Source organism: Mesobacillus sp. (genome assembly GCF_047739415.1).
GTDB lineage: Bacteria > Bacillota > Bacilli > Bacillales > Cytobacillaceae > Mesobacillus.
The window spans coordinates 1-53573 of the sequence record NZ_JBIQOE010000055.1; the positions used below are offsets into that span (position 1 = coordinate 1).

The following is a 53573-nucleotide window of genomic DNA, read 5'->3' on the forward strand; positions in this document are numbered from 1 at the left end:
TTTGGAAATGAAGCTATTGATCCTGCTAATCCATACCTGGATTCAACAACAGAAGGCGGATTTGTAACCTTTGGTGCTGCCCACATTCTTGATCTGGTATCCAAGGTAGCCTCCGTAGCGTTAAAAGCTGCATGGTGTCAAAAGTTCTTGATTCATCGCAGGCTTAGGCCGGAGGAATTCGGAGGACGCATCCACAATCATCTAACTGGTAAAGCCAGTTATCCATTCCACCATGAAGCATTAGAGTCTCAGGCCCTTCGTCAAACTTTCAAACAGTTTGGTACTCACCTGCTTCCTATGGCCTACCCAGAGGGCTGCCCGACACACCCAGCCTATCCTGCGGGACACGCTTGCATTGCCGGCGCAGGAATCACCGTACTAAAAGCTTTTTTCAATGAAGCCTTTATCATTCCAAACCCCGTAGAAGCAAAAACTGACGGACTGTCTTTAAAGCCTTACAAAGGCACTCCTCTGACAATCGGAGGAGAATTAAATAAACTGGCCTCCAACATTGCCCTTGGCAGGGATACTGCCGGTGTTCATTGGCGTTCTGATGGAATAGAGGGCCTTAAACTGGGAGAATCGGTCGCACTCGCTATTCTCAAAGACTATAGGAAAACCTATAATGAAAGTTTTGCCAGATTTTCCCTTACTAAATTTGACGGCACTAGTATAACTATTTGATTTATTATTTAAGAAGTAAAGGATCTTCCTTTACTTCTTTTGTTCAGGGACCACCGCATCCATTCTTGGACGAAATACCTAAAAGAAGAGACACAGGGACGGTTCTTTCGTCTCCTCAGATAAGCGATAGAGCCAAATGAGAAGCATTTTGCCTGCGTGAGTCCCTGTCGTAAAAGTTCCTGAGATATGTCTGTGTCTCTATGTATTTTATTTACTTTTGAAAAAATAGGAGTGAAGGATCAGCGCGACAAGGTATTCTGGTTTTGCTTCTTGTACTTCTAATACTTGTACATTGCTGATGATATGGTTCCGTTTCATTGTGCCGAGCAGCACTTTGTCTTGGGTTAGTGAAATGGTTGATGTGATCGTCATTGCTGAAGAAACAAAAGTAGTGTCAGGAAATCTAAACTTAATGCATTCAATTAGTTTCAGTGCATTTTTCAGATTTACTTGTGTTTGGGCTTGACCAACGAGGTTTCCATTTTTATAGATCTTCCATTGATCCTGTTGGGTGAACCATTTTTCTCGATACCATTGTACATCGTATACATCATTGTCGATTTCAATTTCTATTGAAAGATACCAGTTAAAACCAAAAAGATCACCAAAGATATATTTCCATTTCTGCTGAAATTACCGTTTTATGTATCCTCTTTTAGCTTTCCCTTTAAAAAGAGGTTTCTGAACGGGTAATGATTTTTGGATATTGTAAAATGACCAGCCTTCGATATTTTTCGGCTGATAAGCACGCTCTTTTTCTGCGAACCTTTTACTGAGCAAATAAATAGAAAGTGAGCCTACTGGAAGCAGTAAAATCATCGTAAACATCAGTGGCTCAAATGCCTCAAATATAATATACCGAGCAAGAGTTGTAAGCAATAACAAAACAAAGAGAAATAATAGTTCAATCATTAAAGTCACCTCTAATGATTTACGATACACTCCTTTAAAAGTTTCAACTTATTAAGACACGGGACGGTTCTGCTTCCTACTTTTTTACATTTGCCGAGACTCTTGAACCGCTTTAGTCTCGATACTGGTTAATTGTACCCTTATGTGGCCTTCTCCCTTCTCATAAGGGTACCTTTTCGGGTTAATCGTACCCTTATGTAGCCTTATCCCTTCTCATAAGGGTACCTTTTCAGGCTAATCGTACCCTTATGTAGCCTTGTCCCTTCGCATAAGGGTACCTTTTCGGGCTAATCGTACCCTTATGTAGCCTTGTCCCTTCGCATAAGGGTACCTTTTCGGGGTAATCGTACCCTTATGCAGCCTTTCTCCTTCGCATAAGGGGACCTTTTCGAGCTTATCGTACCCTTCTTATGTGGCCTTCTTCCTTCTCATAAGGGTACCTTTTCGGGGTAATCGTACCCTTATGCAGCCATTCTCCTTCGCATAAGGGTACCTTTTCCAACGAATCTTGCCCTTTCAACACTTTCCTACATCAAAAGAAGGCCCTCCCCATCAAAAATGATAAGGAAAGCCTTCTTTTTACTTCTATATCAATAGATAATGTATTATCGAACCAATCCATCCCCAACCATTACATACTTCCTCGTAGTCAGCGCCGGCAATCCCATTGGCCCTCTGGCATGAAGCTTCTGTGTAGAAATCCCGATTTCTGCACCAAATCCTAACGCTCCTCCATCTGTGAATCTAGTGGATGCGTTATGATACAGCGCTGCGGCATCTACTAGCTGAAGGAACTTCTTAGCGTTCTCAGCATTTTCAGTAATGATGGCTTCTGAGTGTTTTGTGCCGTACTGGTCGATGTGGTCAATGGCCTCGTCGATGTTGCCGACTACCTTTACAGCGATATCGAGACTCAGGTATTCGTCAGCCCAGTCGGTTTCGGTCGCTGGCACTACGTTTGGAAGTACTGCCGCTGCTGCTTCGTCTCCATGCACAGTGATGCCGTTCTCTTGGAATGCAGCAGCAAGCTGCTCTTTGTTTTTCTCAAGCCATGCTTGATGAACAATGAGTGTCTCTGCCGCGTTGCAGACTGCCGGGCGGTCTGTTTTGGCGTTGATCATGATGTTGAGTGCTTTTTCGGTGTCGGCTTCTTCGTCGACATACAGGTGGCAGTTGCCTACTCCGGTTTCTAGCACTGGAACCGTAGCGTTCTCAACGACTGCCTTGATCAACGCTCCGCCTCCGCGCGGGATCAGGACGTCGATGTGCTCTTTCATCGTGAACAGCTGCTGTGTTGCTTCGCGGTCTGCTGTGGCGATGAACTGGATGGCTTCTTTTGGCACCTTTGTGTTTTCGAGTGCCTGGTGCATGATGTCGACGATGGCTTTGTTAGAGGAGAGTGCGGAGGATCCGCCTTTCAAAATGATGGCGTTTCCTGATTTGAGTGCAAGTCCTGCTGCATCGACAGTTACATTCGGGCGCGCTTCGTAAATCATGCCGATGACGCCTAGCGGAACGCGGATTTCTTTTACATTGAGTCCGTTTTCCAGTGTCCAGTCTGAAAGGACGTCCCCGACTGGATCTGCATGCTCAGCGACCTGGCGAAGTCCTTCAGCAAAGTCTGCGATTCGCTCGCGACTAAGTGCCAGGCGATCCATGAATGCGTCCTCGAAGCCTTTTTCCTTCCCGTTCATTAGATCCTTTTCGTTCTCAGTTAAAATCGCTTCATAATTTTTATCCAAAGCGTCTGCCAGGATAAGCAGGGCTTCATTTTTTTCCTCCGTAGATAGGATGCTTAGCTTCTTAGCTGCCTTTTTTGCTGCGATTGCTTGCTCTTCTACTGTCGTTGTTTGAGTCATTGTCAATGTCATCAAAACGCCTCCTGTAAATTTTTAGACTGATACCGGCATTGCAAAATCACGTGAACAGACAAATGTGTCCTGTTCGATTGCTTCTTTTCGTTCACATTCGTCTTCAATAAGTGTCTCTTCCAATTTTCCGCTAGAGTAATTGATTCTTCCCAGGCCAATCTCTTCCCCGTTTTCATCCATCACTCTGACGACAGCTCCTTTGCTGAATCTTCCTTTTACCTGAAGGATGTCTGATGGGAGGATGTTTTTCCGATCCTCGATCACTGCCGTCCTTGATTCAGGGCTGATGATCACTTCGCCCTCAGGTCCGGAATGGAATGCGATCCATTGCTGGTTGTTGTCGAGGTTGAAGCCTTCAGGATCCTGGTTGAAATACGTTCCTTTTGCACTTCCGTTCACCGCTTTTACCAGGATATCCATGCTGTCGGCCTTCCCTAAAAACGAATCGATACCGGATGCCATCGCAATTTTTACAGCGGAGATTTTCGATTTCATCCCGCCCGTACCAACTGCACTTCCGGAGCCGCCTGCTGCTGCTTCGATTTCAGGAGTGATTTCATGGACCTTATCAAGCAACTTAGCGTCTGGGTTGTTGTTCGGATTATCGTCATACAATCCGTCGATATCGGAAAGGATGATCAGCTGGTCCGCCTCAATCAACGCGGCCACTTTCGCTGACAATGTGTCATTGTCGCCGAAACGCAGGCGGTCAACCGTAACCGTGTCATTTTCATTGATGATTGGGATGATCCCTCTCTCCAACAAGACGTTCAATGTATTTTTCATGTTGTTGTAGCGATTTTCATTTGCGAAATCGCTTCTCGTGATTAAAATCTGGGAAGCGACATACCCATGAGATAAAAACAGTTCTGAATAAGATTCCATTAACAGGCCCTGGCCAATCGAAGCGGCAGCCTGTTTTTCCGGCAATGAAGTCGGTCGCTGAATGCAGCCAAGCTTGCGGTACCCAGCAGCCACAGCGCCAGATGAAACAACCGCTGTTTCATAGCCTGCATCCTTCAAGGCCACAATCTGGTTCGCCAGGTTCTCCAGCTTACGGCGGCTGATTTCCCCATGCATACTTGTCAGCGAACTGCTGCCAATCTTAATTACAACTCTTTTTATCTTCTTATCTTGCTCTAACATCCAATACCTCCTTGTGAATCCGGCTGAAACAGCAGAAACAATCACTCATTCAAAAAGTGTTCGTATACCGTTCGTCTTTTGCCAACGTTATTAATGGTAACATCCTCAAGTTTGGTTTCAAGGGATATGGGGGCATTCGTGAGCATATGGCCGAGATAGTGAATGGAAGCGGTAACATTTTGAAGATATGGGCCATTTAATGAGGCTCATCAAGGATGAGGATGTCTCAGGGGGAAATATGGAAGTATATCGGAAGTGTGGAGACAAGCCCACCACTGCTTTTCATTATAATTGCCGTTCTAGGAGCAAAATCTATGTGAAGGAAAGCTCTCAGTTTGTCTTCATTCACCACGTTATCCAATTCTGCCAACCTCATAGAAACCGACGTAAACTCGATAAAGCAGGACTGGTCCCTACCCTTCCATAAATAGAAAAAGTAACCTTACAAAACCTTAACAGTCAATTTACAAAGTCTCTGTATACTGAATTTAATAGGTCGATAGTATCATAATTGGAGGTAATGATTTTGAAGTTTACAACCAGGCTTTCATCTTTCACCCTGGGCACCCGCCTGCTGCTCTTATTCATCTCTCTTCTGATGGTTTCAGTTGTCACCGTGGGTGTCAGCTCGTATATGAAGGCGAGGAATATGGCTGTGGAAACGGTCGAGCACCGCCTTGAAAGAGAAGCACAATTAATAGGATACATAGCAGAGAATTTGAAATTTGTTTATATCAGTGACGAAGAATACTTCAGACAGCAGCTGGAAGCTAATGTACGCTCACAGCAGAAAAAGCTTAAGGATGATGGAATTGCTTCTGATTTCTTCTATATTAGCGACGGAAAAGCTGCTCCCTTCAACGCAAGTAAAAAGTCAGAGTATAACTTTTCTGACAGCCAGATTGAATCCATCCAACAGTCCAAGAACGGGGTGATCCATTCCGAATTCAATGGACAAGACTATACGATTGCTTTTAATGAAATGAAAGAAATCAACGGAATTTATGTCATCGTGATCCCGACCAGTACATATATGGGGCCTGTTAATGAAATGGCCTATTTTACAATCGTTGTCATCTTGATCAGTCTATTAGCTTCGACGCTTATGATCAGCCTGTTTGTCAAAAAACTGACGAAGCCTTTGAACGAGCTTAGAAACACAATGAAAAAGGTACGTGATGGGCATCTTCAAAGTGCTCCTGACATAGATACCTCTATTCCGGAAATCAACTCATTGCAAAAAAGCTACAACAGCATGATTGAGCAGATGATGAAAATGGTTACTGAACTGACTGCAACGACGAAAGAGTTAGGCAATACCGGCAATGAGCTGAAGGATTCTTCTCAAAGCTCACTGGCAAGCAGTCAGCAGCTCGTCGCGGCAATCCATCTCGTCAAAACAGGAGCACAACAAACCGCAGCCAGCTCAGAGACAAGTGTTCGAAGTTTTACAGATATGAAGGATATGATTGAAGCCATGGCAACGAACATGGACAGTGTGTTCAGCAGTTCGGCAACAATGAATGCATCAGCTGTGAATGGCGAAAAAACCCTGGGCGAATTAATCTCAATGATTCACTCTTTTGAAACGGACTTCAAACAATTAGCCAATACAGTGCATCAGGTAAAAGAATATTCGCATTCGATTACGAAGCTTGTTGGCATGGTAAAGGCGATTGCCGACCAGACAAAACTGCTCGCGCTCAATGCCTCGATTGAAGCAGCCCGTGCCGGGGAAGCTGGGAAAGGCTTTGCTGTTGTCGCAAATGAAGTCGGCAGTCTCGCCGAACAATCTGCGAAAACGGCTGAGGAAATAACCTCGGCGATCGGTAAAATGGAGGAGATTACAATCGGAGCAACAGCAGAATTTGATGAGATGCACTCAAAAATCAAAACAAACCTATCAATGGCAAGCAGCTCACAAACTTCCTTCGATGAACTAATGAAAGGGATTTCCGTCGTGAGCTCCAAGCTCCACTCCATGCAAGGTGAACTGGAAAACCTTGAAAACACACTCCCGCAATTATCTGAAAGAGCCGACAGCTTCCTGTCCGTTTCACAGGAAACCCTGGCAAGCGCTGAAGAAATGCTTCTAGCAAGCGAGGTTCAAGTCGAACAGATGGAAGCCACCGATGCAATCGGTATAAAGCTGAATAGCCTTGCTAAGTCATTATCCGATATTACCAGCCAGTTCAGCCTTGGAGGTAAAGCCTGATCCAATGAGATCAGGTTTTTCTTTTTCCAAAACGGGGGCAAAAATAGCCTAGCATGCAAGTTTACTCAGCAACCAATGGATAACAGCGGATCCTTCGCTATCGGTTAATTCTTCTTAAAAAAGTCTTAATAAATCACCTGCATCTTCTTAATATCCTCCATTTATTCTAGTATTAATGTTTTTAATCTAAAGGAGGATTCACATATGAAAAGCAATCTTTCTACAGAAGAACAAGTGAAATTAAAACATTTGAAGTTACAATTAATGAATGCCGAAAACCAAGACGAGCGCCATTCCATTCTGAAAGATATTGAACAATTGCTCAACAAAGCGAAGTATCGGAATAGATTTATGTCGACATTAAAGGAGAACGATAGTTAAAAGGGGATAGACAAATGTCCATCCCCTTTACCTTACGCTTTATTTCAAGATCTTTAGTTTATACAACATAGGAAAGCTTCCTACGCCTTAATGATTTCAATCTTATCTTCATTCTCTTTGCGGAGATCTTCAATCAACTTGCTGATTTTTTCATTTTCTTTTTCAGAGATAACCTGCTGCTCGAGTTGTGGTTTGATCTTCTCTAATTCTTCGGGCTCTTGCTCTTGGGCTTTTGCTAGCTCTTTATATTGGTCATATCTGGCCTGGATTTCTTCGTCGGTTACTTCTAGCTTGCCGATCTTACTGTCCAGATACTTATTGACCGTCATTTGCTTTTTCAGCTGGGCCTTGAGCTCTTTCTCAGTCATTTCGTTCTTTTTCAGTGCTTCTTCAAACTGTTTTTCATCTTCGAAGTTGGTTTTGATTTTTTCCAGCTCTGCATCGATTTCTTTATCTTCAATCGAGATGCCGTCCTTCTCAGCTATCTGGAGAAGCAGCTCTGCATTGATCATTTGATCCAGAACCGACTTTTCGAGTTCTTTCTTCTGCTTGCTGTCCATCTGATCTGCCGGCATGCCCTGCTGTTCATAAGTTGCTTTCATGACGTCCAGCTCTTTCTCATAATCCTTTTTTGAAATCCCTTTTCCATCTACTGTCGCAACCAAATCTTCTTTATTTTCTTTCTCAGTATTCCCTTTTGAGCTATCATTGCTGCATGCGCCAAGCACAAGGACAGCCACGCTCAATAAAAGAATTCCTGTTAAAATGCGCTTCATCATAAAAAAACTCCCCTTTCACTTAACTTGTCCGTCATATTATCACATTCTTCGGACTAAAAGGGAAGTTTTTAAGGAATTGTTATCAGATTGAAATATATTTGGTACTTGAAATTCAATCACAGAAAAACTATATTAGCCAATCAGCCACTAAAAGGGAGAGAAATCCGATCTCAACGGTTCAATGTAACAAATGATTATCCAAAATTAATGATTCCCCACTATCCTGCTTCTTCTTTCCAATATGATCGTATCACGCCATACCCCATCCATCTTTCCGATCCGCTCCCGCCTTCCCATTTCCCGGAAGCCATGGTTTTTATGTAATTTAATACTTCCTTCGTTTTCAGGAAATATGCTAGATTGCAAGGTCCAAAAGCCATTTTGCTCACTTATTTCGATCAAAGATCTTAACAGCAAGCTGCCAAACCCTTTTCCATTATGTTTTTGACTGACATACACACTAACTTCTCCAACACCTGCGTACACACTCCTGCCTGATACAGGACTCAACGCAGCCCAACCCACAACTTCTCCATCTAAACGCGCAACAATCCGACATTCCCTATTATGACCGAGATCCCATTCCTCCCAGGAAGGTGACTCCTTTTGGAAAGTGGCATGTCCAGTAGCAATACCCTCAAGGTAGATTGCTCGAACCACTTCCCAATCATCTGAATGCATTTTGACTATGTTAATAGAACCTTTCATATTGTCCACCTGGTCTTTCTTGATAAATAGTATCGATTTTTTAAGCAATCCTCGCTAGATTTAAAGAATGAAAGCTCCCCAGTCAGCACTTCTTTTTCATTCTAAAGCGTAGGGACGTACCCTTTGCTTCCCTATACCCTGCTTAAAGAATCGCTCGTCAGGCTGACACACAGATCCCACACCTTCTGGATATTCTCTTTATTTTCAGCGTATTTAGGATAAACATTTTGATCCATTAGTTGCTTGATATCCTGTGCCAGTCCGGCGGAATAATGTGATGGCTCCATCACCTTCCTTTTATCGTTGATGAATTTGCCTGTCACGTTTTTGAACTCTTCGAAAGTGCATATGCGGAAATAGGTGTCGGCCATTGTTTCACGGGGTGCGCTGAATACATTCTGAATCCTTGCCGCGAATTTCCAGCCTGACTGAAATTTTTCAATGGTTTCTTTCGATAGTTTAATAGCCGAAATTTGCACGGCATTGACGCTAATCCGGTGTTTTTTCAATTCTTCGGCCATTTTAAATGTCATCAGCAACAAGGCCATTTTGGTATCTCCATACATTTTATAGGCGTTGAATGTCCTTTCGCCTTTGAACTCTCCCTGGAGGTTGTCGAACTCAATTTTCCTTTTTGGATCGAAAAAATGCCTGATATTGGTCGTGCAGGCGTGAAGGACTCGAGCATCGTCGGATTTTTCAAGCATCCCAACCATTTGCCTGGTGAGCAGGAACGGACCCACTGTATTCGTGGCAAAAGAAAGCTCGATGCCATCCTGGCTTAGCAAATAGTTTTTCTCCCCATGATTTAAATAAGCCGCATTGTGAATCAGGATGTCCAGTTTGGGATATTTGTCTTTGAGCAATGTGGAAAATTGGTGGATGGATTTGAATGAAGAGATGTCTAGCTGCAGTAAATCAATATGCGGATTCTTGGTCGCTTCAATTATTTCCTGTTGGGCAATTTTGCTTCTCTCAAGGTTGCGGCAAGCCATTACGACGGTGTACCCCTCATTGCCAAACTTGATGGCCGCCGCCTTGCCAATACCAGAATTCGCTCCTGTAATTAACACGATTTTATCGTTCATAAGAACCTCCTATGTAAAAAGGATCACTCTCTTTATAATAACTTATATTCGCATTAATGAGATTCGATGGCAGAAATATTATCCAATCCGTTATAAAGAGAGAAAAAAAGAAGCACAGGGTCGTACCCGCGCTTCCAAAGGGAACCTACCCTTGCTTCCAATAGCTTAATCCACAATCGCCACTACTGGGGGCTTATTAAGATAGGCTACTAGATTTTTTACATCTCCCTGCACTTCCTGGAATTCTGGCGTTGCCAGCGCCTGTGTCAAAACTTCCGGACTTTCAAACTGCAGTTCAGCAATCAAGTACAATTTTTCATCAGTATACATGGATTGTAGTACACGATGAACCTCTGCACCTTTTAGATTTGGCACTTTCTGGACAAGCGGAATATGAACCTCATGGTAGTGCTTTTCAAAACCTTCTTGGTCTTTCGGTTGGTCATAAGTAACAATGATTTTCGCCATCTTCATCCCCCTTAGGAAAAATCAGCCTACAATCATATTATAAAGAACGAAATATTCTCATTAAAGAAATATCCTTCGACAAAATCCTGGGGAAACAGGGGACTGTTCTGCAAGTCCTTCCAAGATCACGCCGCTTTACTGATCTCTATCATCTGTGAATATTTTGAGTCCCCCGAATATAAACACGATCGGAATGATCACTAATACTAATCGAAGCACATAGATTTCCAGGATGAGACTTACGACAGCAAAAGGGATTGCAACCATTGAAGTAATCGATACGAACCTTGTATAGCGGATAGCTTTATTCGATATTTCCGGTTCCTCTTTATACATCCAGCGACTCCCAAACAGGATACTTTCTTCAGGTTCATAATAAGTCCAAATCAACAAGCCATAGATCGGGACCATAATAACCACGGTAAAAAAAATCGTTGCAGCCACAATGCACCCCCCTAAGAATTCTGCGTTGGACCCTATCTAATGTTACGCTTTTACTCCGAAAAGGTTTCATTCTTCATTTTTGAAAGGCAGTACCGCCCTTGTTTTTTTCTTAATCAAACGTTTGATTAAAAAGGGCTGAAACGGTGCCACTCCTGACTTTTACCCAACAAACGCCCAGAGCCCAATAGCCCTGAACGTTAACACCAAGAATATTTTATATTGTTGTAAACACTCAATTTTACCAATGGGTTCTTTTTTCTGGTCAAATCTTAACCATCTGTTGATAGCTGTCCGTCACAAATTTACTCGCTGCCTAAAGGAAATAAAGGATACTCCCATCGATGGGTACATTCCTCCAGCATATAATATCCGCGTTCTTCATCGGGCACGATGCGGGTGCATTGTTGGCGTGGAATCGGCCCCTTGTCCCCTTCGCTTGTTACCTCTATCCAGTTCTCGTCTGCTGTCTCGTCATACCGTGTGACCAGTTGGTCCATTTACATGGATTGTGTAGCCGTTCTCTCGCTTCTTGGTCTTTTCCATAAAAGCCTCGATCTCCGCAATAATCTCTTTCTCACTGCTTGCCGATTCGGATTCCTTACTTCTTGCCAATTCGGTATCCTCACTTCTTGGCAATTCATAATCACCAAGATGCACTTCTTTCATCCCCTGCCAGGCAGGAAAACGAATCGTATTTTCCGTGATCCACTCAGCACTTTCCATGCCCAGAATTCCTTCTGCATCCAGTCCAGGATGTTCCGTACCTTGAATAACCATTTTAATCGATTGATCATCAAGAAGCTTTCCGACTAAACCAAATCTTGTTTTGTAAAAGTTGTACTGGTATGTCGTTTCTCCTAATGAAAAGTGGCGGTATTCAATGACGACAGATTGCTTGTTCCATGGCGAATCAATCTTCGTGTAACTATAATCCCAGAGCAAAACCATAAAACTATGAACCAGCAATAATGGTAAAATCACAGTCATACCAGCGATCGTCCACCTTTTTCTAAACCTGGTTGAACGATAAGCGAGTACAGCTAACACCAAAAAATTCCCCGCTAATGGAATGATATAACCCGTTGGCTTTATGAATAGAAAGAAGTAACCTGCCAAATGCATGATGACAAGCAATAAGTCCATGCCACATAGCAGCAATAATACCTTTTTAGTGTCCATCGATTTTATACCCCATTTTCTATCTACTGCTGTTTACTATTCCTGTTCCACTAAAAGGCTTTAATCAACCAAAACTCCAAAACTAACTATCTGTAAAAAATCTTGTTCTCGACCTATAATTGCTCCACTTTTAGAAAGGCTCATATAAAAAATCCGCTAATAATAGTATAAGTAATTATCCCCAAGAAAAGTATCGGCGGCAATGCACTAATGATCAACCCAAACCTCGCACCTCTTTTAGTAAAAGAGAGAACAGCACCAGCTAACCATATTAAAATAAACACAAGGAATCCAGGGTCAACAAAATAGTCATCACCAAAGTTTTCACCAATTGCCCCTGCTGCCATAAAAATACTGATCGGTATTGTAATAGCGCCCATTAAGACCAGATGAATGATTCTAAATATCTTAAATCTCAACATTATCCCTCCTCACATAAACTTTACCATAAAAATCCAAAAGAATGTCAAAGGGACGGATCCGCAGTACCACAATTCTTTACGAATTATGAAATGCTGAAACCGTCCCTTTTAACCAATTTATTTTTCCGTTTTAAATGTTACTTCGCCGACACCTAAGTCTGCATCCAGATCAATCTTTACTTTTGCATCTTCGTAGGCTTCATTTACATAAACGCCATCTCCTTTTGAAATTAAGTTTTCAAAGGAAGAGGAGCCTATGCCTTTTTGCGAGCGTACTCTTACTCCTGTATCTTTTGGAAGAATAACGGTCATCTTCCCTACTCCCGATGAAATACGGACATCAAAGCTTTCTTTCCAATCTCCTCCGAGATCCACGGTTATTTCACCAACACCTGCGTTCACTTCAAGGTTGGAAAGCTGAATTCCTTTCAAGTCAAGATTGGTGTCCGATGCCCCTGCATTTACGACAAGGTCCACTGGAGCATCTTCGCTGATTTTCAGATCCCATTCATTCTTCATCTTTCCAAGTTTAAAATGATCTGGCTGGGAGATATCCACCTTACCGACTTTCCCGCTAAGATCATATGAGACTTCAGGTTTCATTTTTTCAGGTTCATAGATTGCATTACCATTCACCCATTCATCTGCACCGCCCGCAACATCCATTTTCCCGGCACCAAAATTCAAAACAACCTCAAGCTCTTTTGCTTTATCCTTCTCAACAACGATTTCATCATCACTTTCGTTATTAGCAAGAATGGTGTTATTACATCCTGACAGTATTAAAACAGCCGATAATGCCGCCAAACCAAAACACATCACTTTTTTCATTATATTTCGCCTCCAATTGATTATAAATTAATCATAAGGCACTCCCCCGCTTCATTTAACCGGCTGGGGCTTTAACTTGTAATCAGTCTTGAGACCTATACATGGAATATTCAACCATTTTCAAGAGTCACTACATCAATTAGCCTTCAGGATGCGGGTTTTTGGTTATCAAGTAATGATGGATTACGATATAATTCCATTAATAACCCTATTAAGAAAGGAAGTTGACTGATGCCAATCCATTATGAGCTTATTCCTGATAATCAGATTAGCCTGGTAAAACATCTTTGCAATGAGTTGATGATCTACCAAAAATCACTAGCCACTATTCGCCCGGAGCTCTTTGATGGCATGAGCTTTGAAACGAGGATGGTTCCCTCGGTTAAAAACGCGACGGAGAATCATATCATTGCCGCGATGGATGGCGATGAAATCGTCGGATACGTGTATAGCAATGTTTCCCCGAAAGAAGTTTATTCAAATGAATTTGCCACTTTTTTTGATATGGATTCCGTAAAAGGGAATGATGTCGGCTGCCTTTCGCAGTTCTATATAAAAGAAGGCTACCGCAGCATGGGCATCGGGTCTGTCCTGTTTGAAAAATCAAAGGAATGGCTAGATTCGCTGGATAATATTCACGACCAGTTCATCTATGTATCCAACGGGAATGATGCCGCCCTGAACTTTTACAAAAGTAAAGGCTTTAAAATAAGCCATCAAATTCTGGATGGATTCATTACGGTTCTTAGAAATACATAATGAAAGATAACAGTACCCTTATGTGATGTCATACAGCTGCATAAGGGTATCTTTCTTCGGTAATCGTACCCTTATGTAACCCCGAACAACTGCATAAGGGGATCTTTCTTCGGTTATCGTACCCTTATGTGGGCTCAAACGGCTGCATAAGGGGATCTTTCATCGGTATTCGTACCCTTATGTGGGCTCAAACGGCTGCATAAGGGGATTTTTCTTCGAGAATAGTACCCTTATGTGACCTCAAACGACTTCATAAGGGTATCGTTCTTCGGTTTTCGTACCCTTATGTGACCTTAAACGGCTGCATAAGGGTATCGTTCTTCCGGAATCGTACCCTTATGTGGATTCAAACGACTTCATAAGGGTATCGTTCTTCGGTTTCCGTACCCTTATGTGACCTCAAACGGCTGTATAAGGGTATCGTTCTTCGGTTTTCGTACCCTTATGTGACCTCAAACGGCTGCATAAGGGGATCGTTCTTCGGTCTGCATTCCGTAGAGGAATTCTCCCTTGACGCTTACTCCTGACAATTCCCTCCCTGTCATGGCTTTTCTTTTACAATGAAAAACACCGGAGCAGAATCAGCATTCTTAATCCATTTATACTCTTCCCCGCTCAATCCTTCCTTCACCCACACATCGCCCTGCACATCATTTGGATTCTTCCGAAACCAGGCAAGATGATGGCCAGCCATTTGAGGATCTATATCAAGTTCATTCTTTTTTGGAAAAGTGATTTGTTTTTGCTCCTCCGTTTTAATATTGATTGCATAGAGTGCCGTGTACATCGTTGGGACTGGCCCTTCTGTCCATTCCTTGTTTTCTTTTGCACGGGCGACGATTACTTGATTCTGCGAGTACCATTCCAAATCAAGGTCTACGAAACCCATGGGTGTGTATTCCTTCTGTTCTTTAAAAATCGGTATGTCAGCAATTTTGGTTTTCTTGTTTTCAACGAAAAATCTCCCCTCACCTGAAATATAGGCCAGCTGGTTGGAGGATGGTGCCCACTTGAACCAGTCTTTGTACCCCAGCATTTTCCCTACTGCCTGAAACTGTTCTCCTTGATTTGTCAGGACACATAAGGTTTGGCTATCCATCGACCAGGAAGCCGTAGGAATCAGAATGAAACTGACCCATTTCCCATCATGACTCCACTTAAAATAGTCAGCATCAATACCAAACAAGTCTGGTTCTTGTGTTTGGATGGTATAAAACTTCTTCATTTTATCGCTTGAAAGATTCGCATTGACCGGAACCTTATAAAGCGGGACTGGTCCCCATCCGGTAGGACGCAAACTGGATTGCGAGGAAACAATGAAAACTTCGCCATTCGGGAACCATTCAAACCCGCTTACCCCTAGTGCAACATTCTCGAAACCCTGCGGCCGGCCACCCTTCACTTTGGTCACGTTCAGTAAACCATGATCTGTGTAGGCTAATTGATTTTTTACCGGTGACCATTTAAAGTCAGAGGTCTCAACCCTTACATAAGGCTGGTAGCTTTCTTTTGCATTCGTATCATAAATGAATAAATCCGATTTTTCTCCTTGTTCGTCCCCATCGATATAAGCAATAAAACGGCCATCATATGACCATTTCGGAGAATACACATACCGCCCTTTTGTAATTTGCGTTTCCTGTTCCCCTGTTTTGATCCATAGCTGATGATCCCGGATAAACGCAGCCGTGAGCGGGGATTCGGCACTAACTGCCATTGGTAAAAGAAAATTCATGATAATTAGCAGGACAATCAATCGACTCTTCAAAAAACATCCCTCCTGATTGTAGGATGTCCTGATGTTTAATGAAGATTCTTTTTTTGAGAGCAGCTTAGAGTTTCTTTTCCCTGCTTCCCAAGCAGCTGAAATAGCTGTTAAAATATTCGTAAAATATGTAGTTTATATATGAAGTTTGAAAGGAGCCACATATTGAAAAAACAGGGGATTACATCACTGGGCGAAGTAATTGTTGATTTTATTGCAACAGATTCCTCCAACACAGCGTTCCAGCGATTATTAGGAGGAGCTACTGTTAATGTAGCAGTTGGAGTCAGCAGACATGGCATTGCCTCGTATTATTTATGCAAATTAGGAAGGGATGAAACGAGTACATTTGTAGAGGGAAAATTAAAGAAGGAGGATGTTGATCTTTCCTTTTGTTCCTATCATCCAGATAAAAGAATCTGCTCGGTTTATATTCACTTGAATCAGCATGGAGAACGCTATTTTCATGCGTATGTTAATGAAACTCCTGATAAGTGGATTACCTCGGAGGAACTTGATAAAAAGCCGTTCGTGAATAGTAAAATCTTTTACTTTGGGTCCGGCACTCTTTTTCATCCAATCGCAAGGAAAACGACTGAGCAAGCTCTTCAATATGCCAAAGAAGAGAATATGCTAATGGCCTTTGATACGAATATTCGCCTGAAAAGATGGGAAGCGAGAATCAGTGCCGAGAAACGATTCTATCTTTTGTAAAACAGGCAGATATCGTAAAAATGACTGAGGATGAATTGCTGTTTTTAACCGAAAATAAAGGTTTGGAACACCTAACAAAAATGGAGATCCCCTTCCTTTTTATCACAAAAGGAAAGGAAGGCGCTTACGCCATTCATAATAATATGATGGTGCACGTTCCCGGAATTACGGTTAAAGCAGTGGACACAACAGGTGCCGGCGACGCATTCATGGCCGCCCTTCTATCCTGTTTTCATGACAGAGGGATTCCTAAAAACGAAGCTGAATTGATGGATTATACCGAGTTTGCCAATAAAGCCGGAGCGAGATCCGCCACTAAGTTGGGAGCTTTATAAAAGAAAAAGGGACGGTTTTCCCGTCCCAAAAAGTTATATTTCCAGGACACCAGAATCATCCCTAGTCCCATCTTATCCAAGCTGGAAAAAATCAACGAAAATTTTCAAGTCGCCAATAAAAATTGATTTTCGCCAATAAATAGCTCATTATCGCCAATAAAATTAATTTTCCGCCAATAAATCTTGAAAATCGCCAATAAACAAAGCAGGCAAGTAGATTCCAAATTACAGATTTAAATATTTTGATGAAAAGTTAAATATATCGACCACATTTTGCAATTTATCGGCGGATTTTCAATTATATCGACCACATTTTAAGATATATCGACCACTTTTTGCAATATATCGACCAACTCATGGAAAGTTAAAATCCTGAATCAAAACCGCTCATTTGAAGTGACGTATTTTTAAAGTAGTCCGTAAAAAAACGAAATTGCCTAGGTTCACGGACTAGAACGGGGGCTTCTCCCCTCACAATTCTTTTTCACCCGTTTAAATAGAGGTATACAATCAGGAAGATGACTAGTCCAATCATGAAGATTGAACCAAGACTTGCACTATACACCACATAAACTTTTGTGTGGAGAATGACATGAACAATTAGAACTAAAAGCAGACAAACGAGCAAAAAGATGAATAATTGTAAATTCTTATTCCTATTCAAAAGATCAGCACCTTATAGTTCCAATTTCGAAAACAGTAGTTGTCCATATACACTTATTCTTTATATATTTTTTCTTTACGGATTTTATTCATGATTTCCTTCAACGATGTCGTTCTAATGCGCAGTATATTTGTACTGCTTAGCAAGTGCCCAAGTTCTCCAACAAAGGTTATTCTCTAGCACATGGCATTTATGTATAAACCATCAATTTAATACCATAATGAAGAAGGAGTGCCCAACAGTTATGTAGAAAATACATACAAGATGATGTGTTTACTATGTTTTTTATCATTAGGAGGTAATCATGGGTAGATTAGTACATTTCGAAATACATGTAGATAACATGGACCGTGCTAAAACGTTTTATGGTGAAGTATTTGGATGGGCATTTGAAGATTGGAGCGAATTTGCTGGTATGCCGTATTTTGGGGCAGTTACTGGCGGTGAAGATGAGCCTGGAATCAACGGTGCTTTAATGCAACGTCAAGGTCCTCCTCCAGAATCAAACCAGGCTTTGAATGGTTATGCATGTACAATGGGAGTAGAAGATTACGATGCGACTGAAACAAAAATTCTTAATAATGGCGGCGTAGTAGCATTGCCAAAATATGCTCTGCCTGGCATGGCATGGCAGGGGTATTATAAAGATCCAGAAGGAAATATATTTGGCATTCATCAACCAGATGTAAATGCAAAATAGAGTACTTCCGATAAGCAAAGGCACTTTATCGTGCCTTTGCTTATTTCATTATTTTCACAAACCCGTATCGCCAATAAAATAAGGGATACCAAATCATTGCGATTTGATATCCCTTTTCCATCATCCAATTCTTGTGGCTTTGTCTTTTTTCGGCCAGATGAAGTAACTCGCTGTTATCGCGGTATCAATGGCGAGAACAAATCCCCAAATTTTCAAGACAGCGAATAGGCTCTCCGTCCTTGCAGGGTCTTTGATCAGGAAAATGATCAGTCCGAGCATGCTGCCGCCTATCAGGAACGCTGCGTAATGGCGAAGAAGGTTCTTCCTTTCGTTTTGTGAAAATTCCCTTCCCCTCAAATGTTCAGGCTTTTCACCTTTCCTTAAAATATAATATTGGAAACGCGAATCCGCCCAGCTGATCATACTTTTTCCATAGGCAACCGACACGCCTATATAAATGGCTGCAATACCGTGTGCAATGGTCGCCGTTGCCCCGGTGTAAAGGTCATAACTAGTAAGAGCCAGCAGCAGCAGATCAATCACCGGTGTCAAAGCAAAGAAAAAGATGCTGAGCTTGTTTTTCTTAAAAATATACCGGGTTGTCAGTCCAAGAATAATGACAACCCAAAACGCAATTTCACAGGCAACAATCCACCATGCAATAAAATTCAAAGAAACTCCTCCTTATTTAACGGGACAGATGGGTCGGTTCTTCTGTCCTCACTCGTCCTGAGACACCAAAACCGGCCCCAACTCCCAAACTTCATCCAGGTACTGTAGGCTGTTATAACCTGTAATCTGTAGTTTCATGGAGTTATCATCGATGCCTTCTACTCTCATGGTTTGTTCTGTGACGAAATGGCGCGGCTGCTCCAATTTTTCATAGTCGATTGGCCCTTTATGCGGATCATATTCGACGCCGTTTTTGTCTACCAGCACTCCTTTGGAATCCATTTGTGTGATGTCAGGCTGTTGACCCTTTTCGTCCACAAAATTAATATGAAGTGATTCATAATCCCGATTTTCCAGGTCATCATTACGTATAATCACCTCGGTAGACTGACCCGCTTTGGTTTTATCGATCCAGAGAGTACTGCCTGCATACTCGATTGTCTGCGGGAATGTCTCATTTCCGCTAAGTTCGATGCTTTTATGATCTACAATCGATAAATAGATCGAGTCTAATTGGGCCTTGAAATCTTTGACTTTCTCACCATAAAGCGGGCCGAAATAGGCTTGGAAACCAGTCCATGCACCGTCCAGCTGGTAATCCATAAAGTGGCTGCCATATCGTTCTGCCTCCACTTTTTTATTATTCACTTCCAGCGATTTAAAATTGAGGAAATCGATTCGCTTCTCCAGCTTTTCTGTATTGATGCCAAATTGTAAAAAAGTTGCGGTTGGAGCAACGATCAATTTTTCCAGTCTGACGGCGACACCCTCGATTTCTCTTTGTTCATTGATTTCGTACTCCGTGGAAGGCTGTTTGGTTACCGGGAACTCGAAGCTCCAGTATCCGTTTTTATATTCACCAGCGCTAAAGCCAAATGATAGTCCAGCTTCGTTAGCCAATTCCTGGATCTTGGTGATCCTCAGTTTGATTAGACCTTGCTCTTCTTCAAGCGGTCGTAGCGCAATCTTTCCATAAAAAACATTTTTATCACCTTTGTTCATTTCCGCCTCGACATCAGGAAAAGAATAGCGCGGATAGGTGTCGCGTTTCATAATGTCATATTCGTTCTCAACAGTCACCCCATCCTCAAAGTTCATGAAATATTGCTTGTCTTCCTTCATATCATGAATTTCATAGAATACAAGCGTCTGGATGTCATCCGCCACCACGCCCTTGATTTTCACCTTCACTCCGTTGCTTTCCGCTTCCAAATTCAGCCTCTGGCCAAAGCCCTCCTGGAGAAATCCCCGCAAATGTACGTCGTCTTCCGTCCATGCATAATAGATTTTTGGAAACGCACCAGTAATTAAGCCGATCGCCACGATGAAGGCAAAAGCACTCGCAAAACCAAGCGCCCATTTTTTGCGTTTTTTATTCTTCCGCTTTCTATGCTCCTTCTTATCTGCCAATCTCTTTTTTACGTTTTCCATTAGTTGAGGGTGCACACTCAGGTCATTGCCCTCCTCAACATGATTTAATCTCGTCATTGCGACTTCCTGGAAGCTTGCCAAATCCTCCTGACAATCCCTGCAATTGTAAAGATGAATCTCAAACTCAATCTTCGCCGGACGTTCCATCGTTTTTTCCAGATAATCGACATAATGCATCTGGAATTGCTCACAGCCATGATAGTCGGCCCCATCCATTTGTTTTCTGACCGACTGAGTACCAGAGAACAACAATTCCTTTATTTTTTCAGCCGGAACATCGATGACTTGCGCAGTCTCCTCAAGGGTAAAACCTAATACATATGTAAGAACCAGCGCTTCCTTTTCCAGTTGATTAATTCCAGCAAACACTTTTCGGCGCGGGTCCAATTCCTCTGAATCTTGCAAACTTGAAAGCCCGCGGATGTTTTCAATGAAAATAGAAGTGACCCACATTTTGAACGACAGATTCCCTTTATACCAGGGAAACTCCTTATGCACCTTCACAATCGACCTGTAAAAAAGCTCCTCCATCTGCTGCTGATTTTGAACAAAATGCCAGCCAAAACTATAGAAATATTCCTTATGCCCATCAAACCAATCCACGACAGACTGTACGCCATTCTCTTGAATTGCCGTAATCGAAATTGGCTCCATTTTTTCCAGGATCATCTATGACTTCCCCCTTTGGGACAGAGGGCCGTTCACCCGTCTCCCCAAATTACAAATTCCCTCTATTCCTGCGACACCAGAACCGTCCCCATGTCTCAACTATTAGAATAATCAGTTATTTTTAACGAGATTGTTCCCTTAAGAACAACATGCCATTACTTTCTTCAAATCCTTCTCGCGGACCCAAATCTCGCCTTCTCTGATTTCATACTTTATCCCTGCTTTATCCAGAAGTTGAATTTGGTTATCTGTCCTGTCGGTCCAGTAGGCATACGGTTCCTTCGTATTGCAAGCTGTTAAAAAAATCAGCAGACTAAAGCTTAAGGTTAAGGTTAGCTTCTTCATCAAAACTCTCATTCCTAACTACTTATTGTTACTTCAACGATACCACAAAATAGCAGACAGAGACATAGTTGAAAGAGCCCGGAGCACTATTTTAAAAGGCAGCTTCCGATGTAACCCTTGCATTTCAAAACATTGTTCACCGAGGAGCTCAGCTGCGTCCATCGGATGATGAATTGCTCCAATTCAATTGAAGGAACTTTTTCCGTATCCCAGGGGACCATCTGGTTTGCGCTTGTCATCAGCTCCATTAGCATCCTGGTTTACGGCTTATTCTTATTCAAAGTAATGCCGAAATTCTTTCAATCTAAATGGAGTTATGTTTTATTTACCGGAACCTTTCTCGCTATAACTGGATCAATGGTAGCATTCATGTTTTGGTACAAATCACAGGAATTCGAAGCCATCTTCGTTGCAACGCCAGCGCAAAACAACCTGATCATTGTCCTGTGTGCCGTCATTTTCATCGGTGCAGCTCTCTACACCAAAACCTGGTTCACGGTACTGATTCCTTTATTCCTCTCCATGGGTCCCATTGCAACAAGATTCGTACCAGAAGAAGCAAACAATGACCCGCTGTACATCACGATCACCATCCTTGTCTTTTTACTGGCATCAGCTGTAGCCATCGCCATCTTTATTTTTCAGAGCAAGAAAGATCAAAAAAAGATTTAAAGTCTTAAAAAGGAGCTCAACTAAGTTGAACTCCTTTTGTTTGCTATCAAACCTCGTGGTCAGGATAAATCAATTCATTGTCCACAAAAATCCTGCACTCTACCGTTATAGCACCGCCGAGGCTCACCTTAATATACTGGTTTACACCTTCATTGTTTTTGATTACCCCATTTAAAGTGGCTCGGTCAAAGGCAAACCCAAGATTCTGATCCTGTAATTTGCCGTCCACCAAAAGCTTTTCCCCATTAAACCACGTATTCTCCACAATTATCTGATGGCCTCTGTATGTAGTTTCAAATACTTTTTTCATAATCCATCCTCCTATCCCTTGATATATATACGGATAGGGTCACTGGAAGTTCCATGAAAAATTGGTTGTACTTGGGTTTATCTAAACTGGAAAAAATCATCGAAAATTTCCAAGTCGCCAATAAAAATTGATTTTCGCCAATAACCCGCTCATTATCGCCAATAAAAATTGAAAATCGCCAATAAAATCAAATTATCGCCAATAAACAAATAAAGCAGATTGGTTCTTGTAAAAAACATGAACCAATACTGCTTATTTTGAAGCGAAATTCGTTAACTCACGCATTTTTTCTAAAAAACTCGAGTCAGGAGTGAAAAGCAACGATGATTCTGATAATTTTTGCCGACCTCATGCCTCTATCTCACTACTTAATCCGGCTGTACAACATTATCAATCTCCGACCAATCGAATGTTCCTTCACGAATCTTTTCACGACGGTCTTTTGTAATGATATCAGTTGGGCGTCCGCCTTTTGGCCAGTCTGTTTCATGTCCTCCCCATACTGGTCGCTCATGGGACAAGATATAGGCTGCGAGGTCTGCCGCTTCCTGATCCGTTAAGGTTCCACCGTTTGGCGGCATATTATTCTGGATATAACCGGCAATTTTCGACATCCGGTTCATCCCTGCTCCATCATTAAACGAGTTCTCCCCCCATAACGCTGGGCCAACCGTAGCTCCTTTTCCTTCACCATTTTGCCCGTGGCATGCTATGCAGGTTTTTTCGGTATAGAGTTTCTCGCCATTTTCAACACTCGGCAGAGGGATTTCCTTCATCGTGTTCAGCATTCTCCACGGAATTTCAGTTCCCACTTCAATCCCATTAGAAATATAAGTCAGGTAGGACATCATGGCCCGCATCTCTTTGCTGTCTTCGGGAATCATTTTTCCGTTCATACTTCGAACCATACATCCATTAATACGATCCTCGAGTGTAAAGACGACACCCTCCCTGGGCCGGTATTGTGGGAATTGGGTTGTTACTCCCACCATCGAAGAGGAACGGGCCAATCCTGCATCTGCATGACAGCTTGAGCACGATAATTGATTTCCCACATATTCATCCAGGACCGTATCTGTTTCATGGAACACCTTCTGTCCATATTCAATATATTCGGTCATCGGATTTTTCGGATCCAGTTCCTCCATTGAGGGAGGATCATAGGCCAATTCATCACCAGTATCGTTACCCTCATTCTTTTTACTGTCACTAGCCTGCTGATTCGTATTGCCATCTGTATTCTTGCTTTGTGTTTCCTCAGGATCCTTATTTGCACTGTCATTATTGCAAGCTGCGAAAACAAAAACAAGAGCAATTATTAAGAAGCTTAACCATCTTACATTGCGCATTTTTTCATCTCCTATAAGATTTTCATATTTAATCATTAGCTTCTTAATATTTTTAGATATTATTCTTACTATTGTTTGTAATCACAGCGGGGCTTAAAGGAAGAAACAAGTTATACAGCAAAAAGGCTCAGCCTATCGCTCTGAGCTTTGGGAAGTTTCTAAACGGACACTCGGAAGTTTTGTACAAAAAAGCACGTTGAGCGGTTTTTACTACTCATTGTGCCTTTATTAATTATTAGGAAGCTTCTTTTTTAAAGACAACAGGAGACATGAAAAAAGGAAGCATGGGGCTATAACATCCCCTCTGCTTCCCGGAGTTTCTATCCGACAATCAATCTTTCTTTCGGATAATGGCATTTTGGCTCTAGTTTTCCGCGGTTGAACAAGAAAATAAATGATAGGATTCCTATTCTTCCTATGAACATCAAGGATATAATGACAATTTTCCCTGCTGTGCTTAGTTCAGGAGTTATCCCCATGGACAAGCCAGTCGTCCCGAATGCTGAACTTACTTCGAATAAAATCTCCATCATCGAAAAGCTTTCGGTTGCATTCAAAATGACCACAGCCGAAAAACAGAGCATCATCGCTAGAAAACTAACCACTACTGATTTTCGGACATCTTCCTCATGCAGCTCACGTCCAAACACCTTGATTGCATTATGCCCTTTAGCAAAATTGACGATCAGCAAAATAATGACCGCAAAAGTAGTCGTCCTTATACCGCCGCCCACAGAACTTGGCGAAGCTCCAATAAACATTAAAAAGCAAAGAAGCAGTAGGGTAGGATTAGAGAAATCACTCACATTCATCGTAGCAAGCCCGCCATTTCTAGTGGAAGACGATTGGAACCAGGCATAAAAGAACGACTCATGCCAATTGTAGCTTTTAAAGAAATGATTATATTCAAACAGCAGAATTGCAAATGTACCGAAAAACATAAGCGCAAAGAACGTTAATGTAGTCACCTTTGTATATAAAGAAAAGTGAGATCGATGGTGTTTTTTACGATTCAAAAAGAATTCCTTTACTTCCACTAATACCGGGAATCCTATGGCACCTAAGGTTAATAGGATAATGTTCACGGATTGCACGAAATAATCATGTGCAAAAGGAATCAGCGAACTCCCTGTAATATCAAAACCAGCATTCGTCGTTGCACTTACCGCCGCAAATAATCCTTGCAGATAAGCTTCCTGCCATGTCGGGAAATAGCCAAGAAAATAAGTTCCTAATATGAGAGCCCCAACCGCCTCGATCAAGAGGATGATGGCCAAAATTTGCCTCATGAGCTTGACCAGGCCTGACATTTGAGATTGGTTCTGGTCGGTCATGATTAATTGTCGATCTTTTAGGCCGATTTTCTTTCGCAATAATAGCCAGAAAAACGTGCCGAGCGTCATGATTCCAATACCGCCAAACTGAAGGATGAACATCAAAATGAAAACGCCCGGTATACTAAAGGTATCCGGTGTCGATACAACCGTTAGCCCTGTTACACTAACCGCACTGACTGCCGTAAATAAAACATCTATAAATGTCCAGCTCACGCCAGGCTTGAGAGCAATAGGGAGACTAAGGAGCGTCGCCGAAATCAATACGGCAATGACATAAAACAATACAATGATTTGTGCAGGCTTTAACCAGTTCCTTTTAAAAATTTTCACCAATAAATACCCCTTCTTACTTTGTCAGATTAGTTATCATTTAGACACAAAAAGACCACCCTTAATAAGAATGGTCAATGCACTATCATTAACCCTTCTCTCTTCATGGCTTACGGAGTTAGCTGTCGGATTAGGGATTGAGAGTACCCCTTTTTAGCTGCATTCGCTAAAATTCACCCCAAGATAAAGTAGCTTTATCAAAATTGGTTCCCCCGCTCAAAAGATTCAGCAAAAAGGCTTTTATTAAATTTAATAAGTATAAATTACTCCTATAGCTTAATAGTGTCAATGATTTTTTTACCGCAGGGTCTTCCCTTTGCATTGTTGTCAATAGAAAGCGGTGATAGTTCATGTTCGGAAAACTCTATTTATTTGATATTGAGTGCCCACATTCATATTTCCCCTGTATAAGGAAATAATACCGTGGAGGTGAAAATATGTATAAGGAAAGAATACAACTTACTTCTTCTGAAATAGGATCCTTGTGGGGCGAATATGTAAACGGGACAATGATCGATGCATTGAATCGATATATGTACACAATTATTGAAGATGAAGCCATCAAGGCAATTTTTGAGGATGCCATTTCAACATTTGAACGACAAAAGAAACAAATGGTTACCTTTTTAGAGATTGAAGGCTTTCCAGTTCCTGTGGGATTTAGTGACGCGGATATAAACAAAGGGGCAAAAAGATTGTTCTCCGATATTTTTTGCTTGAATTATTTACATATCATGACATTGCATGGGTTGATTGGACATGTCACTGCCTTTGGCGTTTCTGTCAGAAAAGACTTGCGGGATTTTTACGATTCATGCGATAGCGACGGGAAAAGAATGTACCACCAGACAATTGAACTATTACTTGAGAAAGGCAGTTTTCAAAGAGACCCTTTATTTTATCCTAAAAAGACCACTGAATTTATTGAGAATGAAGATTTTACAGATGGGATTTTCGGAAAAGGAAGAAGTTTATCTGCCACAGAGATTATAAGTATTTCTTTCAACCTAAAAAAGACTATTATGGCTAAAACTCTTTCTATTGCTTTCAGTCAAGTTGCCCACTCAAAAGAAGTTAGAAAGTTTTTCTTGGATTCAGAGAAAACAGCTGACCAACAAATACAATCTTTTTCTAAAATCATGCACGAGGATAATTTGCCAATTCCCCGGTCATGGGAAACAGAAGTCACTACATCAACGGACTCACCTTTTTCAGATAAACTGATGATGTATCACACCGGCTTCTTGTTCCAGGCTGCTCAAGTCTATCACGGAACAGGCTTGGCATCTGCCATGCGGACAGACCTTATCACTACTTATGAAACCATAATCCTGAAAAATTTAATGGTGACAAAGAAATGGTTTGATATTATGGAGAAAAACAAATGGTTAGAACAACCCCCACTTGCTCCCAATAGAAAAGAACTTGCAAATGGAAACCAATAATTGTAATGTCCTTCCGCATATGGAGGGACATTTTTTTATATACGGCTACTTTCTTTTATGGACAAAGCGCAAATACAGAAAATAGGAAGCAACCACGATCATGGCATAAAACCAAACGGAACGATACCAGACAAACTTCAATTCTGTCCAAAAACTCATTCCGCCGTGTTCAGGAGGCAAAAGCGAATAAACGGACACTTCAACATAGAATAGTACAAGGAAAAATAAGAATAAAGGAACAAATATAATCCATATTAAACGATTGTACTTCATAAAAGACCACCTTTTTCATTCCGCCGTTATCCTAATGAATTTCTACAAAAAGAGATATATCCCTCTTAAAAGAAGCAAAAAGGAAGCTGCCTCTTTTCGCAGCTTCCTTCTTGGTACCGTCGCTATTTTAGCTTAGCGAGCTTATTGGTGATTTCCGCAATTTCCTTCTCCACCTCGTATAGATTCTTCTGCATCCGGTCCCTGCGAGCGGTTAAGACAGTAAGCTGTTGTTTAAGTTCATCTTTTGTTTCGCCCATCAACTCTTGTCCTCCATTGTTTAGTAAAAACCCTCTTTTATTATGTTCAGTTATGGAGTTCTAAGTATTGAAAGACATTATACTTTTTTGGAAAAAAATTCAGACTGCAGAGCGAACAACAAAAAATAAATACGAAACCAAAACACCAACCCATTGGATCGTCGCAAATAAAACAATGGTTTCCGTACTGTAGTTTGGGTCACTCAAAAGCATGACCATCAGAAATGGAATCATAATGATTGATAAAACTCCGGCCAAAAACAGGCTTTTTGCTAATATACTCACTTGATATTCATCGTATTGCTTCGTTCTTTTTACAAGAATAAAAACGATAATCACTACAGTTAATCCGATGATCAAGTAACCAATGAATTTCATATTGCCTGTTTTTAAAAAGTCAGACCACCCGTTCCAAAAACCCGAGTTCAGTGTTTTACTATGCGAAAGTATGCTTATAAATTCCATATGGCCAGCTGTAAAAATAAAAATGAATGAATAGATTGCGGACATAAAACTAATGAAAAGGATATTTATTATCGGCTCTTTCAAAATACTCACTTTCGTTCACTCTCCTCAAATTCAAATAACTCCTCAATGGTCATATTGAAATATCTCGCTAAATCATAGGCCAGCCAGATGGAAGGATCGAATTTATTTTTTTCAATCGCATTGATCGCCTGGCGTGACACATTTACCTTCTGGCCCAGCTGCGCTTGCGTTAAGCCGAATTGCTCCCTTAATTGTTTCACTTTGTTTTTCAAGATGGATACCCCTTTATGTGTAAGGTTAACCTTACATACAAATTACAATTATCCCCTCCGATTGTCAAGTTAACCTTACACTGTTTTTTTAAAAAAATGCTTTTCCATATCTGAAAAGCATCACATTACTTCTTATTAAAAATGTTTCTCCAAATCTGAATAGCACCACATTACTTCTTATTAAATGCTTCACCAAATCTGAATAGCACCACATTCCTTCTTATTAAAAACGCTTTCCATATTTAAAGAGCATCGCTTTACTTCTTATTTACTCTTTTTACCTTTTCCTCTTCAATCGTTATTTTTCCAAGGAAACCCGCTACTTCAAGTTCTAGATAATAGGAAGGATCATCAAGATTCCGGTAGACCTCATTCACTCTCATTTGAAAAATTCCCGGTGAATAACTACCGTGCATCGATTGCAGTAAGATTTTTTCATCACCTTCTTCAATATAAAAGGCACCACAGCGTTCATCAAGGCATTGTACATCATACGTCTCCTCCATCCAGCTTGCAAAGTCTGCTTCATTCGGCTTTAGTACTGCAGCGATCGATGCCGCAGTAATTAAAGCCACCAATAGTAGCAGCCACGTCCATTTCTTCATACCATCCCCCACCTTACTAGGAATCCATAATAAAGTTAATATAATTTATCTTGCCTTTTAGGAAAAGTTCTCACGAATCCAATGATGCATAAAGCCCCAATCGCTTTTACTACGGTGTTCCCTACAATGGAATTATCAACCGTAATGCCAATAAAAAGAGCACCGGCCAGCAACAATATAAAACTCAATACAGCCCTCATGCTATCCCACCTTTTACTACTGTGAGCATGCTCTTATTACCAGAATGACCCCCACTACAATCAGAATTGATATCACATTTACCAAACAACCACCGCTTGGTGACCCTGTCATCGCCTGTGCCCATCCATTGTTCAAAGCCGCTCCAGGGTTTTTCCGTTGTTCCTTGGATTTCAATCGTTCTCTTTTTTCCTCGGACATGTTAACCTCCCTTGACCCTTTTTACCAAATTACAGCTGGCCCAATCATGTTCCCGTAAACCAGGATGGTCTATTGTCATCGGTAGATTATCCTCTTTTATGTGACGATAATTCAGGAAACGCCTTCGTTATCCTCTTTTATGTAACCATAACGAGATTTGCTGCATCATAAAGGGCACATTAAATAACCTTCGTATGAAAAAAAAGCGATAGCAGCTTCAATACAGACAGCTCTATCGCCCAAAGACTAATCCAGGATTCTCATGTTAGTTTATGACTCATGTTACCTCTGTGGTAACTGTTGCTCGTTTCCTTGCTCTTAAAAATCGGACCAGGTTCAATACGATTGTTTTTGTGACAGCGTAGGTTGGGACAGCTAACACCATTCCCAGAACGCCAGCCAGATTCCCGGCGGCCAATAAAATAATGATGATTGTTGCCGGATGAGTATCCAGGGTTTTACCTAGGATTAGCGGAGACAGCAAGTTTCCTTCAATTTGCTGCGCTATCAGGATAACCACTACTACCAGCAAGGCCTTTGTAGGGGAATCAAAGAGACCAACCAGCACTGCAGGCGCTCCGCCAATAATCGGCCCGACATACGGGATAATGTTTGTAAAGGCGACTATTAACGCGAGGATCAAAGCATAGCGTAAATCAATGATTAAATATCCAATGAAAGCCAGCGTCCCAACCGCCAAGGCAACCGTTACCTGCCCCTGGATGTATGCAGCCAGCGTTTCACCAGTTTCTTTCAGGATTTTAAGCCCCTCATCCCGGTAATCTTTCGGAATGAACTTGGATACAGCATGCGGGAACCTGTGTCCGTCCTTGAACATGTAAAACAATAAAAATGGGACGGTAACAAGGATGATCGCGATATTGGTGACGATGCCCAAAAAGCCCTTGAGTCCATTCGTCAGTTTGGTCGGTATCGTATTTGCATACTCAATTATGCGCTCCTGTACCGTATCAATCATTTCTCGCTGCTCATCTCTAAAGCTTTTAAACTCAGAAGACTGAACAACATCGTAAAAATACTCCGTCGTCTTGTCAGCAAAAACAGGAAGGTCATTCGCAAGCTCTGTCGCCTGCTTGGAAACCGCCGGAACCAAATTCCCGATCGCCAAAACAAGAAGCGCGCCAAACACCACATAAATGATCAATATTGCGACCACGCGAGGAACTTTCTTGCGAGCCAAAAAATCCACCACTGGATTCAGCAGGAAATAGAGGAATCCAGTAATCAGAATCGGAAAGAACACAGTTGAGATGAAGATCCCAATTGGCTCAAACATAAATGAAATCTTTGTAGAAACATAAATGATCGTCGATATAAGCAAAATTTGAATCAGCCAGAATTGCAGTTTTGATTTAGTCAAAGTATGTACCTCTTGCTTTAGGTTATTTTGGTAAAATTATACCAAAATTTCGGGTTAAAAGATAATATTTCTGTGGAAACGATGGGTCAGTTTATTTCTTCTTTTGATGCCAGACTTGTCCGAAGTTGCTCTTACTTCTGACAGCTTTTCTCCGTTTGATCCCAAACTTGTCCGAAGTTGAACTTACTTTTGACAGCTTCTCTTCCTTTAACGCCAAACCTGTCCAAAGTTGAGCTTTCTTCTGACAACTTTTCTTCGTTTGATCCAAAACCTGTCCAAAGTTGAGCTTTCTTCTGACAGCTTTTCTTCGCTTGATCCAAAACCTGTCCAAATTGAGCTTTCTTCTGACAGCTTTTCTTCCTTTAACGCCAAACCTGTCAGAAGTTGCTCTTACTTTTGACAGCTTTTCTCCTTTTACCACCAAACCTGTCTTAATTCCTCTCTTTTCTTGACAGCTTTTCACCCCTAGCACCCAAACCTGTCTTAATTCTTCCTCTTTCTTGACAACTTTTCCTCCTCAGCACACAAACCTGTCTTAATTCTCCCTATTTCTTGACAGCTCTTCCTCCTCAGCACCCAAACCTGTCACGATTACCTCTTTTTCTTGACAGCTTTTCCTCCTCAGCCCCCAAACCTGTCACAATAACCACATTTTCTTGACAGCTTTTCCTCCTCAGCCCCCAAACCTGTCACAATAACCGCATTTTCTTGACAGCTTTTCCTCCTCAGCACCCAAACCTGTCATAATAACCGCATTTTCTTGACAGCTTTTCCGCTTCTCCCTTTAACCCTGTCGAACCTCTGTCTAATTCCCGAGCTAATCATTTTTAATATAAAACTAGTTGTCTTCCTTTTCATCACAAGGTTATGATATTCCTAATTTACCAATTTCAACTAAATCTGGAGTTTCGAAAAGAGGTTTTTTTATGATGATTAAAGTTGATGATTTAACAAGTTCTGAAGTGATTTCGCTGATTGGCGAGCATTTGCATGGGATGACGCTTCACTCCCCGCCTGAGAGCATTCATGCGTTAGGTCTCGAGGAATTGAGAAAACCTGAGATTACCTTCTGGACGGTCTGGGATGGAGAGCAGCTAATGGGATGTGGTGCATTGAAAGAACTTGATCGCCAGCATGGGGAGATCAAGTCAATGAGGACTGCCTCTTCCCATCTTCGAAAAGGGGTTGCGCAAGCAATGCTTGAGCATATTATCAAAGAAGCAAAATGCCGTGACTATAAAAAACTCAGCCTGGAAACAGGGTCAATGGAAGCGTTCTTACCAGCGAGGAAGCTCTATGAAAAGTATGGCTTTGACTATTGCCCACCATTCGGGGATTATACGAATGATCCGAACAGTGCATTCATGACGAAGGAACTGTAAAGGAAAGGGCGGCTCACCGATAGGTAGCCGCCCTTTTCTCATTAAAGTTACGCTGCTGGATTCACTTCTAGTTCCACTTTGATCTTGATATCTTTGCCGACTAGTACGCCGCCTGTTTCAAGTGGAGCATTCCATGTAAGGCCGAATTCTTCGCGGTTCACTTTAGCTTCTGCTTCAAAACCGTAAACTTCTACACCCCATGGGTTTGTACCTTTGCCGCCGAATTCCACATCGAAAGTGACTGGCTTTGTTACGTCCTTGATTGTCAGGTCACCTGTCACCTTGTAATCATCGCCATCGCGAGTGATGCTTGTAGATTTGAAATCGATGGTTGGATAGTTTTCAACATCAAAGAAGTCTGCTGATTTCAAGTGATTTTCGCGGTCCTCGTTACGTGTGTCGATGCTTGCTACATCAATTTTGAATGCAATTGAAGCTGTTGTTAAATCTGTTAGGTCTGCCGCTTCAACATCCGCTGAATAAGAACCAAATTGTCCCTTTACCTTTGAAACCATCATGTGTTTCACTTCAAATCCTAATGCTGAGTGCGCCTGGTCTACTACAAATTTAGCCATTCTAAAATCCCCCTGTTTTGTTATTATCTCGAATTCGAGATATTATCTTAAAAAAATAAACCTCAAAACCAATTATTTTTAATTCGAGATAAATTTATCATGAAATCGACTCGACTGTCAACATTATTTTTCCACAAAATGTCCATAACACTTTCAAGGCCAGTAGGACAGGATCAGGCTTTCGCTATAAACCCTTCAAGGTTACGGCGAGTTTCCCGGCAAGTTCCTTGTTTACTGTAACATCCCATATTATGAAGGTGGCAAGGAGAATAAAATACATGAATATATACAATTTAAAATATTTCTTCGGACGTAAAGGAGTATAAAATAGAGCGATAAAAACGGCGGCGAAAAGTGAAATAAGATATATATTCATTTTCCACAGTGTATTCGCCTCATTAATCTGCAACATAACATCAAGCGCTTCCTGCGAGGTTACCTGTTTTTCAACCACCTGCTTATCCAAGATCCCTTTTTCAATTGTCATCATCATCGTTTCCTGATTGAATTGATAATTCACCCATGACAAATTAAAGCCGGTTTGTTTTGTAAAAAGCAAAAGCAAGATGACCAGCAAAAAATAAGCCACTAACGTGAGAAACCCTTTATCGAATTTTATAATGGGGACCCCTCCTTTTCTACAAGTCTAATATCTTCTATCCTCCACTTTTCAGTCATATCGTAAAAACCATCCCTCCTGGTCAATACAAATTGATAATTATTTTCCTGGTCCTCGACTGTAAGATATGTAAGGATGATTTTATCCTTGTTAATACTAAACTCCTTTAGGTTTAATACCACACCCGGGCTCCAATCAAGATTGCTATATTTGAAGGTAATTCTGCATGGGCAATTGTCCTCTTGATCAAGGGTGCTAAAACTTGTAAAATTCCCAAAAGCTATTAAGTCAGTTACTTCTTTAAAATCTTCCGCAGCTTTATAGGCTTCAACAACACTGATCGCATCCAAAAAGTCCTGATATTGAACAGAGGCTTGTGCTGCCGCCACTTCTTCTTCCAGGTTTGAAAGATTCACGGCCAAAGTATCATTTTCATACTTTAAATCATCCGTCATCCTCGACCGTCTTTCGATTTCTTTTTCTAAACTAGTCACTTTCTTTTCAAGACGATTTTTATCCTCCGAAAGCTTCGCTGCAGAATCGGCTGTTCTTGCATTATCCAAAAGAGCAATCGCCGTGATGACTAATAAAATGATAAGAGCGGAAACTTTAAAATCTTTCTTCCAATTCATTGCTAACCCTCCCTTTCAAAAAGGATGATAATACTATTATACGAAACTCCTACCCGTTAGTTTCAAAATAATCCAAAAATATCCACCTCATTCTGTACGAGGTGGATATCGTTTATTTCAGCTCAAAATAATCCATAGTAGATGTCTCTTCAAAACCGCAAGACTTATATAGGTTAAGCGCATTCGAGTTTTCCGCTGCTACCTGCAGCATGATTTCCTGTGCGTTTGCTTCCTTCAGCTTTTCAATGGCAAGCAAAAGAAGCGCTCTTCCGTACCCCTTGCGACGATGCTCTGGCAACACACCGAGACCGAAGATGGCACCAAGTTTCGAGGTCAGCTGCAGATTCACTTTCCCGATGATTTGCCCTTCTTTTTCAACAAGATAAGAAGTCATCCCGCGCTTTTCCTCCACCTCAGGCAGAGGCATATCATCTGCGCTGATTTCTTCTTCGTTCCCTCCGTCGTTAAAATAAATCGCGTTCTGCCGCGCAATTTCGTATGCATCTGCATTTGTCGCCTTCCTGAAAACAATGCCCGTCAGCTGGTCTGGAGTCGCGACCGGAGCATCTTTCTTCAAAAACATCTCATATTCCGAGTGCTTATATTGCGCACCGACTTCCTCAATGAACTTCTGCCCTGATTCCGAGTTGCGGTCACTCAACAGCAACATGCTGCCAGAATCCCTACGCTTCCATTCCGACATGACCAGCTCAAACAACCTTGTGAACACACCCTGACGCCGGTAATCCGGATGCACCATCCCATTCACTTCCCACGGGCCGCCAAAGCTGCAGATTCCCATATATCCTATCAGCTCTTCCCCATCAAAGTACATGAACTCATTTATATCCTGGACGCCATTCCCGCTGTCATCGCTAACCCCAAGCTTATAATCAAGCTCCAGCTTAAGTGCCGTTTGGTCCACTCGATTGCAACGATCCTGCAGTCCGTTAATTGCTTCATATTCACCTGCATCGATATATTCCATCAGTTTGATCCATGGTTTATGTATTTTTTGCACTTTTAGCACTCTCCAAATCCCTGATTCTCTTATTGCTTGTATATTTTATTCTATGAAACACCCTTTCACTCCTTTTTCTTGAACTATTTCTTAAACGCTGGTTTATCCCCCTTCTATTTTGGGTAGTTAACTAGAAATGCAGATAATCTCACTTTTTTGTAAAAAAATTTTAACAAGCATGTAAAAATTCTTTGCTCTTGTAAAAAATCTAGTTAATACCGTAATAAATAAACAAAGCGCTTGACCCATAGAAAAATATGGGTTCAAGCGCTTTTTTGCGTCCTCTTTTAAAAGTTGGCATGCTTCTTGCAACTATTATATTTGTACTAGTTATTTTGAAGGAGGTGTAAAGTGATGAATGATTTATTGAACTACATAATAGAGAACCAGGCTTCGATTTGGACATATAGTGCGGAGCATTTGCAGCTTGTAGGCTTTTCGGTTTTGATTGCCATCGCAATAGGTCTTCCGCTTGGGATTTATCTTACAACGAACGAAGAGCTCGCTGAGACAGTTCTCCAGGTGGCGAATATTATCATGACGGTTCCGAGTATCGCGCTTTTTGGGATCATGATTCCGATTCTGTCGGTCATCAATCAGGGAATTGGCTTTGTTCCAGCTGTAATCGCACTTATTTTATATTCGCAGCTGCCGATCATCCGTAATACATATGTAGCCATCAATAATGTCGATCCCAATATTCGTGATGCCGCCATTGGGCTGGGAATGAGTACGATGCAGCGTCTCCTGCGTGTTGAGATTCCAAATGCTCTTCCTATCATTATGGCAGGAGTCAGGCAGGCCGTGGTCATGAATATCGGAATCGGCGCAATTGCAGCGTTTATCGGGGCTGGCGGCCTTGGAGTATTAATCAACCAGGGAATTTCAAGATCGAATACAACCATGGTACTGGCAGGTGCCATTGCCATTTCCATCCTGGCGATTGTGACAGACGGACTTTTGGGGATTCTCCAAAAGCGTATGAATCCAAAGGGTTTTCAACAATAAAAAGAAGTAAGATGGGGTGAAAAGTATGATTAAGTTTGATCAAGTCACCAAAGTGTACGGCGATAAGGTGAAAGCTGTTGATAATGTAAGCTTTGATGTACCAGAAGGCAATATCGTCGTTTTCTTGGGGCCATCAGGCTGCGGAAAGACGACAACACTGAGAATGGTAAACAGACTAGAGTCGATCACCGACGGCAAAATATTCGTCAATGGAACAGATGTGAATTCTTTGAATGACATCGAGCTAAGACGCAATATCGGCTATGTCATCCAGCATAACGGCCTGTTCCCTAACATGACGATTGAAGATAATGTGATGGCTGTCCCTAATTTAATCGGATGGGACCGGAAGAAGAAAGCAGACAGGTATAAATACTTAATGGATCTGGTTGGTCTGAATCCAGATGAATACCGGAAGCGTTACCCGCATGAGCTTTCAGGAGGACAGCAGCAAAGAGTCGGAATCGCCCGTGCGATGGCTGCAGACCCGCCTGTCATGTTAATGGATGAACCGTTCGGGGCATTGGATCCCGTCATCCGTACACGGATTCAAAATGAGTTTTTGCAAATTCAGAAGGAAGTAAAAAAGACGATTCTTTTTGTCAGCCATGATATTGATGAAGCCATCAAAATGGGTGATGGAATTGCGATTTTCAAAGAAGGAAAACTGATGCAGTATGATTCTCCAAGCGAGCTGCTTGCCCATCCTAAGAATGATTTTGTTCGTGAATTCGTCGGCAAGGACCGCGCTCTGAAAAGCCTGAGTCTTCATACCGTGAAGGATTTGATTTCAGAACGCATGCTGCGAAAACTGGACGGGCCGGAGAAAGCAAATAGAAAGACAATTCCAGTAGATACGAATCTAAGGGATGCCTTATCCATCCTGCTCAACCAAGAAGCCGACCAGCTTGTCGTCCAGTCAAACAACGGGCTTGTTGGAGCGATGCAAATTGATGATGTAGAGGCCTATTTGCATCAGCATATTAAATAACGGGGGAGAGAAAGCATGAAAAATAAACGTTTTGTATCTTTTGTCATCAAGCTGATCCTCTTCACCCTGGTCGGGAGCTTCTTCGCCTGGTCATTCAAGTCTGGGTATTACCAGCTGATTATCGATGATTCAGAAGGATTTATCTTTCTATTGAAGCAGCATATCAATATGGTGCTCCTGTCCTCACTGCTTGCGATCGTGATTGCGATTCCGATGGGGATATTGGTTACGAGGCCAAAATTCCAGAAACTCCAATGGCTGTTTATGAATACAGCCAATCTCGGGCAGACGATTCCAAGCCTTGCGATCCTGGCATTGGCGATGACCTGGATGGGCATCGGTTTCAAACCGGCAGTCTTTGCTCTGTTTCTTTATTCCTTGCTGCCGATTTTACGAAATACGGTAGCCGGGATTAAATCGATTGATCCTGACTTGCTGGATGCAGCGAAAGGAATCGGCTATACACCGGCTCAAATTCTACTGAAAATTGAGCTACCTAACGCAGCCTACCCTATTATGGCAGGCATCCGGACAGCTGTGGTCATCAACATCGGAACGGCTGCTCTGGCCTATTTGGTAGGCGGCGGCGGACTGGGTGACTGGATTTTCACCGGAATCATGATGAGGGACAACTCCTATCTTTTATCCGGAGCAATCCCGGTTACTTTGCTAGCTCTTTTGGCAGACCAATTGGTCAGGCTCATCGAGAAGCTGGTTATTTCTAAAGGGTTAAGACAAACAGTAACAGTTTCAGATTAAGAGAGAACAAAATTTTTAGGGGGAAAACAATATGAAAAAGATTTTATCATTTACCGTAATAATCGCTTTAATGGTTTCGCTGCTATCCGCTTGCAGCAGTGACGAAGACACATCTGCTTCTGCTTCCGACAAAAAGGTGGTCGTCGGTGCAAAAAACTTCACGGAACAATTCGTCCTTTCAAAAATTCTTGCCATCTATTTAAAGGAGAATGGCTTTGAGGTTGAGGAGAAAAACAATATGGCAAGCCAGGTTGTCCGCCAGGCACTGGAGAATAAACAGGTCGACCTTTACTGGGAATATACAGGAACCAGTCTCGTAAACTACAACAAGCTAGATCCTCTTTCCGATTCAGTGAAAGCCTATGAAAAAGTAAAGGAAGTTGACAAAGAGAACGGCCTTGTGTGGCTTGATCAATCACCGTTAAACAATACTTACACATTGATGATGAGAGAAGAAAAAGCAAAAGAACTCGGCATCGAATCAATCAGCGATTTAGCAGCTTACATGAATGATGGCAACAAATTGTCTTTAGGTGCAGATGCTGAATTCGCGACGCGACCTGATGGAATTAAAGGTGTAGAGAAAGCCTATGGATTTAAATTTGGTTCTTCCAACATTAAAAAGATGGACGTTGGCCTGTTTTACCAAGCACTGAGAGACGGACAGGTTGATGTGGCAACTGGCTTCTCAACAGATAGCCGTATCAAAGCTTTCAATCTCGTAAACCTTGAAGATGACAAGGGCTTCTTCCCTGCTTACAATGCCGGAATTACTGTTCATGAAAAAACACTTGAAAAGTATCCTGAATTAGAAGAACTTCTGAAGCCTTTGGCTGAAAAAATCAACACAGAAACAATGACTGAGCTTAACTATCAAGTCGATATTGAAGAAAAAAGTGAAACAGAAGTCGCTAGAAAATGGCTGACAGAAAACGGCTTAATTGAAGAGTAATTAGTTTTTGGGAGGAAATCAGTAATGGTTTCCTCCTTTTTAAAATGGTTGAGCAAACCTTCTTGAGTAAAATCCCTCCTTGTGTATTTTGCGCATACCAGGTTCAGAGACTTCTAGGAAAAATCGGTTTAGTAAAATACTAACGTCTTCCTTTGTCCGGGTTATCGCCCATAGCCATTCAATAGTATGGTATAAAGGTAATAGATTATAGCTTTCCCGCCTCTCTTTTATTACTATGAAGGCATGCTGTCAGAAAGGTGAAATCGAAATGAAAAGACTTTATCCATCACGATTAACCAAAAGGTTTCTATATCTTACTACGATCATCATTTTTATTCCTCTATTGATCATATTCATTCTCGCTGCCACTTCCTCAAGAGATATCATAAAAAACCAGACTGAGAATCAGGCGATCCAGGTGACAAGGGTCATGTCCGACAAGACGAGTGACCTATTCAACCTGAAGATCCAGCTTCTTGAAAATATCGTTGAAAATCAGGGGGCAGACACTGAAAAACTGAAAGTCGTGATGACAAATTTAGTTGTTAATGATCCTTTCTTTAAAAGAATCCAGATTATCAACGATGAGCAAGAAAGAATTGTCTATAAAGCTCCCTTTATAGAGTCTGACGCAAAACTGAATTCTGCCGAAGCCGATTTGTATAATGAACTGAAATGGCGGCGCAGCTCTTTTGTCGCAGACTCGATTGCCAAAATGAACGGAGAGCCAACTTTATTGATTATCGTTCCTTTCCAGGCTGACGAAGCAGCAGAAGTTGAAGGCGGCTTGATTGCTTATGTGAGTCTCGTGTATTTGCAGAAGTACTTCAAGCAAAATGTCATCGGCGACCTCGGGCACAGCTTCCTTTTTAACCAGGAAGGAAAAGTTTTGTTCGATACGAACGATTTTGGTAAATCAGGCAACCTGCTCAATGAGTATCCATTTTCGCGAGAGGCTTTTTTGGACAGGACTGGGGTATACAGGGGTGAACTCTGGGGCGAAGAATCCCTTGTCGCCTATAACCCAGTTGACCGGCTGCCATTTTATACGGCTACTTCTATCCCGTTATCAGAAGCAAACGCCGTAATCGATTCCTTGAAGGATATCTTATGGAAAGGCTTCATCCTGATTTTTTTGGCTGCGCTGACCTTGCTTATATTCAGTATCCGCTGGATTATTAAGCCGATAAAGGCTCTCACTCAGGAGGCAGCAAGCTATGCAAAGGGCGGAGAATGGTTTGTTCATGTACTTGAGAAAGAGGATGAAATCAAGACATTGTCCAGTACTATGAAATATATGGCCGAAAGCTTAAAGTCACATGAGCGCCATTTGCAGCTGATCCTGGAATCCTTCCCTTTCGGCGTCTTCGCTATCAATCCGGAAGGCTTCATCAGTTCAATGAATACAACTGCCGGGGATCTATTGAATATAAAAAAAGAAAATATCATTGGAAAATCGGTCTCTGCCCTGCCTCTTTCTTTCAGGAATCATTTTGAGCAGTGCAAGCATGTTTCAAGGAAATTTGACGGCCTTGAAGATGACTTCACCTTTGAAAATGAATGGGGAAAGAAAATCATCAAGCAGTCCAGTTCACCATTATTAGATGAAAAAGATCAAGTCATTGGGGTACTGATCACCTTTTGGGATGTGACAAAGGTACGCCAGCTAGAAACTCATATTCAACGTTCAGAACAGCTGGTTGCGATTGGCCAGATGACCGCCGGGCTTGCTCACGAGGTAAAAAATCCGCTTGGAACTGTCCAGCTCGCGAGTGATTTAATCGCAAGCGAAATAAAGGAAATGACAGCTCCCAGCGAGAGTGAGGCTGCTTCCGTCGAAATCATTTCCGAAGCGGCCAAGGATATTCAAGATGAGATCCAGCGCCTTGACCATCTTGTCAGACGGTTCCTTCAATTCAGCCGGGAAAACAAAAAGGACGAATCTGTTTTCAACATGAAAACAGTCGCCTCTGAAACCCTTCAGCTTTTGTCCCATCAATTCAGGAAAAAGCAGATTCATGCCACTCTTGAGGCTGATGATGAGGATTACTTTGTTAAAGGTGACAGAAACCAGATGATTCAGGCTCTAATCAATCTTTTTATCAATAGTATAGAAGCGGTTTCCCATCATGGCCAAATCACCGTTTCGATGAAAAAGACAAATAGTGATACTATTGAAATAGAGATAAACGATGATGGAATCGGAATCCCCCAGCAAAAGATTAAGCGTATCTTCAATCCATTCTTTTCTACCAAACAAGAAGGTACCGGGCTGGGGTTATGGATTACCCATGATATTATTTCTTCCCATAACGGCCATATCGAGGTAGAAAGTGAGATGGGCGAAGGAACATCCTTCCTGATTTCATTGAAAAAGCACGAGAAAGGCGATCATTATGAAAAAAACAATCTTGTTAGTTGAAGATAATGAAAAATTCCGCCGCCTGACCAGGCTGACCTTACAGAAGGAAGGATATGCAGTCATTGAAGCGGAAACAGGGAAAGTCGCTGAAAAGCTTATGGAGAGCGAGACCATTGACCTTGTTTTGCTGGATTTCCTTCTGCCAGATACGACTGGGCTGAAGCTGCTGGAAAAATGGGCGCCAACTTTTCCTGATACTGTTTTTATTCCTTGTACTGCCTACGGAGATATCGAGGATGCAGTCAAAGCGATGAAAATGGGGGCTTACGACTACTTAACAAAGCCGATCAAGGCTGATGAACTAAAGGTCGTCATTAAACGGGCATTTGAAATGAAACATTTGAGAAAAGAAAACAAAGAGTTGAAACAGGCTGTTCAGCAAAAATATGACCTTCATGGGATGATTGGCAAGAGCCCAAAAATGCAGGAGGTCTACTCGTTAATCGAAAGAGTAGCCAAGCAGGATATCACGATTATGCTTGAGGGAGAAAGCGGGACCGGTAAATCGCGCGGGGCTCACGCTGTGCATCTCGAGAGCACCCGGAGGTTAGGTCCCTTCATAAAAGTCAATTGCGCCGCCATCCCCTCGAACCTGTTGGAAAGTGAATTATTCGGCTACGAAAAAGGCGCTTTTACCGGCGCTGTCCGATCCCAGGAAGGCAAATGCGCTGCTGCTGACAAAGGCACTCTTTTTCTGGATGAAATCGGCGAAATCTCGCTGGATGTGCAAGCAAAGCTCCTGCAGTTCACCCAGGACAAAACCTTTACACCGCTCGGGACCGCCAGGGAGGTTTTTTCAGACGTTCGTATCATCGCGGCCACTAACCGTAATTTATGGGAAATGGTCCAGAACGGTGAGTTTCGTGAAGACTTATATTACCGGTTAAATATCATTGGGATCAAATTGCCTCCATTGCGTGAACGGATCGAAGACATCCCCTTGCTCGTCGAACAATTTTTGGCACAGTTCGAAGAAGAACATAACCGCAGCTATTCGATTTCCAAAAACCTTTTAACAAAACTTACTTCCTATCCTTGGCCTGGCAATATTCGCGAATTGCAAAATGCCTTGTCCAGGGCAACCGTCCTCTCGCGGTCAGGACAATTGATTCTCGAGGATTTTCCCGAGGAAATCCAGAACCATTTTTCAGCAAAAGAGGTTGAATCTCCTGATGTTCATATCGAACTGACTGACGATTTTTCTTTACCAGAACACCTGGAAAAGGTTGAAAAAGAAGTGATCGAAACCGCTTTGACAAGCGAAAACGGTAACCAGGCACGCGCTGCCGAAGCTCTCGGCATAACAAGGCAAGGTCTCTTGTACAAGATAAGAAAATACAAAATCCTCAGAAATAAAAATGACCTATAAAAAAAAGCTGCCGGGATTTAATTTCCCGGCAGCCAATTTATTTTAAAGGGGGATTTAAAATCAAGTTAAGCTACGTTGCGAGTGACTTCTTCTCCGCGTTTGAAAACTGTTTTGCGGATAAATGGTACAACCCAGCGGTCTAAACCGTATTTACCTGCGTTGTAGCCTGCGAACAGGATGATGAATCCGAAGAAGATGTCTGTTGGATTGTGAGATACTGTTCCGGCAAGGAAAAAGCTGAAGTTCATCACAAGGCCGAAGAACATTGCAGCAGTTGTCAGTGTTCCCAAGATTAAACCAAGTCCTACTAAGAATTCTCCCAGTGGCACGATGAAGTTGAATAATTCGATGTTCGGGATCGCGAAGCTTTCAAGGAAGTTCACGTACCATCCATACACCGCGTTTCCGTCTGGACCTTTAACCGGATTTTCTACAGCGCGAGTTAAAAACCCGGTAGCGTCAAAACCTTCTCCAGTCAATTTACCCCACCCAGCAGTCATCCAGTTGTATCCAAGCCATACCCTAATGACAGTCAATATCCCAGCAGCAACATTGTTTTCTCTTAACCACTTTGCAAACATGTTCCTCACTCCATTTAAGTTAATTAGTATTAGTACACTTATAAGATAACAAATTAATCTCGAAAATAGGGTTTTTTGTGAATGAATTCACAATTCTGTTGAAATGTTTTGAACGAAAGGTGACAACGCTATGTAAACAGAATCTTTTTTAAAAAACCCTTCATTCCGGCATGAGCCTATATTAAAAATCTTCAACCGCATGAACCTTTTTTTAAAAAAAACGCCTTCACCCCTGCATATCGCTCCAGATTCTAGCCATCATAAGGACGATAATACCAACTAGGAGTGATCAGGATGAAAAAATCAATCATCATTGCAGGCTGTGCTGTTTTTACAATCGGTTTGGCCGGATGTGGAGCGAATAACAATGCTGCCGACGATAACGGCGATCAGCAAGTAGAAATCTCTCAGGTTCAGCGCGGTCCAGCTACCGAAGGCACTAAGCTCCAGCTGGCTGATCGTGCAGAGCGCCAGGTAGAGCAGATGCCGGAAGTAGACGACGCACGAGTCATCATCTCGGAAAACAATGCATACGTAGCTGTTAGACTCGCAGACAACAATGGCGAAAATAATGGGAATGCTTCAGTCAATGATGCATTGGATGGCAACGGCAGGACTTTTGCCGAGAATGGACGAGTTGACCAGGGTGACAACCGTGCAGGAAATGATGGAATCATTGACGGCAAAGGTGACGCAGGAAATGACGACCGCCAAAAGGCTGGCAGCAAAAATCGCAACAATGTTTTTGGCAATGATAATGATAACGGAAATGGAAACATGAATGGAATTGGCAATACAAACATGAATGGAAACGCAACTGGTAACACCATGAACGGCAATAATAGCCAGCTGGAGATGCAGATTGAACAAAGAGTGCGCCAGGCAAATAACAGAATCGATAAAGTCTACGTTTCAGTTGACCGTAACGCATACGACAGAATGGGAACTTTCGCCGATGACATCCGCACCGACAGAAACAGAGACGGCATGTTCGAAGACTTCCGTAATGCAATGGACGGTTTCTTTGGAAGATAGCACTTGAAAGCATAGGATTCGATTCCTATGCTTTTTTCATTTTGGCTAAAACAGGATTTCCTCCATCTCCTCTCGAATATAGCAAAAATCGATACTAATAAAACTCACCTGGTGGAAAGAGGCTGAATGGGTCCGGGTTGAGAAACCTGGAGACTCCACTCCCCTCAAACGATTCCGTGAAGAAAATGTCTGGATAGCGGATCACTGGGATCAATTGGAGGATTTATTTTGTGGAATATAAAAATGGCTGCCGGGTTTAGCCGGCAGCCAAATTTTATGAAAGGGGGATTTAATTCATGTTAAGCAGCGTTTCGTGCAGCATCTTCTCCGCGCTTCAAAACAGTTTTGCGGATAAACGGCACGACCCAGCGGTCTAAACCATATTTACCAGCGTTATAGCCTGCGAACAGGATGATGAAGCCGAAGAAGATGTCAGTTGGGTTGTGAGATACAGTTCCCGCTAGGAAGAAACTGAAGTTCATCACTAGACCGAAGAACATGGCAGCAGTTGTCAGAGTTCCAAGTAGTAATCCAAGTCCAACAAGGAATTCTCCCAGTGGAACGATGAAGTTGAACAATTCTACATTCGGGATCGCGAAGCTTTCAAGGAAGTTCACGTACCAACCATACACTGCGTTTCCGTCTGGACCTTTAACCGGATTTGCGACGGCATTTTTCAGGTAACCGGATGCGTCAAAACCTTCACCAGTCAATTTACCCCATCCAGCAGTCATCCAATTGTATCCAAGCCAGATTCTTATAACAGCCAATAGACCAGCAGCGACATTGTTTTCTCTTAACCACTTTGCAATCATGTTCTTCACTCCAATAAGTTATTTAATATTATTACACTATTAAGATATCAAATTCAGCGCAAAAAGAGACTGCGTTGTGACATTAGTCACAATTCTGTTGAAAAGCTTTGACCAAATTATGTCAGAGGGATAATTCCGATGTTAATTGTCCGCGATTTTCGTGGTTAATTGTAAATTTCAAAAGGCTTGTCTATACTGTAATCAAGAATATCAGAATCTTCAATCTATAAAAGGTGGCTGATCATATGAAACTTGGTGCATTTTCTGTAAGTTTGACTGTAAAAGACATTGCAGCTTCAAAATCTTTTTATGAAAACCTGGGGTTTAAAGCCTTGGGAGGAGACATTAATCAAAATTGGCTGATCATGAAAAATGAAAATTGCATTATCGGACTGTTCCAGGGAATGTTTGAAAAAAATATCCTTACCTTCAATCCGGGCTGGAATCAAAATGCCGAAAATCTGGAAAGCTTCACGGATGTTCGAGAACTTCAAAAGCAGCTAAAAGGAAACGGAGTTAAGTTCCTTACTGAAGCAGATGAATCCGGACAGGGTCCGGCTCATTTTACGATTGAGGATCCTGACGGGAACCAGATTCTTGTTGACCAACATCGGTAAAATATAAAACGAAGGGAGACCGCTTGATCATGTACGAACTGAAAACAAAGGAAAATGACAATAGTGTCATTGAGTTCATCGAAAATGTCGACAGCCCTAAAAAACGGGAGGATGCGTATAGACTCTTAGATATTTTTACAGAAACGACTGGTTATCCAGCGAAAATGTGGGGACCGAGCATTATTGGCTTTGGATCCTATCATTATAAATATGAATCTGGCCACGAAGGAGATGCGCCGCTAGTAGGTTTCTCTCCTCGCAAAGCGAAGATTAGCTTATATTTTGCTACAGGCGACACAGAAAGAGAATCGTTATTGAAAGAGTTCGGGAAACATACTTCAGGGAAAGCATGTGTGTACATAAATAAAGTAGCGGATATTGATGTGGATGTTTTAAAAGCTTTGATTAATCAGTCTGTTGCATTTTTAAAAGAAAGATATCCCACTGGATAAGGAGAAACTTAAATGGAACCAATCACAGTACCAGACCTTTCAGCGAGACCGCTCGGTTTTAAAGTTGAACGGTTAATGGAGTCCCAGGCTGATACCCTCTACCAAGCGTGGACTGAAAAATTCGATACATGGTTTGCCGCACCCGGCACGCTGATCATGAAGGCTGAGGTCAATTCTGTATTCTTTTTCGAGACCGTTTTTAAAACGGAAGAAGATCTCGTTGAGCAGCGCCATCCGCATTACGGAAGATTTCTTCGGTTAATTCCTGACCGCCTGATTGAATTCACCTGGTTAACAGGTGCTGGAGGTACAGAAGGTGCCGAAACCGTGGTGACAATCGAGCTTGAACCAGTGGGAAATGGCACACAGCTAAGCCTGACACACAAAGGATTTCCTAATGAACAATCCAAAAGCCGGCATGACTCAGCCTGGGAAATGATCCTTGAACATCTCGATCAGAAGATGATGGAAAATATGTAGTTATTAAGTAGTTGGCTGTCATGATTACATGGCAGCTTTTTTATTCTTTAGAAATAGCTCAAACTCACCGCTTCGTGCTTATAGAGCTTTCTATGAGGCCTTTTAGGGAGCTCTCCCCATTTCGGACTTATAGAATCTTTCTATAGGACCTTTTCCGAAACCAAACCCCATTTTGGGCTTATAGAATCTTTCTATAGAACCTTTTCCGAAACCAAACCCCATTTCGGGCTTATAGAATCTTTCTATAGGACCTTTTACTGGACCAAACCCCATTTCGGGCTTATAGAATCTTTCTATAGGACCTTGTACAAGACCAAACCCCATTTTGGGCTTATAGAATCTTTCTATAGGACCTTGTACAAGATCAAACCCCATTTCGGGCTTATAGAATCTTTCAATAGGACCTTTCACAAGACCAAACCCCATTTCGGGCTTATAGAACCTTTCTATAGGACCTTTTACTGGATTAATCCTCATTTCGGGCCTATAAAATTCTCTATGAAGCCTTCTCAAGCTGATAACCCTCTGGCCTTAAATAATCGAACCCTCTTTTCTGCTCTGGATTACCTTTATAACCATAACCTGCAACAAAAATGTAAATAACTGGACCCTTTAAAGTCACATAAAACGGGAATATAGTCTTTCAAGAGGAGTTAGCCTCGAATGGAGGGAAAGAACAATGAAGAAATCGACCAAGAATTTTGTTTTGGCTTCTTTACTTTCAGCTGGCGGAGCCGTTTTGCTGACAGCTGCATACAGGAAAAGCCAACGGGATGCGATTCGTTTTCTTGAGGATACAGACATGAGGAATAGCGAGAAAATCGACCAGATGGAGAGTGTCGATGCTGGCCTAGACCCCGCTGAAAGAGGGCTTACCCAGCTTGATTCTGCCATGCGCGCAGAATGGGTCGCCAACGGTTTCCCACAGACCCATATGGAAATGGAAGAATTGGCAGAGAAAACTGATGTTGAGAAGAATACCAATTACGCACCGAATATGTAAAAAGGTAAAACCTCGCCAAAGCTCGGCGAGGTTTTTATATTGATGCCTTCATTCTCTCTTTTTTACCATGCAAAGAGTAATAGACAAAGACACCTGCTATGATTAATGGCACCATCGCCAGATACAATCCGCGATAGCCGAAACCCGGGATCATGTATCCCAGCAGGAATGGTCCGAAGCCAATTCCGATATCCATCATGATGAAAAAGGTCGACGTGGCCATTCCCATACGGTGTGGGGGTGTCATCTTAATGGCTATCGTCTGTGCGACAGATTGGAAGTTGCCATACCCTAATCCGATGAGCGCGGCTCCCAGAAGGAACACAGCATTGGAATGCGCCTGGCTTAATGCATACATCCCAAGGGCGAAGGCAATCAATGCCGGATACACAACGCTGTTCGCACCCTTTGCGTCCATCAGCTTCCCGGTGAATGGACGGGAAAATAAGACAGCCATCGCATAAACGAAGAAGTACATGCTGCCTGCCTCTGTCAACTCAGCTTCCGTTGCAAATGACGCGATGAATGATAGTGTACCTGAATAAGCAAGCGCAATGACGAACATGACAATCGAGACCGGCAATGCGTTCGGCTCTAAATAGTTTGCCAGACTGAAGCTCCTGCTTTTATTTTCACCTTCTCCCTGATCATCCACAACAGGTTCATTTACTATAAGGGCGATTGGTAAACTGGCCAGCCCGACGACAAGGGAAAAAATGAACATGCTCTGATAGCCAAACTCATCGATCATTGCCAGGCCAATCAACGGACCAACCGCGGTTGATAAAATCACGCTCAAGCTGAAATAGCTGATTCCTTCCCCTTTTCTGCTCGCAGGAACCACCTGTGCCACAATCGTCCCGGTTGCTGTCGCGGCGAACCCGATTCCGACACCATGAAGAAAACGGACAATCAGGAGGACATAAATGTTCGACGGGATTAAGTATAGAGCTGTAATCAGAACGAAAAACAAAATTCCTCCGATCAGCATCTTTTTGCTGCCAATCCTCGCAATTTCCTTGCCGGCATACAATCTGGCAAAAAGAACCCCAATGATGAAGATGCTGGAGGCCAATCCTGCCATGCTCGTTGAAGCTCCATACGTATCAGTAGCATAGGAAGCCATTGTGACAATCAATAAATACATCGAAAGCATCATCACGAAATTCACAAGAGAAATCGAAATGAAATCCTTCGTCCATAATTTTTCTTTTTGCATACGGTCACCTTCATACTCTTAGATGTAAAATAATATTTCGAAAACCGAATTAATTATACCTTTTTACATCATAAATGTCCATGGTAGTGAACCTCAGGGCTTGACCATATTAAAAAAGACTGAATCCACATGGAATCCAGTCTGTCGTACTTATTTTGGCAGCAATACCTTGTCGATAACATGAATGACACCGTTTGATGCTTCAACGTCAGGGGTCACGACGTTCGCATCGTTCACTTGAACCGGGTCAAGTGAAATCGTGACATTCTTCTTCGCAAGGGTCTGTGCCTGCATTCCTTCCTTTAAGTCGCCTGACATGACTTTACCTGGAAGCACATGGTACAGCAGAATATCCTTGAGATCCTGTCTTGCTAATAACTCATCTGCTGTAATCCCTAGATCCTTCAGAAGCTTATTGAACGCCTCATCAGTCGGTGCGAATACAGTGTATGGCCCTTCACCTTTCAAGGTTTCAACCAATCCGGCTTTTTCCAGTGCAGCCGCAAGGATTTTGAAGTTCCCAGCTGCTACGGCCGTATCAACAATATCCTTTTTGCTTCCTGGATTGTTAGCAGCAGAACCAGGATTTGCAATTGACATCACCATCATCACTGCAAAAAGAACTACCGCAAATTTCTTCATCATCTGAATCACTCCTTTTTTAAAAGAACCTCTGTTTTTACAAAAGGTAGTATTCTACATAGTTGAATATTTATCCAAAGAATTAGGAGTCCTTCTCAAACCTTACACGGAGCGAGCTTTCATATTAAGGACATTGATTATTTCTATGCTAGCTTTTTATGACACCCCTTTTCGGGCACACAGAATTCTTCAATATTAAAAATCCTTGAAACCTACTGCACTGCTAAATCGTAAACTTAGATAGAATAAAAATGGTTTTGAAAGGATGAATCCCCAGTGAACTATGCGAAAGAATGTCCTAAATGTGGCGGAACAGAAATTGGAAAAGGTAAGCATGCTGGATATGCTGTTATGTATCCTGAAAATAAAGTAATGAGTTTAGGCTCAGAGATTTTACACATTATTTGTATAGACTGCGGATTCATCATCGAAAGCTATGTAAAAAAGCCGGAGAAATTTAAAGATTAAATAAAAAATAGGCTGCTAGCAACCTAGCAGCCTATTACTATATTATTTACTCAGACATAATGTTTTCCATTTCTTTAAACTCTTCTTTTACCGCTTTGCCTGGTCCGGTTGTGATTTTACTTACAACAATGACGGCAATCAAGCTCAAGAAGAATCCAGGGACCATTTCATACAGGAATGCTGACAATCCATCGATGCTGATCCAGATGATGACGGTAAGCGCACCGACGACGATCCCTGCTAGAGCGCCCCAACGGTTCATCTGCTTCCAGTACAAGCTCAGGAGCATGACTGGCCCGAATGCGGCACCGAATCCAGCCCAAGCGTTACCGACCAATGAAAGAATTGTGTCGTTAGGCGTGTAAGAAAGCGCGATGCCTACCAATGCGACAAGCAATACGGCTGCACGGCCGACGAATACCAATTCTTTGTCACTTGCTTCGCGACGGAAGAACGCCTTGTAAAAGTCCTCAGTCAACGCACTGGATGTAACCAGCAGCTGGGAAGAAATTGTACTCATGATTGCGGCCAAAATCGCAGCGAGCAGGAATCCTGTGATAAATGGGTTGAACAGGATATTCGCAAACATGATGAATACTGTTTCTGGATTTTCAAGAGTTACATTGTTCACTTGTACGTAAGCAATCCCGACAAGACCGACTGCCAAAGCACCAATGATGGACACGATCATCCATGTCATCGCGATTCTGCGCGCAGGCTTCAGTTCATCCATTGATTTGATCGCCATAAAGCGCACGATGATATGCGGCTGGCCAAAGTAACCAAGGCCCCATGCCAATAGCGAAACAATTCCAAGGAATGTCGTACCTTTGAAAAGATCCATCAATGTAGGATCGATTGCTCCAACAGTGTCCATTACATTTCCAGGTCCGCCAAGCTCTGTAAAAGCAACCACAGGCACCAAGACAAGTGCAAGGAACATGATGATACCTTGAACAAAGTCAGTTAAACTAACAGCAAGGAAACCACCGAATAGTGTATAAACGATAACAACACCAGCTGTCAGAAACAAGCCCCAGCGATAATCAAGTCCAAATGCTGACTCAAATAAAGTACCGCCTGAAACTAGACCCGCTGAAGTGTATAGCGTGAAGAAGATAATAATAACGACTGCAGATACCGAACGCAGGATTTTAGTGTTATCGGAAAAGCGGTTTTCTAGGAAATCGGGGATTGTGATTGAATCATTTGCCAACTCTGTATATGTTCGAAGTCTTGGAGCTAGGATGAGGTAGTTCAAATAGGCACCAATCGATAATCCAATAGCGATCCAGGCACTGGAAATACCTGAAGTGTACATTGCGCCAGGCAAACCCATCAGCATCCAGCCACTCATGTCAGACGCACCTGCTGACAGAGCTGTTACCGACGGTCCAAGACCACGTCCGCCAAGCATATAGTCTGATAGATCAGACGTTTTGCGGTATGCATACAATCCGATCAGGATCATTGCAATAAAATAAATTGCTAAAGAAATAAATACTTCAAAAGTCACCAAATCTCTCCTTTTCGTTTTCCCTAAACGAAATAAGTAACATAGTGGTTAGAAAAGCGCAAGCGCCTCGGTCAGCCCCGACAAGCGCTGGAGGACCTGGCTGTGAAGTCGCTCTTTGACTTCATTGACAGGACCGAAGCGACTCGAGGGGCTAGGCGCTGGAGCTAGACAATAGAAAATCGGCTAACGTACATGAATGAAAATGAATTCTTAAGCATGAATGTTATAAGAGCTAACCAGCCGAACCACACAGAAAAATTTCTTATGTTAATTATGCCGTCCAAGTTTTTCCTGCCCTCATAGGGCTTACGGTTATTAAACCTAACAAACATCCAAGATTGTTTCAAGGATGTTACACTTTATTACGAACAGGCAAAAACCGCGTCCTGACTAACATGTTAGGAATGGTAACGCTTACAAAATTTATTGAAGTAAATATATTATGAATATTCTGAATAAGTTATCCAGCGACTAGACAAGCACTTTTTTGTAAAATAAAAACTCCCCTAACAGGGAGTTTTCTGTTGATAAATTTAATGATTGCATTGTTGAGTTTAGTATTTGAATGGTCTTTTGGGATAATTGCACGCTCGTTCATGTTAATTGCACGGTACAAAACGGAAATATCGCGCTCAAAACGATTAATTGCATCTTCATCCATATTAAGGAAAAATCCCCACGCGAATTTAATACTCTTAATGTGATGAATGACTGAACAGGTAAATCGCCATCGACAGGCTGCCAATTCCCAGTACAATTAGACTTGCATAAAACACTTTCCTCCATATTTCCCCAATGAAATAGATGTTCAGTAAAAAGTAATAAACAATGGCACTTCCTCCGATGAACATCAAATATTCCTTGAGATATTTTGCTGGCATCGGGTTGGTAACACTCGTCAATGCCATTCCGGCAAAGATAAATATCCCGATTATATTCAATACCTTTTTCAAATCACTTTCAGGAGTCCTCTCTATTTTAATATTTTGTGATGTCTGCATTTTCGTTTCCATCCTACCACCTCAGATATTATTAAGCCTTCTTTGTTTTACGGTTCAAATCAAAAAATGTTCCGTTAAAATAAAGTAAAATTCCCCACCCAAGACATGCACCCTTACCAATACTTTTCTCCTACATATTCTATAAAGACCAACTAAAAGGAGGAGGTTATATGAAACTTTATTTAGATCCAGGCCATGGCGGCTCGGATCCGGGAGCACAGGGAAATGGTCTTCTGGAAAAAGACTTGAACCTGGATATCGCGCTCAAAATCCGTTCGATTTTGGAAAACAACTATCAAAATATCGATGTCAGAATGAGCAGGACAAGCGATGTGACGAAAAGCCTCGATCAGCGTACAAATGAGGCCAATGCCTGGGACGCTGACTTTTACCTATCGATCCACACTAATTCTTTCAATGGCTCTGCCCAGGGATATGAGGATTATATTCACAGCAGCTTATCCAATAATTCAGCAACCGCGAGATATCGCGATATCATTCACACTGAAGTCATGAAGCTGAACCAGCTCGATGACCGCGGCAAGAAAAAAGCAGATTTCCACGTCCTTCGCGAGACGACAATGGATGCGATGCTATCAGAGAATGGCTTCATCGACAATCCACAAGACGCTGCACTTATGAAGCAGGAATCCTGGCGGCGCGATGTTGCCCTCGGGCATGCGAACGGTATTGCGAGGGCGTTCAACCTTACATCAAAGGAACCAGCTGATCGCGGACCACTTTACAAAGTAATTGCCGGTTCTTTCAAGCAACGAGAGAATGCCGAAGAACGAGTGGCAGGCCTAGTTGCAAAGGGGTTTGAAAGCTTTATCACCACATCGGAGATTTCCGGCGAAACCTGGTACCGTGTACAAGCTGGTGCTTTTTCAAACCGCGAAAATGCCGAAACTCGCCTCCGGGAAATCGAGGGCAAGGGAATCGATGCTTTTATTGCGACTGATTAATATGTACTCAACAGCCGAATCCTGACAAAGGATCCGGCCGTTTTTTATAAGATTATTCCTCAAAGCTTTCTTCCAGCTCTTTGATCAAATCACCTACATAGGCGACCGCCTCGCGGATTGGCTCTGGCTTGGACATGTCGACTCCTGCCTTTTTGATTAAATCTAAAGGCTTCAATGTCCCGCCAGCTCTCAATACTTCGAGCCATTTTTCCACCGCCGGTTTGCCTTCGTCGAGGATTTGCCGGGAAACTAGGGTCGAAACCGTCAACCCGGCGGAATACGTATATGGATACAAGCCCATGTAGTAGTGCGGCTGGTGCATCCAGGTCAGGCCAGCTCCTTCGTCCATTTCAACAGAGTCTCCCCAGAAGTTTTCAAGAACCCCCAGCTTTAACTTGGACAAAAAGTCTGCCGTCAACGGCTCCCCTTCTTCGGCCAGTTTGTAAACCCTGCGCTGAAGTTGTCCTTCAAGCAGATGGGTGACAAAATTATGATAATACGTCCCTAACAGCTGAAGGATGACCCATCGCCTTTTCCGTTTGTCCTCTGTATTCGACAATAAGTGGTTTCCGAGCAGCATTTCATTCATCGTCGATGGTGCCTCAATAAAATATCTCGATGGCCGGGTATTAATCATTCTCTGATTCTTTCCTGCCAGGTAAAAATGTCCGGCATGCCCCAATTCATGAGCAAGCGTGAATGCACCGCGCATCGTATCCGGCCAGGTCATCAGGACGTATGGATGTGC

63 protein-coding genes and 1 riboswitch are annotated in these 53573 nt (G+C 42.2%); of the genes, 23 read left to right on the forward strand and 40 right to left on the reverse strand.

From position 1 onward, the window contains the following. Nucleotides 1–684 (forward strand): vanadium-dependent haloperoxidase (locus ACH0QE_RS05070; RefSeq protein WP_415799602.1); only part of this gene is annotated, 684 nt, incomplete at its 5' end. A 633-nt stretch (nt 685–1317) separates the two neighbouring features. On the opposite strand, the gene ACH0QE_RS05075 is transcribed toward ACH0QE_RS05070, so the two are convergent. From ACH0QE_RS05075 to proB, 3 genes are all read right to left on the reverse strand, one after another. Continuing rightward, nucleotides 1318–1596 carry a hypothetical protein gene (locus ACH0QE_RS05075; RefSeq protein WP_415799603.1) on the reverse strand — a complete coding sequence of 93 codons (279 nt, stop codon included), beginning with the start codon at nt 1594–1596 and terminating at the stop codon, nt 1318–1320. A 605-nt stretch (nt 1597–2201) separates the two neighbouring features. Beyond that, on the reverse strand, nt 2202–3470 hold the full coding sequence (locus tag ACH0QE_RS05080; RefSeq protein ID WP_415799604.1) for a glutamate-5-semialdehyde dehydrogenase: 1269 nt from the start codon (nt 3468–3470) through the stop codon (nt 2202–2204). A gap of 18 nt (nt 3471–3488) precedes the next feature. After that, nucleotides 3489–4613, reverse strand: a complete 1125-nt coding sequence (gene proB / locus ACH0QE_RS05085; RefSeq protein ID WP_415799605.1) for a glutamate 5-kinase — start codon at nt 4611–4613, stop codon at nt 3489–3491. Between the two features lie 520 nt (nt 4614–5133). On the opposite strand from proB, the gene ACH0QE_RS05090 reads away from it, so the two are divergent. Together ACH0QE_RS05090 and ACH0QE_RS05095 are read left to right on the forward strand one after the other, a co-directional pair. Further along, entirely contained in the window at nt 5134–6828 is a 1695-nt protein-coding gene (locus tag ACH0QE_RS05090; RefSeq protein WP_415799606.1) for a methyl-accepting chemotaxis protein, read from the forward strand. A 204-nt stretch (nt 6829–7032) separates the two neighbouring features. Beyond that, a complete protein-coding gene (locus ACH0QE_RS05095; protein WP_415799607.1) occupies nt 7033–7209 on the forward strand; it encodes a hypothetical protein in 177 nt (58 codons plus the stop codon). Nucleotides 7210–7289: 80 nt separating this feature from the next. Here ACH0QE_RS05095 and ACH0QE_RS05100 read toward each other — a convergent pair whose 3' ends face one another. From ACH0QE_RS05100 to ACH0QE_RS05135, 8 genes are all read right to left on the reverse strand, one after another. Then, entirely contained in the window at nt 7290–7988 is a 699-nt protein-coding gene (locus ACH0QE_RS05100; RefSeq protein WP_415799608.1) for a SurA N-terminal domain-containing protein, read from the reverse strand. Between the two features lie 204 nt (nt 7989–8192). Then, complete coding sequence (locus tag ACH0QE_RS05105; protein WP_415799609.1) at nt 8193–8696, reverse strand: GNAT family N-acetyltransferase; 504 nt, start codon at nt 8694–8696, stop codon at nt 8193–8195. 131 nt (nt 8697–8827) lie between these two features. Further along, on the reverse strand, nt 8828–9784 hold the full coding sequence (locus tag ACH0QE_RS05110) for an SDR family NAD(P)-dependent oxidoreductase (RefSeq protein ID WP_415799610.1): 957 nt from the start codon (nt 9782–9784) through the stop codon (nt 8828–8830). 165 nt (nt 9785–9949) lie between these two features. Beyond that, nucleotides 9950–10252 (reverse strand): EthD family reductase, encoded by a 303-nt coding sequence (locus ACH0QE_RS05115; RefSeq protein WP_213371667.1) that lies wholly within the window; start codon nt 10250–10252, stop codon nt 9950–9952. A 135-nt stretch (nt 10253–10387) separates the two neighbouring features. Beyond that, complete coding sequence (locus tag ACH0QE_RS05120; RefSeq protein ID WP_415799611.1) at nt 10388–10696, reverse strand: hypothetical protein; 309 nt, start codon at nt 10694–10696, stop codon at nt 10388–10390. Between the two features lie 471 nt (nt 10697–11167). Next, a complete protein-coding gene (locus ACH0QE_RS05125) occupies nt 11168–11875 on the reverse strand; it encodes a hypothetical protein (protein ID WP_415799613.1) in 708 nt (235 codons plus the stop codon). A gap of 140 nt (nt 11876–12015) precedes the next feature. After that, on the reverse strand, nt 12016–12297 hold the full coding sequence (locus tag ACH0QE_RS05130; protein ID WP_415799615.1) for a hypothetical protein: 282 nt from the start codon (nt 12295–12297) through the stop codon (nt 12016–12018). Nucleotides 12298–12414: 117 nt separating this feature from the next. Continuing rightward, nucleotides 12415–13128 (reverse strand): toast rack family protein, encoded by a 714-nt coding sequence (locus ACH0QE_RS05135; protein ID WP_415799616.1) that lies wholly within the window; start codon nt 13126–13128, stop codon nt 12415–12417. Between the two features lie 231 nt (nt 13129–13359). Between ACH0QE_RS05135 and ACH0QE_RS05140 the strand changes: the two genes are divergently transcribed. Continuing rightward, nucleotides 13360–13887, forward strand: coding sequence for a GNAT family N-acetyltransferase (locus ACH0QE_RS05140; RefSeq protein WP_415799617.1), 528 nt, complete (start codon nt 13360–13362; stop codon nt 13885–13887). Between the two features lie 541 nt (nt 13888–14428). Here the strand turns inward: ACH0QE_RS05140 and ACH0QE_RS05145 are convergent. Continuing rightward, nucleotides 14429–15622: a TolB family protein gene (locus ACH0QE_RS05145; protein ID WP_415799667.1), complete on the reverse strand. Its 1194-nt coding sequence runs from the start codon at nt 15620–15622 to the stop codon at nt 14429–14431. A gap of 195 nt (nt 15623–15817) precedes the next feature. Between ACH0QE_RS05145 and ACH0QE_RS05150 the strand changes: the two genes are divergently transcribed. The 3 genes from ACH0QE_RS05150 (at nt 15818) to ACH0QE_RS05160 (ending at nt 18065) form a co-directional block, all read left to right on the forward strand. Continuing rightward, nucleotides 15818–16366, forward strand: coding sequence for a carbohydrate kinase family protein (locus ACH0QE_RS05150; protein WP_415799618.1), 549 nt, complete (start codon nt 15818–15820; stop codon nt 16364–16366). Nucleotides 16367–16386: 20 nt separating this feature from the next. Continuing rightward, nucleotides 16387–16701 (forward strand): PfkB family carbohydrate kinase, encoded by a 315-nt coding sequence (locus ACH0QE_RS05155; RefSeq protein WP_415799619.1) that lies wholly within the window; start codon nt 16387–16389, stop codon nt 16699–16701. A gap of 968 nt (nt 16702–17669) precedes the next feature. Next, nucleotides 17670–18065 carry a VOC family protein gene (locus ACH0QE_RS05160; RefSeq protein WP_415799620.1) on the forward strand — a complete coding sequence of 132 codons (396 nt, stop codon included), beginning with the start codon at nt 17670–17672 and terminating at the stop codon, nt 18063–18065. 120 nt (nt 18066–18185) lie between these two features. Here ACH0QE_RS05160 and ACH0QE_RS05165 read toward each other — a convergent pair whose 3' ends face one another. From ACH0QE_RS05165 to ACH0QE_RS05175, 3 genes are all read right to left on the reverse strand, one after another. After that, nucleotides 18186–18737, reverse strand: a complete 552-nt coding sequence (locus tag ACH0QE_RS05165; protein WP_415799621.1) for a hypothetical protein — start codon at nt 18735–18737, stop codon at nt 18186–18188. Nucleotides 18738–18785: 48 nt separating this feature from the next. Next, nucleotides 18786–20837, reverse strand: a complete 2052-nt coding sequence (locus ACH0QE_RS05170) for a DUF4179 domain-containing protein (RefSeq protein ID WP_415799622.1) — start codon at nt 20835–20837, stop codon at nt 18786–18788. Between the two features lie 138 nt (nt 20838–20975). Next, nucleotides 20976–21182, reverse strand: a complete 207-nt coding sequence (locus tag ACH0QE_RS05175) for a hypothetical protein (protein ID WP_415799623.1) — start codon at nt 21180–21182, stop codon at nt 20976–20978. Nucleotides 21183–21347: 165 nt separating this feature from the next. Between ACH0QE_RS05175 and ACH0QE_RS05180 the strand changes: the two genes are divergently transcribed. Beyond that, a complete protein-coding gene (locus ACH0QE_RS05180) occupies nt 21348–21854 on the forward strand; it encodes a hypothetical protein (protein WP_415799624.1) in 507 nt (168 codons plus the stop codon). 46 nt (nt 21855–21900) lie between these two features. Here the strand turns inward: ACH0QE_RS05180 and ACH0QE_RS05185 are convergent, their stop codons facing one another. From ACH0QE_RS05185 to ACH0QE_RS05195, 3 genes are all read right to left on the reverse strand, one after another. Beyond that, nucleotides 21901–22164, reverse strand: coding sequence for a hypothetical protein (locus tag ACH0QE_RS05185; protein WP_415799625.1), 264 nt, complete (start codon nt 22162–22164; stop codon nt 21901–21903). Nucleotides 22165–22532: 368 nt separating this feature from the next. Further along, complete coding sequence (locus ACH0QE_RS05190; protein ID WP_415799626.1) at nt 22533–23513, reverse strand: c-type cytochrome; 981 nt, start codon at nt 23511–23513, stop codon at nt 22533–22535. Nucleotides 23514–23833: 320 nt separating this feature from the next. After that, nucleotides 23834–25180 carry a TrkH family potassium uptake protein gene (locus ACH0QE_RS05195; RefSeq protein ID WP_415799627.1) on the reverse strand — a complete coding sequence of 449 codons (1347 nt, stop codon included), beginning with the start codon at nt 25178–25180 and terminating at the stop codon, nt 23834–23836. Nucleotides 25181–25272: 92 nt separating this feature from the next. Next, nucleotides 25273–25421: riboswitch (cyclic di-AMP (ydaO/yuaA leader) on the reverse strand. A 196-nt stretch (nt 25422–25617) separates the two neighbouring features. Here ACH0QE_RS05195 and ACH0QE_RS05200 point away from each other — a divergent pair. Further along, complete coding sequence (locus ACH0QE_RS05200) at nt 25618–26625, forward strand: DUF3231 family protein (protein WP_415799628.1); 1008 nt, start codon at nt 25618–25620, stop codon at nt 26623–26625. Between the two features lie 45 nt (nt 26626–26670). Here ACH0QE_RS05200 and ACH0QE_RS05205 read toward each other — a convergent pair whose 3' ends face one another. The 9 genes from ACH0QE_RS05205 to ACH0QE_RS05245 all read right to left on the reverse strand — a co-directional run bounded on the left by ACH0QE_RS05205 (nt 26671) and on the right by ACH0QE_RS05245 (nt 30764). Then, nucleotides 26671–26898: a hypothetical protein gene (locus ACH0QE_RS05205; RefSeq protein WP_415799630.1), complete on the reverse strand. Its 228-nt coding sequence runs from the start codon at nt 26896–26898 to the stop codon at nt 26671–26673. Between the two features lie 122 nt (nt 26899–27020). Continuing rightward, nucleotides 27021–27155: a hypothetical protein gene (locus tag ACH0QE_RS05210; RefSeq protein ID WP_415799631.1), complete on the reverse strand. Its 135-nt coding sequence runs from the start codon at nt 27153–27155 to the stop codon at nt 27021–27023. A gap of 99 nt (nt 27156–27254) precedes the next feature. Beyond that, nucleotides 27255–27713, reverse strand: coding sequence for a hypothetical protein (locus tag ACH0QE_RS05215; RefSeq protein WP_415799633.1), 459 nt, complete (start codon nt 27711–27713; stop codon nt 27255–27257). Then, nucleotides 27710–27916, reverse strand: a complete 207-nt coding sequence (locus ACH0QE_RS05220; protein WP_415799634.1) for a helix-turn-helix transcriptional regulator — start codon at nt 27914–27916, stop codon at nt 27710–27712. Before ACH0QE_RS05220 ends, ACH0QE_RS05215 begins: the two co-directional genes overlap by 4 nt. Nucleotides 27917–28173: 257 nt before the next feature. After that, nucleotides 28174–28521 (reverse strand): hypothetical protein, encoded by a 348-nt coding sequence (locus tag ACH0QE_RS05225; RefSeq protein ID WP_415799636.1) that lies wholly within the window; start codon nt 28519–28521, stop codon nt 28174–28176. A gap of 35 nt (nt 28522–28556) precedes the next feature. After that, nucleotides 28557–28721, reverse strand: a complete 165-nt coding sequence (locus tag ACH0QE_RS05230) for a hypothetical protein (RefSeq protein ID WP_415799637.1) — start codon at nt 28719–28721, stop codon at nt 28557–28559. A gap of 16 nt (nt 28722–28737) precedes the next feature. Beyond that, entirely contained in the window at nt 28738–28920 is a 183-nt protein-coding gene (locus ACH0QE_RS05235) for a hypothetical protein (RefSeq protein WP_415799638.1), read from the reverse strand. Nucleotides 28921–29197: 277 nt separating this feature from the next. After that, the gene (locus ACH0QE_RS05240) at nt 29198–30301 is read right to left on the reverse strand and encodes an AI-2E family transporter (RefSeq protein ID WP_415799639.1); all 1104 of its coding nucleotides are present in this window, start codon (nt 30299–30301) and stop codon (nt 29198–29200) included. Between the two features lie 91 nt (nt 30302–30392). Then, nucleotides 30393–30764 carry a hypothetical protein gene (locus ACH0QE_RS05245; protein ID WP_415799640.1) on the reverse strand — a complete coding sequence of 124 codons (372 nt, stop codon included), beginning with the start codon at nt 30762–30764 and terminating at the stop codon, nt 30393–30395. A 463-nt stretch (nt 30765–31227) separates the two neighbouring features. Between ACH0QE_RS05245 and ACH0QE_RS05250 the strand changes: the two genes are divergently transcribed. Next, a complete protein-coding gene (locus ACH0QE_RS05250; RefSeq protein ID WP_415799641.1) occupies nt 31228–31683 on the forward strand; it encodes a GNAT family N-acetyltransferase in 456 nt (151 codons plus the stop codon). 47 nt (nt 31684–31730) lie between these two features. Here the strand turns inward: ACH0QE_RS05250 and ACH0QE_RS05255 are convergent, their stop codons facing one another. The 4 genes from ACH0QE_RS05255 to ACH0QE_RS05270 form a co-directional block, all read right to left on the reverse strand. Continuing rightward, nucleotides 31731–32258: a YceI family protein gene (locus tag ACH0QE_RS05255; RefSeq protein WP_041968239.1), complete on the reverse strand. Its 528-nt coding sequence runs from the start codon at nt 32256–32258 to the stop codon at nt 31731–31733. Nucleotides 32259–32442: 184 nt separating this feature from the next. Next, entirely contained in the window at nt 32443–32847 is a 405-nt protein-coding gene (locus ACH0QE_RS05260; RefSeq protein ID WP_415799642.1) for a hypothetical protein, read from the reverse strand. A gap of 26 nt (nt 32848–32873) precedes the next feature. Beyond that, nucleotides 32874–33509: a hypothetical protein gene (locus ACH0QE_RS05265; RefSeq protein ID WP_415799643.1), complete on the reverse strand. Its 636-nt coding sequence runs from the start codon at nt 33507–33509 to the stop codon at nt 32874–32876. A gap of 112 nt (nt 33510–33621) precedes the next feature. Next, a complete protein-coding gene (locus ACH0QE_RS05270; protein ID WP_415799644.1) occupies nt 33622–34530 on the reverse strand; it encodes a GNAT family N-acetyltransferase in 909 nt (302 codons plus the stop codon). 354 nt (nt 34531–34884) lie between these two features. On the opposite strand from ACH0QE_RS05270, the gene ACH0QE_RS05275 reads away from it, so the two are divergent. From ACH0QE_RS05275 to ACH0QE_RS05300, 6 genes are all read left to right on the forward strand, one after another. Then, nucleotides 34885–35538, forward strand: coding sequence for an ABC transporter permease (locus ACH0QE_RS05275; RefSeq protein ID WP_415799645.1), 654 nt, complete (start codon nt 34885–34887; stop codon nt 35536–35538). A gap of 25 nt (nt 35539–35563) precedes the next feature. Next, nucleotides 35564–36529, forward strand: coding sequence for an ABC transporter ATP-binding protein (locus ACH0QE_RS05280; protein ID WP_415799646.1), 966 nt, complete (start codon nt 35564–35566; stop codon nt 36527–36529). Nucleotides 36530–36544: 15 nt separating this feature from the next. After that, complete coding sequence (locus tag ACH0QE_RS05285; RefSeq protein WP_415799647.1) at nt 36545–37288, forward strand: ABC transporter permease; 744 nt, start codon at nt 36545–36547, stop codon at nt 37286–37288. 31 nt (nt 37289–37319) lie between these two features. Next, nucleotides 37320–38240 (forward strand): glycine betaine ABC transporter substrate-binding protein, encoded by a 921-nt coding sequence (locus tag ACH0QE_RS05290; protein WP_415799648.1) that lies wholly within the window; start codon nt 37320–37322, stop codon nt 38238–38240. 268 nt (nt 38241–38508) lie between these two features. Next, entirely contained in the window at nt 38509–40662 is a 2154-nt protein-coding gene (locus ACH0QE_RS05295; RefSeq protein ID WP_415799649.1) for a sensor histidine kinase, read from the forward strand. Then, nucleotides 40637–42031 (forward strand): sigma-54-dependent transcriptional regulator, encoded by a 1395-nt coding sequence (locus ACH0QE_RS05300; RefSeq protein WP_415799650.1) that lies wholly within the window; start codon nt 40637–40639, stop codon nt 42029–42031. Before ACH0QE_RS05295 ends, ACH0QE_RS05300 begins: the two co-directional genes overlap by 26 nt. A 65-nt stretch (nt 42032–42096) precedes the next feature. On the opposite strand, the gene ACH0QE_RS05305 is transcribed toward ACH0QE_RS05300, so the two are convergent. Then, nucleotides 42097–42612: a DoxX family protein gene (locus ACH0QE_RS05305; RefSeq protein WP_415799651.1), complete on the reverse strand. Its 516-nt coding sequence runs from the start codon at nt 42610–42612 to the stop codon at nt 42097–42099. Nucleotides 42613–42906: 294 nt separating this feature from the next. Between ACH0QE_RS05305 and ACH0QE_RS05310 the strand changes: the two genes are divergently transcribed. Further along, nucleotides 42907–43647, forward strand: a complete 741-nt coding sequence (locus ACH0QE_RS05310; protein WP_415799652.1) for a YhcN/YlaJ family sporulation lipoprotein — start codon at nt 42907–42909, stop codon at nt 43645–43647. 299 nt (nt 43648–43946) lie between these two features. On the opposite strand, the gene ACH0QE_RS05315 is transcribed toward ACH0QE_RS05310, so the two are convergent. Then, a complete protein-coding gene (locus ACH0QE_RS05315) occupies nt 43947–44462 on the reverse strand; it encodes a DoxX family membrane protein (RefSeq protein WP_415799653.1) in 516 nt (171 codons plus the stop codon). Nucleotides 44463–44707: 245 nt separating this feature from the next. Here ACH0QE_RS05315 and ACH0QE_RS05320 point away from each other — a divergent pair, with 245 nt between their 5' ends. Genes ACH0QE_RS05320 through ACH0QE_RS05330 form a run of 3 tightly spaced genes read left to right on the forward strand, consistent with a single transcriptional unit; the run spans nt 44708 to nt 46011 of the window. Next, nucleotides 44708–45079 carry a VOC family protein gene (locus tag ACH0QE_RS05320; RefSeq protein ID WP_415799654.1) on the forward strand — a complete coding sequence of 124 codons (372 nt, stop codon included), beginning with the start codon at nt 44708–44710 and terminating at the stop codon, nt 45077–45079. 29 nt (nt 45080–45108) lie between these two features. Further along, complete coding sequence (locus ACH0QE_RS05325; RefSeq protein WP_415799655.1) at nt 45109–45531, forward strand: DUF1801 domain-containing protein; 423 nt, start codon at nt 45109–45111, stop codon at nt 45529–45531. 12 nt (nt 45532–45543) lie between these two features. Continuing rightward, complete coding sequence (locus ACH0QE_RS05330; protein ID WP_415799656.1) at nt 45544–46011, forward strand: SRPBCC family protein; 468 nt, start codon at nt 45544–45546, stop codon at nt 46009–46011. Nucleotides 46012–46113: 102 nt separating this feature from the next. On the opposite strand, the gene ACH0QE_RS05335 is transcribed toward ACH0QE_RS05330, so the two are convergent. After that, nucleotides 46114–46524 (reverse strand): hypothetical protein, encoded by a 411-nt coding sequence (locus ACH0QE_RS05335; protein WP_415799657.1) that lies wholly within the window; start codon nt 46522–46524, stop codon nt 46114–46116. Nucleotides 46525–46690: 166 nt separating this feature from the next. Here ACH0QE_RS05335 and ACH0QE_RS05340 point away from each other — a divergent pair, with 166 nt between their 5' ends. Next, nucleotides 46691–47014 carry a hypothetical protein gene (locus tag ACH0QE_RS05340; RefSeq protein WP_415799658.1) on the forward strand — a complete coding sequence of 108 codons (324 nt, stop codon included), beginning with the start codon at nt 46691–46693 and terminating at the stop codon, nt 47012–47014. Nucleotides 47015–47048: 34 nt separating this feature from the next. Here the strand turns inward: ACH0QE_RS05340 and ACH0QE_RS05345 are convergent, their stop codons facing one another. Next, nucleotides 47049–48233, reverse strand: a complete 1185-nt coding sequence (locus ACH0QE_RS05345; protein ID WP_415799659.1) for an MFS transporter — start codon at nt 48231–48233, stop codon at nt 47049–47051. Between the two features lie 150 nt (nt 48234–48383). Next, complete coding sequence (locus tag ACH0QE_RS05350; protein ID WP_415799660.1) at nt 48384–48878, reverse strand: fasciclin domain-containing protein; 495 nt, start codon at nt 48876–48878, stop codon at nt 48384–48386. Between the two features lie 273 nt (nt 48879–49151). On the opposite strand from ACH0QE_RS05350, the gene ACH0QE_RS05355 reads away from it, so the two are divergent. Then, entirely contained in the window at nt 49152–49343 is a 192-nt protein-coding gene (locus ACH0QE_RS05355; RefSeq protein WP_415799661.1) for a transcription initiation factor TFIIIB, read from the forward strand. Between the two features lie 46 nt (nt 49344–49389). Here the strand turns inward: ACH0QE_RS05355 and putP are convergent, their stop codons facing one another. The 3 genes from putP to ACH0QE_RS05370 form a co-directional block, all read right to left on the reverse strand. Then, nucleotides 49390–50859 (reverse strand): sodium/proline symporter PutP, encoded by a 1470-nt coding sequence (gene putP, locus ACH0QE_RS05360; protein WP_415799662.1) that lies wholly within the window; start codon nt 50857–50859, stop codon nt 49390–49392. 460 nt (nt 50860–51319) lie between these two features. Then, on the reverse strand, nt 51320–51520 hold the full coding sequence (locus ACH0QE_RS05365) for a hypothetical protein (RefSeq protein ID WP_415799663.1): 201 nt from the start codon (nt 51518–51520) through the stop codon (nt 51320–51322). Nucleotides 51521–51554: 34 nt separating this feature from the next. Further along, the gene (locus ACH0QE_RS05370) at nt 51555–51872 is read right to left on the reverse strand and encodes a hypothetical protein (RefSeq protein ID WP_415799664.1); all 318 of its coding nucleotides are present in this window, start codon (nt 51870–51872) and stop codon (nt 51555–51557) included. A gap of 158 nt (nt 51873–52030) precedes the next feature. On the opposite strand from ACH0QE_RS05370, the gene ACH0QE_RS05375 reads away from it, so the two are divergent. Further along, entirely contained in the window at nt 52031–52825 is a 795-nt protein-coding gene (locus ACH0QE_RS05375) for an N-acetylmuramoyl-L-alanine amidase (RefSeq protein ID WP_415799665.1), read from the forward strand. Between the two features lie 52 nt (nt 52826–52877). Here the strand turns inward: ACH0QE_RS05375 and ACH0QE_RS05380 are convergent. Beyond that, a partial coding sequence (locus ACH0QE_RS05380; RefSeq protein ID WP_415799666.1) for a M3 family metallopeptidase occupies nt 52878–53573 on the reverse strand: 696 nt, incomplete at its 5' end.

Bases quoted from the DNA above. Each gene is read 5' to 3' on its own strand.
- ACH0QE_RS05200 (WP_415799628.1), top strand. From the start codon at position 25,618: ATGTATAAGGAAAGAATACAACTTACTTCTTCTGAAATAGGATCCTTG.
- ACH0QE_RS05095 (WP_415799607.1), top strand. From the start codon at position 7,033: ATGAAAAGCAATCTTTCTACAGAAGAACAAGTGAAATTAAAACATTTG.
- ACH0QE_RS05290 (WP_415799648.1), top strand. From the start codon at position 37,320: ATGAAAAAGATTTTATCATTTACCGTAATAATCGCTTTAATGGTTTCG.
- ACH0QE_RS05310 (WP_415799652.1), top strand. From the start codon at position 42,907: ATGAAAAAATCAATCATCATTGCAGGCTGTGCTGTTTTTACAATCGGT.
- ACH0QE_RS05365 (WP_415799663.1), bottom strand. From the start codon at position 51,520: ATGGATGAAGATGCAATTAATCGTTTTGAGCGCGATATTTCCGTTTTG.
- ACH0QE_RS05170 (WP_415799622.1), bottom strand. From the start codon at position 20,837: ATGATCCTGGAAAAAATGGAGCCAATTTCGATTACGGCAATTCAAGAG.
- ACH0QE_RS05235 (WP_415799638.1), bottom strand. From the start codon at position 28,920: ATGTCCGAGGAAAAAAGAGAACGATTGAAATCCAAGGAACAACGGAAA.
- ACH0QE_RS05185 (WP_415799625.1), bottom strand. From the start codon at position 22,164: ATGAAAAAAGTATTTGAAACTACATACAGAGGCCATCAGATAATTGTG.
- ACH0QE_RS05110 (WP_415799610.1), bottom strand. From the start codon at position 9,784: ATGAACGATAAAATCGTGTTAATTACAGGAGCGAATTCTGGTATTGGC.
- ACH0QE_RS05075 (WP_415799603.1), bottom strand. From the start codon at position 1,596: ATGATTGAACTATTATTTCTCTTTGTTTTGTTATTGCTTACAACTCTT.
- ACH0QE_RS05130 (WP_415799615.1), bottom strand. From the start codon at position 12,297: ATGTTGAGATTTAAGATATTTAGAATCATTCATCTGGTCTTAATGGGC.
- ACH0QE_RS05090 (WP_415799606.1), top strand. From the start codon at position 5,134: ATGATTTTGAAGTTTACAACCAGGCTTTCATCTTTCACCCTGGGCACC.
- ACH0QE_RS05105 (WP_415799609.1), bottom strand. From the start codon at position 8,696: ATGAAAGGTTCTATTAACATAGTCAAAATGCATTCAGATGATTGGGAA.
- ACH0QE_RS05280 (WP_415799646.1), top strand. From the start codon at position 35,564: ATGATTAAGTTTGATCAAGTCACCAAAGTGTACGGCGATAAGGTGAAA.
- ACH0QE_RS05210 (WP_415799631.1), bottom strand. From the start codon at position 27,155: ATGGGCGAAACAAAAGATGAACTTAAACAACAGCTTACTGTCTTAACC.
- ACH0QE_RS05375 (WP_415799665.1), top strand. From the start codon at position 52,031: ATGAAACTTTATTTAGATCCAGGCCATGGCGGCTCGGATCCGGGAGCA.
- ACH0QE_RS05140 (WP_415799617.1), top strand. From the start codon at position 13,360: ATGCCAATCCATTATGAGCTTATTCCTGATAATCAGATTAGCCTGGTA.
- ACH0QE_RS05350 (WP_415799660.1), bottom strand. From the start codon at position 48,878: ATGATGAAGAAATTTGCGGTAGTTCTTTTTGCAGTGATGATGGTGATG.
- ACH0QE_RS05265 (WP_415799643.1), bottom strand. From the start codon at position 33,509: ATGAATTGGAAGAAAGATTTTAAAGTTTCCGCTCTTATCATTTTATTA.
- ACH0QE_RS05100 (WP_415799608.1), bottom strand. From the start codon at position 7,988: ATGATGAAGCGCATTTTAACAGGAATTCTTTTATTGAGCGTGGCTGTC.
- ACH0QE_RS05250 (WP_415799641.1), top strand. From the start codon at position 31,228: ATGATGATTAAAGTTGATGATTTAACAAGTTCTGAAGTGATTTCGCTG.
- ACH0QE_RS05295 (WP_415799649.1), top strand. From the start codon at position 38,509: ATGAAAAGACTTTATCCATCACGATTAACCAAAAGGTTTCTATATCTT.
- proB (WP_415799605.1), bottom strand. From the start codon at position 4,613: ATGTTAGAGCAAGATAAGAAGATAAAAAGAGTTGTAATTAAGATTGGC.
- ACH0QE_RS05315 (WP_415799653.1), bottom strand. From the start codon at position 44,462: ATGATTGCAAAGTGGTTAAGAGAAAACAATGTCGCTGCTGGTCTATTG.
- ACH0QE_RS05115 (WP_213371667.1), bottom strand. From the start codon at position 10,252: ATGGCGAAAATCATTGTTACTTATGACCAACCGAAAGACCAAGAAGGT.
- ACH0QE_RS05160 (WP_415799620.1), top strand. From the start codon at position 17,670: ATGGGTAGATTAGTACATTTCGAAATACATGTAGATAACATGGACCGT.
- ACH0QE_RS05325 (WP_415799655.1), top strand. From the start codon at position 45,109: ATGTACGAACTGAAAACAAAGGAAAATGACAATAGTGTCATTGAGTTC.
- ACH0QE_RS05255 (WP_041968239.1), bottom strand. From the start codon at position 32,258: ATGGCTAAATTTGTAGTAGACCAGGCGCACTCAGCATTAGGATTTGAA.
- ACH0QE_RS05145 (WP_415799667.1), bottom strand. From the start codon at position 15,622: ATGAATTTTCTTTTACCAATGGCAGTTAGTGCCGAATCCCCGCTCACG.
- ACH0QE_RS05345 (WP_415799659.1), bottom strand. From the start codon at position 48,233: ATGCAAAAAGAAAAATTATGGACGAAGGATTTCATTTCGATTTCTCTT.
- ACH0QE_RS05370 (WP_415799664.1), bottom strand. From the start codon at position 51,872: ATGGAAACGAAAATGCAGACATCACAAAATATTAAAATAGAGAGGACT.
- ACH0QE_RS05155 (WP_415799619.1), top strand. From the start codon at position 16,387: ATGACTGAGGATGAATTGCTGTTTTTAACCGAAAATAAAGGTTTGGAA.
- ACH0QE_RS05135 (WP_415799616.1), bottom strand. From the start codon at position 13,128: ATGAAAAAAGTGATGTGTTTTGGTTTGGCGGCATTATCGGCTGTTTTA.
- ACH0QE_RS05205 (WP_415799630.1), bottom strand. From the start codon at position 26,898: ATGAAGTACAATCGTTTAATATGGATTATATTTGTTCCTTTATTCTTA.
- ACH0QE_RS05300 (WP_415799650.1), top strand. From the start codon at position 40,637: ATGAAAAAAACAATCTTGTTAGTTGAAGATAATGAAAAATTCCGCCGC.
- ACH0QE_RS05175 (WP_415799623.1), bottom strand. From the start codon at position 21,182: ATGAAGAAGCTAACCTTAACCTTAAGCTTTAGTCTGCTGATTTTTTTA.
- ACH0QE_RS05180 (WP_415799624.1), top strand. From the start codon at position 21,348: ATGATGAATTGCTCCAATTCAATTGAAGGAACTTTTTCCGTATCCCAG.
- ACH0QE_RS05275 (WP_415799645.1), top strand. From the start codon at position 34,885: ATGAATGATTTATTGAACTACATAATAGAGAACCAGGCTTCGATTTGG.
- ACH0QE_RS05125 (WP_415799613.1), bottom strand. From the start codon at position 11,875: ATGGACACTAAAAAGGTATTATTGCTGCTATGTGGCATGGACTTATTG.
- ACH0QE_RS05190 (WP_415799626.1), bottom strand. From the start codon at position 23,513: ATGCGCAATGTAAGATGGTTAAGCTTCTTAATAATTGCTCTTGTTTTT.
- ACH0QE_RS05230 (WP_415799637.1), bottom strand. From the start codon at position 28,721: ATGAGGGCTGTATTGAGTTTTATATTGTTGCTGGCCGGTGCTCTTTTT.
- ACH0QE_RS05320 (WP_415799654.1), top strand. From the start codon at position 44,708: ATGAAACTTGGTGCATTTTCTGTAAGTTTGACTGTAAAAGACATTGCA.
- ACH0QE_RS05330 (WP_415799656.1), top strand. From the start codon at position 45,544: ATGGAACCAATCACAGTACCAGACCTTTCAGCGAGACCGCTCGGTTTT.
- ACH0QE_RS05225 (WP_415799636.1), bottom strand. From the start codon at position 28,521: ATGAAGAAATGGACGTGGCTGCTACTATTGGTGGCTTTAATTACTGCG.
- ACH0QE_RS05285 (WP_415799647.1), top strand. From the start codon at position 36,545: ATGAAAAATAAACGTTTTGTATCTTTTGTCATCAAGCTGATCCTCTTC.
- ACH0QE_RS05305 (WP_415799651.1), bottom strand. From the start codon at position 42,612: ATGTTTGCAAAGTGGTTAAGAGAAAACAATGTTGCTGCTGGGATATTG.
- ACH0QE_RS05340 (WP_415799658.1), top strand. From the start codon at position 46,691: ATGAAGAAATCGACCAAGAATTTTGTTTTGGCTTCTTTACTTTCAGCT.